Annotated in this window: 51 protein-coding genes (2 of these 51 only partly in view); 20 read left to right on the top strand and 31 right to left on the bottom strand. The window is 54.5% G+C overall.

All coding sequences use genetic code 11. The annotated features are described in order from the left end of the window. Positions 1–1,236, top strand: partial view of a glucose-1-phosphate adenylyltransferase gene (gene glgC / locus HMPREF0576_RS03720; RefSeq protein WP_004010729.1) — the 3' portion only. 3 nt of this gene lie to the left of the window's left edge; only the last 1,236 of its 1,239 coding nucleotides appear in the window; its start codon lies beyond the left edge, outside the window; it ends in the stop codon at positions 1,234–1,236. A 3-nt stretch (positions 1,237–1,239) separates the two neighbouring features. Further along, positions 1,240–2,160, top strand: coding sequence for a phosphoserine phosphatase SerB (serB, locus tag HMPREF0576_RS03725; RefSeq protein ID WP_004010730.1), 921 nt, complete (start codon positions 1,240–1,242; stop codon positions 2,158–2,160). A 52-nt stretch (positions 2,161–2,212) separates the two neighbouring features. Here the strand turns inward: serB and HMPREF0576_RS03730 are convergent, their stop codons facing one another. From HMPREF0576_RS03730 to HMPREF0576_RS03790, 13 genes are all read right to left on the bottom strand, one after another. After that, positions 2,213–3,352, bottom strand: a complete 1,140-nt coding sequence (locus tag HMPREF0576_RS03730; protein ID WP_004010731.1) for a cell division protein FtsQ/DivIB — start codon at positions 3,350–3,352, stop codon at positions 2,213–2,215. Continuing rightward, the gene (murC, locus tag HMPREF0576_RS03735) at positions 3,349–4,848 is read right to left on the bottom strand and encodes a UDP-N-acetylmuramate--L-alanine ligase (protein WP_004010732.1); all 1,500 of its coding nucleotides are present in this window, start codon (positions 4,846–4,848) and stop codon (positions 3,349–3,351) included. Before murC ends, HMPREF0576_RS03730 begins: the two co-directional genes overlap by 4 nt. A 2-nt stretch (positions 4,849–4,850) precedes the next feature. Beyond that, on the bottom strand, positions 4,851–6,023 hold the full coding sequence (locus HMPREF0576_RS03740; RefSeq protein WP_004010733.1) for a UDP-N-acetylglucosamine--N-acetylmuramyl-(pentapeptide) pyrophosphoryl-undecaprenol N-acetylglucosamine transferase: 1,173 nt from the start codon (positions 6,021–6,023) through the stop codon (positions 4,851–4,853). 114 nt (positions 6,024–6,137) lie between these two features. After that, on the bottom strand, positions 6,138–7,490 hold the full coding sequence (locus HMPREF0576_RS03745) for an FtsW/RodA/SpoVE family cell cycle protein (RefSeq protein WP_004010734.1): 1,353 nt from the start codon (positions 7,488–7,490) through the stop codon (positions 6,138–6,140). Beyond that, positions 7,465–8,952 carry a UDP-N-acetylmuramoyl-L-alanine--D-glutamate ligase gene (gene murD / locus HMPREF0576_RS03750; RefSeq protein WP_004010735.1) on the bottom strand — a complete coding sequence of 496 codons (1,488 nt, stop codon included), beginning with the start codon at positions 8,950–8,952 and terminating at the stop codon, positions 7,465–7,467. The genes HMPREF0576_RS03745 and murD overlap by 26 nt, the downstream gene beginning before the upstream one ends. Continuing rightward, a complete protein-coding gene (gene mraY / locus HMPREF0576_RS03755) occupies positions 8,949–10,049 on the bottom strand; it encodes a phospho-N-acetylmuramoyl-pentapeptide-transferase (protein WP_004010736.1) in 1,101 nt (366 codons plus the stop codon). Before mraY ends, murD begins: the two co-directional genes overlap by 4 nt. Further along, positions 10,046–11,497 (bottom strand): UDP-N-acetylmuramoyl-tripeptide--D-alanyl-D-alanine ligase, encoded by a 1,452-nt coding sequence (locus tag HMPREF0576_RS03760; RefSeq protein ID WP_004010737.1) that lies wholly within the window; start codon positions 11,495–11,497, stop codon positions 10,046–10,048. The genes mraY and HMPREF0576_RS03760 overlap by 4 nt, the downstream gene beginning before the upstream one ends. A 73-nt stretch (positions 11,498–11,570) precedes the next feature. Beyond that, complete coding sequence (locus HMPREF0576_RS03765; RefSeq protein WP_004010738.1) at positions 11,571–13,121, bottom strand: Mur ligase family protein; 1,551 nt, start codon at positions 13,119–13,121, stop codon at positions 11,571–11,573. Between the two features lie 6 nt (positions 13,122–13,127). Beyond that, positions 13,128–14,936, bottom strand: a complete 1,809-nt coding sequence (locus HMPREF0576_RS03770) for a peptidoglycan D,D-transpeptidase FtsI family protein (RefSeq protein WP_004010739.1) — start codon at positions 14,934–14,936, stop codon at positions 13,128–13,130. A gap of 89 nt (positions 14,937–15,025) precedes the next feature. Further along, positions 15,026–15,442 carry a cell division protein FtsL gene (gene ftsL / locus HMPREF0576_RS03775; protein ID WP_036324220.1) on the bottom strand — a complete coding sequence of 139 codons (417 nt, stop codon included), beginning with the start codon at positions 15,440–15,442 and terminating at the stop codon, positions 15,026–15,028. After that, positions 15,439–16,575: a 16S rRNA (cytosine(1402)-N(4))-methyltransferase RsmH gene (gene rsmH / locus HMPREF0576_RS03780; protein WP_004010741.1), complete on the bottom strand. Its 1,137-nt coding sequence runs from the start codon at positions 16,573–16,575 to the stop codon at positions 15,439–15,441. Before rsmH ends, ftsL begins: the two co-directional genes overlap by 4 nt. Before the next feature lie 150 nt (positions 16,576–16,725). Beyond that, positions 16,726–17,157: a division/cell wall cluster transcriptional repressor MraZ gene (gene mraZ, locus HMPREF0576_RS03785; RefSeq protein WP_036324503.1), complete on the bottom strand. Its 432-nt coding sequence runs from the start codon at positions 17,155–17,157 to the stop codon at positions 16,726–16,728. 298 nt (positions 17,158–17,455) lie between these two features. Further along, complete coding sequence (locus tag HMPREF0576_RS03790) at positions 17,456–17,875, bottom strand: DUF3040 domain-containing protein (protein ID WP_236585870.1); 420 nt, start codon at positions 17,873–17,875, stop codon at positions 17,456–17,458. 163 nt (positions 17,876–18,038) lie between these two features. Between HMPREF0576_RS03790 and HMPREF0576_RS03795 the strand changes: the two genes are divergently transcribed. Continuing rightward, positions 18,039–19,349 (top strand): hypothetical protein, encoded by a 1,311-nt coding sequence (locus HMPREF0576_RS03795; protein ID WP_004010742.1) that lies wholly within the window; start codon positions 18,039–18,041, stop codon positions 19,347–19,349. 30 nt (positions 19,350–19,379) lie between these two features. On the opposite strand, the gene HMPREF0576_RS03800 is transcribed toward HMPREF0576_RS03795, so the two are convergent. Next, positions 19,380–20,429: a PAC2 family protein gene (locus HMPREF0576_RS03800; protein WP_004010743.1), complete on the bottom strand. Its 1,050-nt coding sequence runs from the start codon at positions 20,427–20,429 to the stop codon at positions 19,380–19,382. 115 nt (positions 20,430–20,544) lie between these two features. On the opposite strand from HMPREF0576_RS03800, the gene HMPREF0576_RS03805 reads away from it, so the two are divergent. The 3 genes from HMPREF0576_RS03805 (at position 20,545) to HMPREF0576_RS03815 (ending at position 26,158) form a co-directional block, all read left to right on the top strand. Beyond that, positions 20,545–22,932, top strand: coding sequence for a HelD family protein (locus HMPREF0576_RS03805; protein WP_245527325.1), 2,388 nt, complete (start codon positions 20,545–20,547; stop codon positions 22,930–22,932). Positions 22,933–23,000: 68 nt separating this feature from the next. Next, entirely contained in the window at positions 23,001–24,242 is a 1,242-nt protein-coding gene (serA, locus tag HMPREF0576_RS03810) for a phosphoglycerate dehydrogenase (RefSeq protein WP_036324505.1), read from the top strand. A gap of 122 nt (positions 24,243–24,364) precedes the next feature. Next, positions 24,365–26,158, top strand: a complete 1,794-nt coding sequence (locus HMPREF0576_RS03815) for an AMP-binding protein (protein ID WP_004010746.1) — start codon at positions 24,365–24,367, stop codon at positions 26,156–26,158. A gap of 62 nt (positions 26,159–26,220) precedes the next feature. Here HMPREF0576_RS03815 and nrdR read toward each other — a convergent pair whose 3' ends face one another. Together nrdR and HMPREF0576_RS09525 are read right to left on the bottom strand one after the other, a co-directional pair. Continuing rightward, positions 26,221–26,673, bottom strand: a complete 453-nt coding sequence (gene nrdR / locus HMPREF0576_RS03820; RefSeq protein ID WP_036324506.1) for a transcriptional regulator NrdR — start codon at positions 26,671–26,673, stop codon at positions 26,221–26,223. A 94-nt stretch (positions 26,674–26,767) separates the two neighbouring features. Continuing rightward, complete coding sequence (locus HMPREF0576_RS09525; protein ID WP_236585868.1) at positions 26,768–27,214, bottom strand: LysM peptidoglycan-binding domain-containing protein; 447 nt, start codon at positions 27,212–27,214, stop codon at positions 26,768–26,770. A gap of 237 nt (positions 27,215–27,451) precedes the next feature. Between HMPREF0576_RS09525 and lexA the strand changes: the two genes are divergently transcribed. Beyond that, complete coding sequence (lexA, locus tag HMPREF0576_RS03830) at positions 27,452–28,135, top strand: transcriptional repressor LexA (protein ID WP_004010747.1); 684 nt, start codon at positions 27,452–27,454, stop codon at positions 28,133–28,135. Between the two features lie 20 nt (positions 28,136–28,155). On the opposite strand, the gene HMPREF0576_RS03835 is transcribed toward lexA, so the two are convergent. Together HMPREF0576_RS03835 and hflX are read right to left on the bottom strand one after the other, a co-directional pair. Then, a complete protein-coding gene (locus tag HMPREF0576_RS03835; protein ID WP_004010748.1) occupies positions 28,156–30,291 on the bottom strand; it encodes an ATP-dependent DNA helicase in 2,136 nt (711 codons plus the stop codon). Next, a complete protein-coding gene (gene hflX / locus HMPREF0576_RS03840; RefSeq protein WP_004010749.1) occupies positions 30,242–31,816 on the bottom strand; it encodes a GTPase HflX in 1,575 nt (524 codons plus the stop codon). Before hflX ends, HMPREF0576_RS03835 begins: the two co-directional genes overlap by 50 nt. A 15-nt stretch (positions 31,817–31,831) precedes the next feature. Between hflX and HMPREF0576_RS03845 the strand changes: the two genes are divergently transcribed. The 3 genes from HMPREF0576_RS03845 (at position 31,832) to HMPREF0576_RS03855 (ending at position 34,572) form a co-directional block, all read left to right on the top strand. After that, positions 31,832–32,803 carry a hypothetical protein gene (locus tag HMPREF0576_RS03845; RefSeq protein WP_004010750.1) on the top strand — a complete coding sequence of 324 codons (972 nt, stop codon included), beginning with the start codon at positions 31,832–31,834 and terminating at the stop codon, positions 32,801–32,803. Between the two features lie 18 nt (positions 32,804–32,821). Then, on the top strand, positions 32,822–33,463 hold the full coding sequence (locus HMPREF0576_RS03850) for a class I SAM-dependent methyltransferase (protein ID WP_004010751.1): 642 nt from the start codon (positions 32,822–32,824) through the stop codon (positions 33,461–33,463). 179 nt (positions 33,464–33,642) lie between these two features. Then, a complete protein-coding gene (locus tag HMPREF0576_RS03855; RefSeq protein WP_245527326.1) occupies positions 33,643–34,572 on the top strand; it encodes a type III secretion system chaperone family protein in 930 nt (309 codons plus the stop codon). On the opposite strand, the gene miaA is transcribed toward HMPREF0576_RS03855, so the two are convergent. The 5 genes from miaA to recA all read right to left on the bottom strand — a co-directional run bounded on the left by miaA (position 34,513) and on the right by recA (position 39,231). After that, complete coding sequence (miaA, locus tag HMPREF0576_RS03860) at positions 34,513–35,472, bottom strand: tRNA (adenosine(37)-N6)-dimethylallyltransferase MiaA (protein WP_004010753.1); 960 nt, start codon at positions 35,470–35,472, stop codon at positions 34,513–34,515. The genes HMPREF0576_RS03855 and miaA overlap by 60 nt on opposite strands. Positions 35,473–35,482: 10 nt before the next feature. Beyond that, positions 35,483–36,979 carry a tRNA (N6-isopentenyl adenosine(37)-C2)-methylthiotransferase MiaB gene (miaB, locus tag HMPREF0576_RS03865; protein WP_004010754.1) on the bottom strand — a complete coding sequence of 499 codons (1,497 nt, stop codon included), beginning with the start codon at positions 36,977–36,979 and terminating at the stop codon, positions 35,483–35,485. 97 nt (positions 36,980–37,076) lie between these two features. Continuing rightward, the gene (locus HMPREF0576_RS03870) at positions 37,077–37,562 is read right to left on the bottom strand and encodes a CinA family protein (RefSeq protein WP_004010757.1); all 486 of its coding nucleotides are present in this window, start codon (positions 37,560–37,562) and stop codon (positions 37,077–37,079) included. A gap of 29 nt (positions 37,563–37,591) precedes the next feature. After that, on the bottom strand, positions 37,592–38,122 hold the full coding sequence (locus tag HMPREF0576_RS03875; RefSeq protein ID WP_004010758.1) for a regulatory protein RecX: 531 nt from the start codon (positions 38,120–38,122) through the stop codon (positions 37,592–37,594). Next, positions 38,119–39,231, bottom strand: coding sequence for a recombinase RecA (gene recA / locus HMPREF0576_RS03880; protein ID WP_004006944.1), 1,113 nt, complete (start codon positions 39,229–39,231; stop codon positions 38,119–38,121). The genes HMPREF0576_RS03875 and recA overlap by 4 nt, the downstream gene beginning before the upstream one ends. 83 nt (positions 39,232–39,314) lie before the next feature. On the opposite strand from recA, the gene HMPREF0576_RS03885 reads away from it, so the two are divergent. Both HMPREF0576_RS03885 and HMPREF0576_RS03890 read left to right on the top strand, forming a co-directional pair. Continuing rightward, positions 39,315–39,599: a hypothetical protein gene (locus HMPREF0576_RS03885; protein ID WP_245527327.1), complete on the top strand. Its 285-nt coding sequence runs from the start codon at positions 39,315–39,317 to the stop codon at positions 39,597–39,599. A gap of 7 nt (positions 39,600–39,606) precedes the next feature. Further along, entirely contained in the window at positions 39,607–40,512 is a 906-nt protein-coding gene (locus tag HMPREF0576_RS03890; RefSeq protein WP_236585866.1) for an exopolyphosphatase, read from the top strand. A gap of 85 nt (positions 40,513–40,597) precedes the next feature. On the opposite strand, the gene HMPREF0576_RS03895 is transcribed toward HMPREF0576_RS03890, so the two are convergent. From HMPREF0576_RS03895 to HMPREF0576_RS03905, 3 genes are all read right to left on the bottom strand, one after another. Beyond that, entirely contained in the window at positions 40,598–41,458 is an 861-nt protein-coding gene (locus tag HMPREF0576_RS03895) for a metal ABC transporter permease (protein ID WP_004010759.1), read from the bottom strand. Further along, the gene (locus tag HMPREF0576_RS03900) at positions 41,458–42,306 is read right to left on the bottom strand and encodes a metal ABC transporter ATP-binding protein (protein ID WP_004006948.1); all 849 of its coding nucleotides are present in this window, start codon (positions 42,304–42,306) and stop codon (positions 41,458–41,460) included. The genes HMPREF0576_RS03895 and HMPREF0576_RS03900 overlap by 1 nt, the downstream gene beginning before the upstream one ends. A 125-nt stretch (positions 42,307–42,431) precedes the next feature. Further along, complete coding sequence (locus HMPREF0576_RS03905) at positions 42,432–43,559, bottom strand: metal ABC transporter solute-binding protein, Zn/Mn family (RefSeq protein ID WP_004010760.1); 1,128 nt, start codon at positions 43,557–43,559, stop codon at positions 42,432–42,434. A 113-nt stretch (positions 43,560–43,672) separates the two neighbouring features. Between HMPREF0576_RS03905 and HMPREF0576_RS03910 the strand changes: the two genes are divergently transcribed. After that, positions 43,673–44,116, top strand: a complete 444-nt coding sequence (locus HMPREF0576_RS03910; RefSeq protein WP_231294148.1) for a Fur family transcriptional regulator — start codon at positions 43,673–43,675, stop codon at positions 44,114–44,116. 22 nt (positions 44,117–44,138) lie between these two features. Here HMPREF0576_RS03910 and HMPREF0576_RS03915 read toward each other — a convergent pair whose 3' ends face one another. After that, the gene (locus tag HMPREF0576_RS03915; protein ID WP_245527328.1) at positions 44,139–45,404 is read right to left on the bottom strand and encodes an alpha/beta fold hydrolase; all 1,266 of its coding nucleotides are present in this window, start codon (positions 45,402–45,404) and stop codon (positions 44,139–44,141) included. A 121-nt stretch (positions 45,405–45,525) separates the two neighbouring features. Here HMPREF0576_RS03915 and rlmC point away from each other — a divergent pair, with 121 nt between their 5' ends. The 7 genes from rlmC to HMPREF0576_RS03945 all read left to right on the top strand — a co-directional run bounded on the left by rlmC (position 45,526) and on the right by HMPREF0576_RS03945 (position 52,068). Beyond that, positions 45,526–46,725: a 23S rRNA (uracil(747)-C(5))-methyltransferase RlmC gene (gene rlmC / locus HMPREF0576_RS03920; protein WP_245527329.1), complete on the top strand. Its 1,200-nt coding sequence runs from the start codon at positions 45,526–45,528 to the stop codon at positions 46,723–46,725. A gap of 5 nt (positions 46,726–46,730) precedes the next feature. Beyond that, positions 46,731–47,327, top strand: a complete 597-nt coding sequence (locus HMPREF0576_RS03925) for a DUF7010 family protein (RefSeq protein WP_004010764.1) — start codon at positions 46,731–46,733, stop codon at positions 47,325–47,327. A gap of 180 nt (positions 47,328–47,507) precedes the next feature. Next, on the top strand, positions 47,508–47,771 hold the full coding sequence (locus HMPREF0576_RS09120) for a hypothetical protein (RefSeq protein WP_004010766.1): 264 nt from the start codon (positions 47,508–47,510) through the stop codon (positions 47,769–47,771). 375 nt (positions 47,772–48,146) lie between these two features. Continuing rightward, positions 48,147–48,749, top strand: coding sequence for a DUF4097 family beta strand repeat-containing protein (locus HMPREF0576_RS03930; protein ID WP_004010767.1), 603 nt, complete (start codon positions 48,147–48,149; stop codon positions 48,747–48,749). 297 nt (positions 48,750–49,046) lie between these two features. After that, positions 49,047–49,526 carry a hypothetical protein gene (locus HMPREF0576_RS03935; protein ID WP_036324510.1) on the top strand — a complete coding sequence of 160 codons (480 nt, stop codon included), beginning with the start codon at positions 49,047–49,049 and terminating at the stop codon, positions 49,524–49,526. A 314-nt stretch (positions 49,527–49,840) separates the two neighbouring features. Beyond that, the gene (locus HMPREF0576_RS03940) at positions 49,841–51,121 is read left to right on the top strand and encodes an MFS transporter (RefSeq protein WP_004010769.1); all 1,281 of its coding nucleotides are present in this window, start codon (positions 49,841–49,843) and stop codon (positions 51,119–51,121) included. 50 nt (positions 51,122–51,171) lie between these two features. Beyond that, the gene (locus HMPREF0576_RS03945; RefSeq protein ID WP_004010770.1) at positions 51,172–52,068 is read left to right on the top strand and encodes an aldo/keto reductase; all 897 of its coding nucleotides are present in this window, start codon (positions 51,172–51,174) and stop codon (positions 52,066–52,068) included. A gap of 47 nt (positions 52,069–52,115) precedes the next feature. Here the strand turns inward: HMPREF0576_RS03945 and HMPREF0576_RS03950 are convergent, their stop codons facing one another. The 4 genes from HMPREF0576_RS03950 to HMPREF0576_RS03965 form a co-directional block, all read right to left on the bottom strand. Then, complete coding sequence (locus HMPREF0576_RS03950; RefSeq protein WP_004010771.1) at positions 52,116–53,366, bottom strand: AAA family ATPase; 1,251 nt, start codon at positions 53,364–53,366, stop codon at positions 52,116–52,118. Positions 53,367–53,733: 367 nt separating this feature from the next. Then, positions 53,734–57,021 (bottom strand): isoleucine--tRNA ligase, encoded by a 3,288-nt coding sequence (ileS, locus tag HMPREF0576_RS03955; protein ID WP_036324225.1) that lies wholly within the window; start codon positions 57,019–57,021, stop codon positions 53,734–53,736. 352 nt (positions 57,022–57,373) lie between these two features. After that, a complete protein-coding gene (locus HMPREF0576_RS03960) occupies positions 57,374–57,592 on the bottom strand; it encodes a helix-turn-helix domain-containing protein (RefSeq protein WP_004010773.1) in 219 nt (72 codons plus the stop codon). Beyond that, positions 57,593–57,671, bottom strand: the 3' portion of a protein-coding gene (locus HMPREF0576_RS03965) for a DUF2975 domain-containing protein (RefSeq protein ID WP_004010774.1). Its footprint extends 404 nt past the window's final position; the window shows 79 of its 483 coding nt (coding positions 405–483); its start codon lies beyond the right edge, outside the window; the stop codon is at positions 57,593–57,595. It abuts the gene before it with no gap.

Raw genomic sequence — 57,671 nt, forward strand, 5'->3', positions numbered from 1 at the left:
GCACAACCGAAAGTTTTGACAATTATTCTCGCTGGCGGCGAGGGCAAACGCCTGATGCCTCTCACTGAAGACCGCGCCAAGCCCGCGGTGCCTTTCGGCGGTCACTACCGACTGATTGACTTCGCGTTGTCAAACGTGGTGAACTCCGGCTATCACCGGGTTATCGTCCTGACCCAATACAAGTCACATTCCTTAGACCGACACATCGCTACGGCCTGGCATATGTCGAACATTCTGGGCAACTATGTGGCACCTGTACCAGCTCAGCAACGGACCGGGAAACACTGGTACATGGGGTCAGCAGACGCAATTTTTCAATCTGAAAACATCATCAGTGACGAACGCCCTGACTACGTGCTGATTATCGGGGCTGACAACATCTACCGGATGGACTTCTCACAGATGGTGGAGGAACACATCGAGTCTGGACTGCCCGCCACGGTGGCAGGCATTCGGCAGCCTCTGCAAATGGCATCTTCCTTTGGAGTCATTGAAGCCGACGAAGCCGGAAAAATCACTGCTTTCCGGGAAAAGCCCCACGATGCGGTCGGGCTGCCCGATGCACCCAATCAAGTCCTCGCCTCCATGGGTAACTACGTATTCAACACTGATGCCCTGCTCGAGGCACTGCAGCGAGACTCTCAAAATGACGACTCAAATCACGATATGGGTGGGGACATAGTGCCATATTTTGTCTCTCGCGGGGAAGCCCACTGCTACGACTTTATCCGCAACGATATCCCCGGTTCGACCGAACGGGACCGGGACTATTGGCGTGACGTCGGTACTATTGACGCCTATTACGAAGCGTCAATGGACCTCATTGCGGTCCACCCCATTTTTAACCTGTATAACCCGAAGTGGCCGATTATGACGACGGTGGACGGCGAACTGCCCCCCGCCAAATTCGTCTACGGGGATGATTCTCGTATGGGACATGCCATTGACTCTTTTGTCTCCAGCGGCACGATTATTTCTGGGGCTCTGTGTGTCCACTCAATCATTTCCCCCGGAGTTCGTATGAATTCCTGGTCCGAAGTGACTGACTCGGTCTTGATGAACGGCGTGGTACTGGCGCGGCATGCAAAAGTCGACCGTGCTATCTTGGACAAGAACGTTTACGTTGGTGAGGGCGTCACTATTGGCGTTGACCTCGAACAAGACCGGGCGCGCGGCTTCCTGGTGACTGATTCCGGGATTACGGTCGTCCCCAAAGGCACTCGGGTCGAGCAGTAGCCCATGGCTGAACTCTCGCTGCCCCTGCGTTTTACCTGCGTGTGGGAAAAAGACACTGCGGATATAGCCCCGGAGGCGTTTCTGTCCGCGGTGCTACACGCTACCGGACTGAACCCCGCCGCGCCACCAGTCCGTTCCTCGTCAGAGGAACTTAATCGAGTATCTCTGGAAGTTCCCGCCGCACCATCTACCTCTCGGGAACAGAGAGCGGCGTGGACCCGCGCTATTGAAATTGAACTGGATTCACCGCAACTCGCTGTAGCGATAACGTCTGGAGAAATGGCGTTACGAGGTCCTGCCCTGGTAGTTTTGGACGGGGATTCTACGTTGTTTACCGGGGAAGGCATCGACCTAGTGGCTGCCCACGCCGGGACACAAGCAGAAGTCGCTTCCATCACTGCTGCCGCAATGCGCGGAGAACTCGACTTTGCCCAGTCCCTGCGGCGTCGCATGGGAACATTACGGGGTCTATCGGTCAGTGTCTTGGATCAAGTGCGCCAGGATTATCATTTTTCACCGGGAGCGACACAGATGGTGTCGGCTTTTCATCACCACGGCGTAAAAGTCGGGGTGGTGTCCGGCGGGTTCATGGAACTGGTGGAACCACCCGCAACGCAAATCGGGCTGGACTTCGTTAAGGCCAACCGGTTCGAGGTGGCAAACGGTCAGCTCACCGGTGCCCCTGAGGGAGACATTGTGACCGCCGAAACTAAGGAAACTTGTCTGCGTTCGTGGGCAGCCGAGCTAGGTATAGGTCTCAATCGCTGCGTAGCGATGGGAGACGGCGCCAATGACCTGAAAATGGTTTGCGCCGCTGGATTGGGGGTCGCCTACCAAGCCAAGCCTGCCCTGCAAGCCGCTGCTGATGTGCGTCTCTCGTGGTCTAACCTCGCGGTACTAGCGGCGCTCACTCTCCCGAGCTGACTCAATCCGGTTCTCGCGAAAGTTGTTTGTCTGAGCAGCTCCACGTTCGCATTCAGCGGGTTGAAGGGCGCTCCGGGTTGGAAACGTCGACCACTTTCACGTCCTGCACCGTGAACAAAAGCTTAGCTACCTGGGCTTTTTCCACCGAGTCACGCGAATTACCCCAAATTAAACTGCGCCCGTCACGCAACTTAAACTGCAGCTGAGCCGGATCGTCGGAAGTCACCGCGGCAATCATAGATCGCAGTTCCTGGGGCATATCCCCAAAGGCAATTAAAGCTGCATCTACCAGCTTGCGAGTTTGCCCGCCGAGCTTCTCCATATCGACATCCAGCTGCGGCAGTCCCGCCACATCGCCAGGGGCAATCTCCAACACCACTCCGGATCGATCAACACCCACGACCTTGCCATTTTGCCGCACGGTAGCCACCGGAACGCGCTCCACAACGTGAATGTTCAAACCGTGCAGCCAAGCCGGTGAGACTTTCGCATCCTTCAGGGCACTAACTTCCTGCAGCACCGTTTTTGCCACACCTGCCGTCGCCAGACTGGTGATAGAGCGTCCCTCGAAACGTTGAGTAGCTTGGCAAATCTGGCCAATGTCTACATTGCGAGTGCCCGTGACATGGCATTTGGAGAGCTGGTAGGCGAATAGTGGCGAAAAAAACAGCACATACAAAACAATCAGGATTCCCAGCAGCACCCCTATCAGTCCGGAAACCCGCAGTCGTAGCCGGTGACGGCGAATAAATTCTTGTTCCTCTAACCGGTCCAACAGCGTGTTATCTACGCTTGCCACCCGCAGCGAATCCCAGGGGGAACTTGCCTCAAAACGAGCCCCCTCAGCGGAGGTTGCCTTTGGATTGCGTTTATGCTGAGAAACTTTTTGGGCAGCTTTCACCGCCTCTCGGTTTGCCTTCGCAGCCCGCTTTTGCGCTTTCTTAGTAGCTTTTTTTTCGTCGCGTTCCTGTTTGTTGAGTTGCGCCGGAGTCGGCTTTTTTGATTTTGCTTCGGAAGCAGAAGTTCCGGGGTTCGCCGTATCGGTCGCGGTGGCGCGCTCACGAGGGCGGGACGGAGCGTCCTTGCCGAGGTCAACGCTTTTGGGGTCAACTACGGGTCGCCGGGATCGCCCCCGACGAGAGCCACGACCCTCTGCGGGCTTCCCCAGGGTGGGACGAGAAGGTGGTTTCACGCCTGGCTCGCTTTCGCCTGAGTCGCTTGTTCCACCGATGCATAGTCATGTCCTGCGGCGATAGCGTGACCGACGTGAGTGATGGAGCCAGCCCCCAAGAACAACAGAAAATCGCCGGGACGAGCAGCCCGGAACGCGTGCAGTCCCGCCGCGTACATATCCGCTACGTAGGTTCCCTTCCCGAGATGCTCGGTGATGATATTGCCATTCACACCGGGAATCGGCGCTTCGCGAGCAGCATAGACCGAGCATACGGTCAAGTCATCCACCGTAGCAAAAACGCGGGCGAAAGCATCGACGTTATGGTAGGTCCGAGAATACAGATGCGGCTGGAAGCACACCAGCAGTCTGCCCTTACCTGCCAGGTCACGAGCCGCCTGCAAGGTAGCAGCAATCTCGGTGGGATGGTGTCCATAATCGTCATAGATACGTACCCCATCGCGTTCTCCAACCGGCTGCATCCGGCGGTCAGCTCCCGAAAAAGTCCTTAACGCCGCGATGAACTGGGGCAAGTCAACCCCCAGGACATAGGCAGCCCCCAGGGCCCCACCCGCATTCAACAGCATGTGTTGACCGCCGATACGCAAGTTCAACTGCCCATGAAACACCTGCTGTCCAGCATCGGTGATAGTAACTTGGCATTGACCTCGACCCGGTCCCAGTTCCGGTTCGTGCAACTGCACTACGACATCTCCAGCCAGGGGGACCCCGAAACCATAGGAAATAACCCGTGGACCGTCAGCGCCGCCTCGCTCTGAAACCTGCTCAGCGAGCCTTTTGACCCCGGCATCATCGGCACACAGCACCAACGTCCCACCCTTGCGCAGTCGACCGGTAAAGTTCACGAACGCCTGCTCAAACGCTGCCGAGCTGCCCCAGTGATCGAGGTGGTCCGGCTCAATGTTGGTGATGACTTCCACCGCGGGTGAATAATTCAGGAAAGATCCATCGGATTCATCAGCCTCGATGACAAAGGCGGAACCTGATCCCAAACGTGCTCCCGTCCCCAAATCGGCGATAATTCCCCCGATAGCAAAGGACGGATCCGCGCCAATGTCCAGCAGGGCGTGAGCCATCATGGATGAAGTGCTGGTCTTGCCATGCGCCCCAGCCACCGCCACCAGCTCGTGAGAACGAGTACAAAAGTCCAGGGCTTGAGAACGATGCCAGATTTCTAAGCCCAGAGCCTTGGCGCGGGCAGCTTCGGGGTTATCCTCATGTATCGCCGAAGTCACCACCACGATGGCATTAGCGGGAACCTGTTCCTCCCGGTGTCCCACGTAAACATTGATACCCGCCTCGCGCAGTTGTCCCAAGGTATCAGCTGGCACCTGGTCGGAACCGGACACCTGATACCCCAGGTCATGCAGCAATAGCGCGAGGACACTCATGCCCGCCCCGCCGATACCAATCAGATAAAATTCCTGGTCAGAAGGGACCTCGTGGGCAGCAGTGACGTTGGACAGATTCGTGGAACTGTCTTTAAATTCGGGCATGTTTAGACCTCCTCGGATTTTCCGGATGTTTCACGCCAGACTGTCAGGATGAGATCGCAGAGATTTTCTGCCCCGCGCGTGGTACCGACCTGGGCTGCCGCCGCGCGCATGGTGGCGTTTTGCTCGGGGTCTAGCAGACGTAGCAGCAGTTCGGCAGCGGTAGACTCGGTCAGTTTCTTTTGATCGAGCAAGAACGCTCCCTCGGCTTCCACTACCCCGCGCGCGTTCAGAGCCTGTTCCCCATTGCCAATGGGTAGAGGCACGTAAAGAGTAGGAATCGCCAGGGCGGTATTTTCCGCGACAGTTGCCGCCCCCGCACGGCACACTACACAGTCAGCTAGCGCCAGACCATAGTGCATCTCGGTGAGATAGTCTCGCACCTGGTAACGCTGCTCCAGATGATGTTTCGTAACGAAATCCTGGACCGGACCGTCCTTACCTTTCCCGGTGAGGTGAATGACCTGGGCGGAAGGATTTTCCTGGAACACTCGCAAAAGCGCGTCTGGCAAGACTTCGTTGAGACGTTGCGCTCCCAGAGAGCCTCCGGTTATCAACACCGTGGGGTGCGAAGGCGGCAAACCAAAGAATTCGGCAGCTTCAGCACGGGCTGCGTCCCTGGTCAGGGGCATTTCCAACTGATGAGCCAGTGCGAGGATGCTGGGTCGCAAGGGCAGACCGACCACGCGGGTCTCACCGTGTTTCGATTTCAACCCGGTGCCCTCAAAAGTCAGACCAACCCCAGCGGCGTAGCGTGATCCCACCCGATTGGCAAGCCCCGGCCTGGCATTTTGTTCATGAATGACGATGGGAATGCCCAGGCGTTTCGCGGCGAAATACACCGGAGTGGAAACGTAGCCACCAAAGCCCACCACCAGGCGTACCCCCCGTTTTTGGAAAGTATCGCGCAGCAACGCCACCACGCGACGCATCTTGACGGGCAAACGGACCAAATCCGAACTTGGACGACGCGGCATGGGCAAGCGGGGAATGGTCAACAGTTCGTAGCCGGCGGCAGGAACTAACTCACTTTCCAACCCTTCGGAAGTGCCCACGACCAGAGGATCGAAGTCGAATGTAGTGGACTTTAGTGCGGCAATAGTCGCCAGCAAAGGATTCACGTGTCCCGCGGTACCGCCGCCTGCGAAAACAATGACCGGTCTCGAGATGTCACTCACACCCTCAACTTTAGCGTGTTTTATCCAGAAACTTTTTCAGGGCACGGTTGAAGGTGCGGTTGTCGGGAAGTATGCGACCGTTTTTCCCCACTTCGCCGATGTCAAGAGAAACGTTCAACGGTGCACCCGTCCGGGCAGCAACACCGCTGCCCCGCGTCGCAGGGGACGCATCCGAGCTTTCAGGGCTGCGTCAGCCCCTGGTTCGGCACGCGCGAAACACATCATCATTCCCATCGCTGCCATGATGGAGAGCAGGGAGGAGCCACCTGAAGAAAGCAGCGGTAGGGGCACCCCAATAATCGGGAGCAGACCAATCACGGCACCGATATTGATGATAGTTTGGGAAAAAATCCAGCCTGTCAGACCAGCTACGGTGTAGCACACGAACGGATTGGTTTCGGGAGTCATCATCCGCATCATTGTCAGGCACAGCACCACAAACAAACCCAGAACCAGGAAAGTCCCCAGAATTCCAAATTCCTCACCCAAGATGGCAAAAATATAATCCGTATCCGCTTCCGGCAGGTAGGACCATTTTTCTCGGCTGGCTCCCGGACCGACCCCGGTCAATCCCCCGGTAGCCAAAGACCACAAGCCGTGCTGTCGCTGGTAGCCGATACCGGTGGGGTCAGTGGTGGAGGCATCCATGAATCCAAAGACGCGGCGGCGACGGTTGGCGGAACTCATCACTGCCAGGGTGACCCCAAAAATTCCTAACAGGATGGTCCCCGCAAAGTATCGCCAGGGAATCCCTGCCACGAATACCGCCGACAAAATGAGCGCTGCCATCACCATCGCGGTGCCCAAATCTCGCCCAATCATGACCAAGCCCAGCGACCCTACCGCGGGCAGCCCGGCATTGAGCAGCCAGCGTTTCTGATCTCTAGCCTCCCGTAGTTCCGGATCCGCCAAGACCCGCCCCAACGCAACTACCAGAGCCAGCTTCATAAACTCGGAAGGCTGGATGGTAAAGACACCACCGAGGTTAATCCAGTTCGTGTTACCGCCCGCAGAGGCACCGTGCATACCCGGCACGAACACCATAATCTGCAGCAACCATGACGCTCCCAGGAACCACCAGGTCCACTTTTGATAAAAAGCCAACGGAATTCTAGAAGTAATCAGCAAAATCAGCAGTGCCGCGACATAAATCAGCGAACGTTTCCCAAAGGACAGAAACGGGTTTGCCCCACTTTCCAGGGCGGTGATGGTCGAGGCAGAAAACACCAGTATAAAGCCAATGATGAACAGCAGCAGGGTGGTGACCAAAATCAGGTAATAACTCAGGACCGGCTGGTTCTTCCACCCCCCAATCAAGGTAGGGAGCGCGGGCTTTTCCCGGGATGACGCGGCGGCTCGGGCTGAGACGGAGTTGACGTCAACCAAGACGGGGGCTGACTTTCGCGAGGAAACCTTCGGTAGTTTCGCGTCTCGAGGTGTCTTAGGAGCCTTGTTCCTCCCCGCCATCTTGGTTCTCCCCCAGTCTCCGCGCCACTTGAGCAAATTGGTCGCCACGCTCGTGATAGTTGTTGAACTGATCCCATGAGGCACAAGCCGGAGCCAACAGCACGGTGTCCCCCGAAACGGCTAAAGCTCGCGCCTCGTTGAGTGTTCTTTCCATAAGATTGTCCCCCGGAGCGACCCGTTTCACTGGGATTCCCGCGCCGTTTTCAGCAAATGCACTCTCGAAAGGCTCCGGATCCAGACCAATCAGCACGGCAGCTTTCACCTTCGGAGCCACCGCTTGCACCAGAGAATGAAAATCTTGACCTTTCGCGTCGCCCCCGACTATCCACACGGCACGCTTATCGGCAATATCACGCAGTGACGCGGCTGCCGCGTGTGTATTTGTCGCTTTGGAATCATCAATATAGGTCACGCCCTCGAACGTGCCGACTACAGCACGGCGATGATTTGCCAGCTCAAACTCGCGAATTCCGCGGCGCACCCAAACAGGCTGCAAACCGTAGGAGCGCGCCAGTCCGGCTGCTGCCAGAGTATCTGCCAGCAGGGCTGAGGTCGGCGTTTTTGCTCCGCTCAAGTGTTCCAGGTCCGCAAAAGTTGCCAGTTCCAGCGCCTGGGTTTCGTTATTTTCCCCAAAAGCGCGGTCCACAATGACATCCTCAATCACACCCAAAAAGCCCGGGGTGGGAATACCCGGTGTTAAACCGATGCACTTTTCCACAGGAAAGCCCTGTTCCTGGACGAAACGTTTGCTTAGCACCTTGGTCGGCAGTTCCTCAGTAGCAGGATAAAGAGCGGCACGCTGCACCCCGCAATAGACTTTCGATTTGTCCCAAGCATACTCGTCGGCGCTGCCGTGCCAGTCGATATGATCAGGCGCGAAGTTTAGCCACACGGATGCCCAAGGTTTCAAGCTGTAAGTGGAATGTAGCTGTGCCGAGGACAATTCCACCGCTAGTGCATCCACGGCTCCTTCGGCAGCCACTTGGACGATGGGCGTGCCATAGTTACCCACTGCGGTTGCTACGACGCCACCAGTAATGAGCATCTGTGCCAGCATTCCGGTCGTGGTGGTCTTTCCATTCGTGCCGGTAATGCACAACCACTTGCAGTTACGGTTACCGATGGCTTCCTGAATCTGCCACGCCAGTTCGACTTCTGACCACATGGGCACGCTAGCCTCGGGGAGGCGATAGAGAGGATTATGCGGAGCAATTCCTGGAGAGACTATGAAAAGTTTGTGCCCTTTCGCGGCGGCTGCCTCGCCCTGGAGCTGTTCGCCCGTGGCGGCGCAATAGTCCACCCGGTCACCAAGTTCCTCACGTGCCTGTTGCAAGGCGTCCGGGTTCGCGTCGTAGCAGGTCACATGGGCTCCGAGAGCGGTCAGCACGTCGGCTGCGGCACGCCCGGACTTCCCCAGCCCCAATACGCCAATGGAAGCACCGGAAAATTGTGTATCTTTCACAGTTTCATCACCCAATCGAAATAAAACAGTCCCACTCCAACGGCCGTCATCAACCCAGCAATAATCCAAAAGCGCACGACCACGGTAATTTCTTTCCAACCCAACAATTCAAAGTGATGATGAATCGGAGCCATCTTAAACACGCGCTTGTGAGTGGCTTTAAAGAACCCGACCTGAATAATGTCACTGATGACTTCCATCACGAACAGACCACCGATAATGATTGCCAGGAACTCGGTGTGGGTGAAAATCGAAACTCCCGCCAGAATACCTCCCAGTGCAAGTGAGCCGGTATCGCCCATAAAAATACGCGCCGGTGAGGCATTCCACCACAAAAATCCAATCAGCGCCCCGACCACTGCCGCACAGAAAATCGCAATGTCCAGCGGGTCGCGGATTTCAGCGTAACACGCGGGAGCTTTCGTGCCCTCGATACCGCAGCGCTGCGAGAACTGCCAGAAAGACATCATGGTGTACCCGCCGAAGACGAAAATCGAAGCGCCGGTCGCTAACCCATCCAGACCATCCGTCAGGTTCACCGCGTTAGACCAGGCTGCCACCAGGAAGTTTGCCCAAATCAGGAACAGCACCACGCCCAGCCCAATACCGGCGAAAGCCAAATCCAGGTTCGTGTCCCGGATGATAGAAATTTTCGTGGAAGCGGGGCTCAGCCCATGTGAGTTCTCAAATCCTAGTGCCAGTCCAGAAAATATGGATCCGACTGCCAGCTGACCAAGTATCTTTCCGGTTGGATTTAGCCCTAAAGAACGGTGTTTGGAAATCTTAATCCAATCGTCTAACCAGCCGATAAATCCCAGCCCGACCAGCAAAAAAATGAGGATCAGGGACGAAACGGTAGGTCCCTTGCCACTGGTGACTACCTGGTGAACGTGTCCCGCTCCCCACCCGATAATGATGGCAAGAATGATGATGACCCCGCCCATGGTGGGCGTACCGCGTTTCGTATAGTGCGCGGTGGGACCATCCTGGCGTATAAACTGACCATACTGCCTGTTGACCAGCCACTTCGCATAGAACGGGGTGACCAGCAGGGCAAAAAAAAGGGCGATAAAACCGGCAGTCAATACCGCAGTCATCGGACGCGGCCCCTTTCTTCAATTTCTTGCGCCAATTTCCACAAACCCGAACCGTGCGAACCTTTAACCAAAATCAAATCACCGGGACGCACAATCTCTTGCAGTAGCCGACCGGCAGCGGTGGCATCCATCACCTGATGACTTTCCCCGTCTCGCTTCAGTGCAGAGTAGGCGCTTTCAATGTGCTTCGCCATCGGTCCGACGGTCAGCAGCACCGAAATTCCGAGGTTCGCGGCGTAACGCCCGATTTCTCCATGCAGTTGCGGAGACGTCTCACCCAGTTCCAGCATATCCCCCAGCACAATCACCACTCGCCGAGTGGCTCCCGATTTCGCAATCACGTCCAGGGCAGCTCGCACCGAATCCGGGTTCGCGTTATACGCATCGTCAATGAGGTCGACTCCGTCTGCCAAATGCACCAGGTTCATGCGATGTTCACTGACCGGAGTAGCATTTGAGAGCACAGTTGCAATCTCGGCAGGAGTCATCCCGGCGACATGCGCAATCGCCGCGGCCGCCAACGCATTGGTGACATGATGCGCACCGAGGAGCTGCAGCTGTACTGGAGCGCTACCCTCCGGGGTGTGCAGCAGGAAACTGCCCCGTGCGGCCTCGTCCAGTCGCAAGTCGGTGATGCGCACCGGGGTGTTCTTTTTCGTTGAAAAGTACATGAGGCGTCCCGAAGTCCGTCCGCTCATGGCTTCCACCCGCGGGTCGTCCGCATTCAAAATGGCCATCCCTGAAGGTCCCAGGTTTTCCAGGATGGTCGCTTTCTCGGCTGCTAAGGCCTCAACCGATGAATACGACTCCAGGTGTGCTACTCCCACCATCAGGACCAGAGCCACATCCAGTGGCGCAATGTCGGTCAGATAGGCGATGTCACCGGGCTGCGAAGCGCCCATTTCCAAAACCAGGTACTCGGTAGACACGTCCGCTTCCAAGACTGTCAGCGGCAGTCCGACCTCATTATTGAATGATGCCACGGGGGCAACAGTGGCACCTTTGGTGGATAAAAGCTGCTTCGTCAGGTCTTTGGTGGTGGTCTTCCCGGCGGACCCCGTAATGCCAATGACGAGTTTTAGTTTGCCGGTTCCTCCGCGGGCTTGGGCACGCAGTTGTCGCAAGTGCGCCCGAGCCAGCCGCCCCAAGGCATATTGCGGGTCGGAGACCTGCAGCACGGTCAACTGGTCCAACTCTTCGGCGGTCGCCCACCCTTGATTGAGAATCTCGGCGCGGTCGTGGCTGACGATGGCAACCTTTCCCCCACGGCGAGCCACGGAACCCAAGAAGTGATGCCCGTCAGTGTTTTCTCCAGGCAACGCCACAAAGACATCTCCGGTGCTGACCAAACGCGAATCGGTGTGCGCACTGCCTTGAATCCGAGTCGAGTTTTCCCCAGGTTCCAAACCAATCGCCTCACGTAGGGCGTCAAGGGTCATATCTATCAAAGGTGGACTCCTTCAAAAGGCAAACAAATCAGCTTTAATCTTATCCCACGCCATCCCCGGTCAGAAAAGGGGGTCAGTTCCGCTTGGACAGAGCCTCGCGGGCGACCACCCGATCGTCGAGGTCATATTGACCTTCCGGCGTGAACATGATGGACTCGTGTCCCCGCCCCGTAATCACGACCGTATCTTCGGGACGCGCGTCTAAAATGGCTCGCTCTATTGCCACCTCCCGCGGGGCGACCTCCACAAATTTTTCCTCGTAACCCTTCATTCCAGCCATCACGTCTCGGCGAATCCCGCTGGGTTCTTCCTCGTGAATATCCCCGTCGGTAACGTAGGTGAAATCTGCCAGCTCGGCAGCAATCTGACCCAAAATCGGACGTTTCCCCGGATCACGCTGTCCGTCAGCGCCCATCACCAACAGCAACCGACCTTTGGTCGAAATCCGCATGGTGTCTAGCAAAACCTTGGTGGAATCCGGGTTGTGTGCAAAGTCCACAATCACCCGTGGCTCTTCACACAGCAGTTCCATCCGTCCCGGCACGTCCAGTCGGATGGGATTCACGGTAAGGTGGCGCAAAATGTCGCCGTCTAACTGACGCGGGCTGGGAGACAATCCTGTCACCACCATGACGATGGCAAGGGCGGCATTGATTGCGTTAAACGTGCCGGGCATCCGTACCTGCACGGAGGCTTCTTTGCCATCGAAAGCCCGCAGTCGCAGTTCGGTAAAGCCACCGTCCAGCTCGATAATTTTCCCTTGCCAATCAGCCGGTCGACCCGTCAGAGACAGGGTCACGAAATCATGTTGCCCGCTACGTTCCAGCTGCTCTGCCAGGCGCTGACCCCACACGCCGTCAACGATGATGACTTGGCGATCACTGCGCTGCTGGGAGAACAGCGAAGCCTTGGTCTGGAAGTATTGTTCCATCGTGCCGTGGTAATCCAAGTGATCCTGGGACAGGTTCGTAAATCCGACGCAAGCAAAATGCAGCGGATCCACCCGCCCCATCGCCAAAGCGTGCGAAGAGACTTCCACCACCATGTGATGCACATTTTCCTGCACCGTCGTAGCCGCGAAAGCTTGCAGCTGCGGGGCTTGCGGTGTCGTGATGAAAGCGGGAGCGGTTTTCTTACCCACCGCGGCTTCTACCGTGCCCACCAGCGAGGACAGGTGCCCCACTCGGTGCAGCAGGTGACGCAAAAGGTAGGTGGTGGTGGTTTTTCCGTTTGTACCCGTCACGCCCCACGCGCTCAATTGCTGACAGGGACGATTGAAGGCAATAGCTGCGGCTTGACCGGCCACGGAAGCCACATCGGGCACGATAATAGCGGGGATGTCCAGGTCCGTGAGGAACGCCATCCCTGCCGGATCGCTCAACACTGCCCCGGCTCCACGCGAAGCTGCGTCGGCGGCAAACTTGGCGCCATGCACGTGGAACCCAGGCATCGCCACAAATAGTTCACCGCCGCGCACCGCTCGATTATCAATCACCGCACCGCGCACACGCCCGCCGTCACCGTGAACCGTGCCGCCCACGGCTTGTGCCAAATCCGTAACTTCGACCCAGGGCAAGCGATGCAAATCCGGCGCGTAGGGGTCAAAAGCAACTTCCAGAGTCATATTTCTCTAATCTCCAATCGGATACAGCTGTGGCTTCGTGTCGGTGGGTGGGATTCCCAGTTCTCTAATCGTAGCCCCCGCAATCTCTTTAAAGGCAGGTACCGCCACCACTGCACCATATATTGAGGCAGAAGGGCGGTGTACCACCACGGTGATAACCACGCGGGGATTATCTGCGGGAAACACCCCGGTAAAGGACCCGACGGTCCCGGTTTGCCTGCCATTGGCTTCAATAATCTGGGTGGTACCGGTCTTTCCTGCCACCGGGTAGCCCTCAATTTGGGCATCGGGAGCGCCACCCTTTGCAGAGACAACACCTTCCATCATGGTCAGCAATTCCCGAGATGTGTCCTTGGTATAGACCCTGGTCCCCGCATCCACAGATCTCTTTTCCATGCTGCCGTCAGGTTTCTTCCACGATTCGATGAGATGGGGTTGCACTTCCACGCCCCCGTTCGCCACCGTGGCGATACCGTTGGTGACCTGGAGGATGGTTGCGGCGATACCTTGACCAAACATGATGGTGTAACGTTGGCGTCCGTCCCATTTTTCGGGCGCTACCAGTAGACCTGCACTTTCGCCGGGCAGTTCAACACCGGTGAGCTTGCCAAAACCGAGTTGTTTCAGTTTTTGATACCGATCGGTGTCCGTCACCAGGTCACCAACCTGGACGATTCCCACGTTCGATGATTTCGCAATAATCCCCGCCGCGGTGAGTGCGTAGGTACCGTGCGGAGTCGAGTCCCGGAAACTTTGCCCGTTAGACATGGTGATTGCAGCCGGCACGGTAAATGTACTGGTAGGAGTAACTTTACCGGCATCAATAACCGCTCCCATGGTGTGAACTTTCAAGGTCGACCCCGGCTCATAAACCGTAGAGACGGCTTTGGATCCGCGATTTTTATCACTGGTTTTGGTGGGATCTGAGGGGTTGACAGTATCCGTCTCGCACAGGGCGAGGATTTTTCCAGTACCGACCTCTTGGACTTCTGCCATGACGGATTGCGCCCCGAACTGAGAGCGAGATTTTTCGACTACCTGCTGACAGGTATTCTGCAAATCCAGCAGGATAGTCGTCTTAATGGTTTGCCCGGCAATGGCTTCCTTACGATAGTTGTCTTGAACCGGGATGGTTTGTCCCTTCCGACCGATTTCCGTGAAGTCTTTGCCATCCACCCCGGCGAGCTTGCTATTTTGGCTCAATTCCAGCCCTGCTAAGCCCACTCCGTCGATATTGGTAAAACCGATGATGTTTCCTGCCACGTTGCCGTTGGGATAGATCCGTTTCGTGATTTCTTCGGGCTCGATGCCTGGGATTCCCAGTTTCGCGACTTTGCGCCAGACTTCGGGGGTCACTTCTTTGGCAATGTACACGAACGTTGAAGGCTTTTTACCGGGTTGCGCGGTCAGTTTTCCGCCCAGCTCGGCGGGTTCAGCTTTCAAAATCGGAGCCAGTTTCTTTGCTGCCGCTGCCGGTCCGTAAGCCGCAACCTCGGGTCGGTCGAATTGGTCATAGATAACCTTCGGGTTACCCTGGGCATCTTTACCCGCGGTCTTCGGCTGAAAATAGGTATTGATTTTAACCTGATTAACCCCGATATTGTAACGTTTCACGGAGGTTGCCATCTGCCTGCCCGACGAGTCCAGAATGTCCCCACGCTGAGCCTTAATGACGTGAATGCGACTGCGCTGATCCTGAGCTGCCGCGGCGAGTTCCGGTCCCTGTACCAACTGCACCACCACCAAACGAACTGCAAAAATGCACAGCACCGCGATGATGGCCCCCACCAACAGGTTTTTTCGGACTCTACTCACCAGACCAGTTTCGCCCCGAGCTGCCCTGTTTTCACGTTCCCACGCCGTGAACGGGAGGGGTTTCGCCAGGCGAGACGCCCTCGCAACCCCTAGTGCGCAGCTTTCCCGGGAATGATTTCGCCAGTCGACAATGTCACATAGCCCTGTTCCCCGGCGGGAACCAATCCGATTTCGCGGGCTTTTTCTGCCAGATATTGCGGCGATTGGGCTTCACGAGCCTGGGTCACCAAGTCAGCTTGCTGGTCGAGCAACAAATTCAACTCGTTTTGCATGGCATACATGTCGTAGGAAGTCATCGCCAACTGAGTATTGATGACGACGGGTACGACCAGAGCAACGACGAGCATCGCTGCCACCGTCAGCCACATAGGCCACGTGATACGACGCTTCTGAAAATTCGGAACCAGTTGCAGCTGCGGTCGGGAGGCACTCCGAGCCGGGAGCGGCGTCCCAGCAACACTGCCGGGTTTGCGCAAAGCCAGGTTGGAAGTGGCTACGTTAGTCACGAGGGGTCTCCTTCATCTAGGGGGCGGACAGGGTTTTGAGCACGTAATTTCATCAGGGTGGGAAACCGTTTTTCTGCCGGTTTTGGTTTGGTTCTCACAAGGTTCCCCGCGCGAGTTTCCGGGTGGGGTTCCCGCGTCTTTTCCACGGCGCGCAATCGCAACGAGGCGGCGCGTGGATTCTGAGCGACCTCAGACTCATCAGCTAGACGAGAGCCATGTGTGAGGTCGCGCAGCCAAGGCTGCGCCTGTTCAGGCAGCACGGGTAACCCCTTGGGCGCCGCGGGGTGAATCCCTGCCGCGAAAGCCCTCTTGACCAGGCGGTCCTCCAGGGACTGATAGCTTTCAACCACGATGCGTCCACCGACTCGCACGCTTGCCAGCGCCTTTGTCAGGAAACGTTCCAAATCGCCGAGTTCGTCGTTAACCGCCACCCGCAGGGCTTGGAACGTGCGTTTGGCAGGGTTCCCTCCGGTACGCCGCGCCGGGGCGGGAATCGTGTCGCGGATGATTTGTACCAGTTGTCCGGAAACTTGCAAAGGCTGATTCTGTCGGGCTTTCACGATAGCTTTCGCGAGGGGCCAAGAAAATTTTTCTTCACCGTAGGTGTGCAGCACCGCGGCAATTTCTTCTACCTCTGCCAAGTTCAAGAAATCGGCGGCGGTGAAACCGGAGCTCTGATTCATTCGCATGTCCAGAGGAGCTTCCGGATGCGCATAGGCAAAACCGCGTTCCGCCTCGTCCAGCTGCAGTGACGAAACTCCTAGGTCAGCTAAAATCCCGTCGACTTGGCTCAGACCGTGTTGCGCCAACACGTCGTCCAGTTCCCCGTATGTCGTACCGACGATGCTGAGGCGATTGGCGAAATCACTGAGTCGAGTTGCCGCCAAATCCCGAGCCTGCGGGTCACGGTCGATACCGATGATTCGCAACTGCGGATGGCTCTCCAATAGGTATGCGCTGTGTCCCCCCATACCGAGAGTGGCATCGACCAAGACAGGACCTTGAACATTGTGAAAGTCGGCGGTGGAGGAAAGTGGGGTGACAGCTTCTGAGGTGGGGGTCAAAGCGGGTGCCAGTAAATCAGCGCACACCGCAGCCAGCACCGGCTGGTGGATTTCGGCAACTGATTTCACGTTTCTTCTTTCTCCTCAGGGTATACCCCCGTGTTTCTAGCGTCTCCCGCGTTAGCCAGGTTTCCCACCGTGTCTGCCTGCGGGGAAGAGCATTCAGAATCGGTAGGACACCAAACCCACGCGGGTTTATGCAGTTATGCGCGAGTTTTCTCACAGCAGCCCCGGAAGGATTTCTTCCGAAACTTCTGAAAAGTCCTCCTCGGCGGCAGCCAAGAATTCGTTCCAGGTCTTGAGGTCCCAAATCTCGACCCGGGAACCCGCTCCGAAAACCGCCAGGTCACGGTCTAATCCGGCGTATTCACGCAGTGCGGGCGGAATGTTAATCCGTCCTTGCTTGTCCGGGATTTGATCGCTCGCCCCAGATAGCAGCACGCGGGAAAAGTTGCGCGCCTGCTTGTGGGTGAGGGGAGCCTGGCGGAGTTCCGCGTACAGGGCTTGGAACTCGCCAGTCTCAAACGCATAAACGCAGTGGTCTTGACCCTTGGTCAAAACGACTCCGCCTGCGAGTTGCTCCCGAAAGCGGGCAGGCAGTATCAGGCGACCCTTGTCATCGAGCTTTGGCTCGTAGGTCCCTAAGAACACGACCTTCCCTTTCACCCTCAGCGTGACGCTGAATTTTGACCCGATACCTATAAGGTTTTCGTTATACCCCACTTTACTCCACTTTCATCCACGAATATGCAAAAACGCGATAAATTTCGCATTTTTAACAAAAGAATCGTTGAAAATTCAGAGAATTATTGAGTGGAGGAAATATTTGCAATTATCCCCTCAAGGACGGATTAAAAGGGACGTTGAGAAACAAAAAAACCGGCTACCGAAACTCGGTAACCGGATAAAACCCTCGAGTCAGCGACTCGACACAAGGTGAGGTAACAGACTATTCACCCTGTTGGCGACGCTCCCAGCGCTCATTTTGGCGATCCATAAAGGAACCGCGCGAAGCTGGCGCGCCGGCGGGCTGGCTGCGAGGGGCAGGCTTCGAAGCGGAAGACTTTGACCCGACCCCAAAAATTTTCAAAAACCCCAGGACGATAACCACGAACCCCAGCACTCCCACGAGAGTACCTAAGAAATCCAGACCATTCAGATAGGGCGTGGCAATGAGCCCTCCAATCAGGACCGTCGCCCCAATCAGCACCAAAACGACCCCGAAAGCAACCCGCCGCGGGCGACTCACCGCAGGCTCGCCGACCTTCGTGGAAGTCTGACGCATCCTGTCAGCCATTCTGGGATCCTCATTGTGGAGCTGAGCCTCCATCTGCGCCAGGACTTGCTTTTCATAGTCCGACAATGCCATGACCATGCCCTTTCAATGCGCGGTCGAGGAAAACATCCCAAAACCAAAACCAACATGTTACTACAAACCAGTTTACCTGTTTTTATCCTAATCGCGCCACATGACCTGGAAACGAATCGACCGAAACTCGATAAACAGCCCTTTTTACTGGTTTAATTGTGTTATGCAAGCGTTAATTATTGGTCTGTGGTGGGTTGTGGCACTAATCTTAGCGGCAATCCTCATCTATCGAGCACGTCCTCAGAGCAGCGTAGAACGCTACCGTATCCAGGCGTATATCAAAGAAGTCGAGCCCCTCACCGAGGACGACACCATGCGTTCCCTGCCTTACGAGGTCACGGTCCTTTTGCCATTTCAAGACCCCGGTGAAGCTAACTCATACTATTACGTAACTTTAAACCCCGAAGACCTCCATGTCGGTCGAGCTCGGACCTGCGCTCGCTATCACCTTCCGCTGCCCGCATGGGTCTCGGTTGTCGATCCACGCGACATCCGTTTTGAAAACTCTCACTCCTGGAACACGGAAACCATCATCAACGCGGTACTGCTGCTGATTGCACAGTTCATCATGACTGGCATCTGCCTGTTCAACATGGAACTCATCACGAACTCAGACCCCTATTTCGTGCTCCTGTTCCCGTCCACGATACTGTTCTTTGCATTCGCCACTCTCTATGGTCTCCTGCGCTTTGGACAAGCTGTCGCGGTGTGGGTTCGCGTGACGTCCAGCCCCGCCACCGTGCCGGCTTCGATCAGCGGCATTCGACGCCTCAACGGTCGCGCCGGGCGCCCCGGCGGCTTTGAAGTGTCCCTGCTGTGGGCACCGCTAGGAATGCCGGCACAATACGGCAAAGTGCGAATTCCCGGTTTCCAGCGACGCACCAGCCTTTTGCTGCAAAAACTGGTGCGAACCCAGTTAAAGGAAGAAGCGGAAGGAGTGTGGCGGGTCAACCCGGCAATTCCCCCGGAACATTCCCAACCCCATACGGCGGTTTCTGAACTGCACACTCCCGACGGACCTACCATGGTGAAAATCACCGCCTTACCGGAAAATGATCCGCGATTTGACCCGCGTCCTCCAAAAGCTCGCGCCGCCGCAGAAAAAGCCCGACTAAAGCGAGAGGCGGAACTGTTGGCGCAACGCGAAGCCTTTGAACGCGCCACCGCACGAGCCCGCATTGAGGAAGCTAATCGGGCGGAACTCGGCGACGAAACAAACAGTCTCGATGAAGTCGCCGCCCAGGGACCTCAGGCTTGGTATTACCCGATGAACCCCTCGCAGGTAAACCTGGTGGGAGTGGGCACAGATCCGGGAAATCGCGCAAATCTGATTGGACCCGGCATCGGCTGGCTCGGCATAGCTATATTGACCGGGCTGACTGTAGCATGGCTCGGTTTTATCAATCCCGACATTATGTTCCCGGTCTACAATGCCCCCTCCGGGGATCAGCCACTGGGTGGTTGGACTCGCTAACCATCCGGTATTTCAGGAGACCGGTCTGGGTTAATCCTCCGGGGTATCGCGACGGTGACGCCCCCGGCGAGGACGGAGCCGTTCAATGTTGCGTTTCTCATAAGGCGTGTCGCGCAGGGAAGAAATCCCAGAAGCATCGGCGACCGGGAGGGACTCTTCATTAAGGTTTGAGAGTTTCGCCCCGCGATTCAACCGATCGGTGCGTTTCAAAAATTCTTCAAGACGAGCCCCAAGTTCTTCAGCGGTAGGCAGCGGTTCCTCTGGAGTTTCAATAATCGCCATCGGTTCGGCTTCGTCAAAATGCTGTTCTAGAATCTCGACGATGTGTCCAGCTTCCTCGGACTGTTCAACCATCTGGTTGATTTGTCCCAAGGTGAGGGCAGAAGCCGCTTCGATGTCTCCTACGGGCAGTGCCAATCCGGTCTTTGCTGCCACCGCGGACATCAGCGCCGCAGCCGCCGGCGGGTAGTCCCCTTCTGCCAAATAATACGGTACCGCCGCAATGATTCCGACCGCATCCAGACCGGTTTGTCCCAAGGTGAACTCGATGAGTTGGTCCATCCCTGCCGGCAAAATCATCTCACCGACCATTTTGGGCTGCTTGGGCAGGCTCTCGGAACGAGCCCCGTGCAGGTGCACCGGAGTGGGGCGAGTATGGGGTACTCCCGCGGGCATTCCCGTCACGCCGACGGTCTGACGCACGCCTAGACGCCGCACAATCTCTTGGATAGTCTCCAAAAACAGATTCCATTGGGCATCCGGCTCGGGACCGTGGAGCACCAAGAAATTTCGATCATTGTCATCGCTGAGTAAATCGAGACGAATTTCGGGCATTTCCACTTCGGTAAACTTCCAGTCCGAAAAGCTCAACCAGGGACGATGGGAACGAAAATCTACCAATTTATCGGAATTGAAGGTCGCAATAGTCTGATGCGGCAGGGCTTCCACCAAGTGTTCCAACATACCCCGCCCAGAATGTCCGGCATCCATCGCCCCGTTGAGGTGATGCAGCATGACATCGGCATGACCACTGAAGTCCGCGCCGGGCGCTAATAAAGAATCAAATTTGTTTGCGTCCATTTTTCCCTCGAAAAGTTCAACCCCTAAATGTTATCAAGACTTGCCCCCAATTCGCTCCCCGTAAGCCTTTTAGGGCATAATTGAGTACCCTTTTGATGCCTTGAGGAGAGAAAAATTGGCTGACGCAACGGTGCCGTCGTCCCAGCAATCCGAGATTGCCAAGGAACAGACTTTCGTTGACCGCGCCTATAAAACTCTCGATGAAATGCGGGTCTATTACCGGCGGCGACAAGACGAGGTCGCCGCAGAGATGAGTTCTAATCCCTCTGCCAGGGCTGACCGCGATGCTTTAGCAGCCCATTATGGTGATGCCGCTACACGCCTGGAAAGTGTGGAAAATCGCCTGGTCTTTGGAGGTTTAAACCTAAACGACGGGACCAGTTTCCACATTGGTCGGATTGGTTTACGCGACTTTGACCCCACCGACGCTGAGTCCGCTACCCCGGAGCTTTCCCCGACTGAGAACTCTCCCGCGGACCTAGCGCCGACATCACCAGAAAAACTTGCCGATATGCCTGGCGAAGGCATGTCTCGTCAACTGCTGGTGGATTGGCGAGCGAAAGTCGCCCAGCCTTTCTATCAAGCTACGGCAGTAGCCCCGATGGGAGTGTGGAAGCGGCGACACGTCGCCACCAGTTTGCGTCAAGTGGTGGGCGTGGAGGACGAACTGTTGACTTCCTCCCCTGACACTGATGCTGTGCAAACGGCAACGCTGCAGGGTGAAGGTGCTTTGATGGCAGCGCTCTCACGTGCCCGTAGTGGTCAGATGTCGGACATTGTCTCAACGATCCAAGCGGAACAAGACCGGGTGATTCGTTCTGACCTGAATGCTTTTTTAGTGGTGCAGGGCGGACCGGGAACCGGCAAGACCGCGGTGGCACTGCATCGGGCGGCTTACCTACTCTATGCCCACCGCGATCAGCTGGATTCACAAGGGGTGTTGGTCGTTGGTCCCAATCACACGTTTTTGCGCTACATCGAGCGAGTACTTCCTGCCCTGGGCGAGACCGGAGTGGTTAGCCTGACTATTGGAGAATGTTTCCCCGGTGTACACACCGTGGCAGAGCGTCCGGAGTTGCGCGCTCTGAAAGGCGACACCCGCTGGATTAAAGTCGCCGCCGCGGCCGTGGCAGATTTGAAACGTCCGCCCCGCGAAGATCAAATGCTGCAACTGGATCACGTCCAACTAAATCTGAGCGCCGCTTTGGTTCGTGACGCGATGGAAGCCGGATCACACGGTGGCTCCACCCACAATCAGCACTGGGCGGCATATGCCAAATTCCTGGTTCGCGAGTTGACCAAGCTCTATGCCGGTCAGACCCCCACCAAAGAAGACATGGAGTGGATGACCGAGGAAATCCGAGCTTCTGCGGAAGTTCGCCGGGCAGTCAACCGCTGCTATCTCCCCGCGTCTGCCCCTGACCTGTTGGCGCGTCTCTATGCTTACCCGGATTATTTGCAGCGTATCGCTTCGGGAATTTTCACCGCGGAGGAAATCGCCGCCTTGCAACGTCCCAAGACCAGTCCCTTTACCGATGCTGATGTGCCCATTTTGGATGAGCTGGCAGAGTTGCTGGGACCCCTACCCGGAATGACAGATTCGGCGACGCAGCGCCGCAATCGCGAACAGCGCGAAATTGAACGCGCGGCAGAGGCCATCGAGGCAATGGATCTGGGCGGAGGACTCATCAACGCACGGATGTTGGCGCGTTCATCCCGCGGTGAAGTCAGTCTCTCTCCCCTGGCTCAACGCGCCCGCGCGGACCGCTCCTGGGCTTACGGTCACGTGGTTGTGGACGAGGCACAGGAGCTTTCCCCGATGGACTGGCACCTGTTGCTGCGCCGGTGCCCCTCCCGGTCGTTCACCGTGGTTGGTGACGTGAACCAAACGTCGCAGCGCTCATCGAGTCCGCTGTCTTGGGAAACTCTGCTGGGACCTGCCCGGCGCGCTGCGCCGGTGATGGAACAGCTCACCATCAACTACCGTACCCCTCGTGCCGTGATGGATTTGGCGCAAAAGGCGCTGGCGACCACCGAGCACACGGTAGTGCCGTTGCAATCAGCGCGGGACGTAGCGGACTCCCTGGTGTTTACACGTCTCCAGGGTGAGCCACATGCGAATCTGCACGAACCAGTCTCTGGACCGGGGAACCTGGTGCCTACGCTCCGCGAAACCCTTCAGGATGAAACAGCACGTTTAGAGGCAGCAGTCGGTTCGGGTGCCGGTAAGCTGGCGATTATTGTCCCCACTGCGGCGCATTCGTACCTGGCTGCGACTTTGGGCTTGGAAACCGCGGATGTGGTAGCTGACCAGGTGTGTTGCCTGGATCCGCGAGCGGCAAAAGGTCTGGAGTTTGACACCGTCATCCTGGTGGAACCAGCCGTTATCGCTGACCAGTCCGCCGGGGATTTGTATGTGGCGATGACGCGCTGCACGAAACGGATGCATGTTTTAGCCAGCGTTTTACCCGCCGGAATGGAACTTTGCCCCACCGCGCCGTAAAGCCACCCCTTGAGATGAGCCCTGACGTGGGATTTCAGCACTGCGCTCTTTTGGTCTACAGTGGTGATATGACGAAGATACTGCTGCTTGAAAACCCCCACGAAGTCGCGAACAAAGTATTTAGCGACGCAAATGTCCAAGTCGACCGGATAGATGGTTCTCTGGATGAAAACGACCTGATTAAGGCTCTCCAGGGCTATCAGATGGTTGGGATTCGCTCCAAGACGAACCTGAGCAAACGAGTTTTTGATGAATGCCCGGACTTGGTCTGCGCTGGGACTTTCACGATTGGTACCAACCAAATCGACTTGAAAGAAGCAGCGAAACACGGGGTGGCAGTGTTCAACGCCCCTTATTCCAACACGCGTTCCGTAGCGGAGCTAGCCATCGCTGAGATTATTGCGCTGGCACGTCAACTGCCAGTACGCAACGCTCACCTGCAAAATGCTGATTGGCAAAAGACCGCCAAGGGCTCTCATGAGGTGCGTGGCAAGACCTTGGGGATTATCGGCTATTCTTCGACCGGTACCCAGCTGTCCATCTTGGCAGAAGCTATGGGGATGAAAGTCCAGTTCTATGACTTGGCAAAGAAGCTGCCCATCGGCAACGCGAAACAGTGCAACTCCCTCGAGGAAGCCCTGCAAGGTGCTGACTTTGTATCCTTGCATGTGGACGGGCGTGCTTCTAATAAAAATATGTTTACCAAAGTACAGATGAACCAGATGAAACCAGGGGCGAAGCTGTTGAATCTGTCCCGTGGTTTCGTCGTCAATCTCGATGATTTGGCAGAGGCTCTGGATTCCGGTCAAATTGGGGGCTGCGCCATCGACGTGTTCCCTGATGAACCGCGCAAAAATGGTGAGGAGTTCCACTCCCCGATTATGGGTAAGGAAAACACCATCCTTACTCCGCACATTGGCGGGTCCACCTTGGAAGCTCAAGAGGACATTGGCTGGTTTGTGGCTGGCAAGATTTGCACTTACCTGCAGTCCGGTGAAACCGTGATGAGTGTAAACATGCCGAATTTGAGCCTTGAGCCGACGGATAACACCAAGTACCGCATCACTTTGATTCACAAGAACGTCCCTGGCGTAATGGCGAAAATCAACCAGTTGTTCTCTGATGCCGGAGTGAACATCGAAGGTCAGGTCTTGGGCACTAACGGCGAAGTCGGCTACGTTATCGGTGATATTTCCTCCGAAATGCCCAAGGCAGCGCTCGATGAGATTGCCAAGTTTGATTCCACGCTCTCCGTGCGCTGCATTCCGATGGCGCACTTCGTTCGAGACGAAGAGACCGCGATTAACTAACTCCTCTACGGGGCTCAAAAGGTCGGGTCGACGGCTTGGCATGTCCCGTAGACTGATTAGTGTTTCCGTGCAAATTCCGGGTGAAAGGGATTTGACCGGCATGTTTGCGTTAGGGTGGAAGTATGACTGAAACAGTGGATTTGTTGGAACTGGCTCCCGCCGCGGGTATTCACCTACCTAGGTACGTGCATACTCCGCCCGAGGATGATTCTGAGCTGACCAAACGGATGCGTCTGCTCTACAATCCGGACGTTCCAGCGCAAATCCCCGTCACTGATCAGTTGATGATCGACGTCTTGCGCACTCAGTCCAATAAATATCCCCGCCGTGTCGCTTTGGATTTTTTCGGCGCCACCACGACTTATCGGGAACTGGGCGAAAATGTGCAGCGCACTTCGGCGCTGCTACTTCAGCACGGGGTCAAGCGCGGGGATCGAGTTTCGGTTGTGGCTCCGAATTGTCCCCAGTTCGTCTATCTGCTCTATTCCTGCCTGCAGCTGGGAGTGGTGTGTGTGTTGCACAACCCGTTGGCTGCCCCAATGGAGTTGAAGTGGCAAATCGAAAATGCCGAATCGAAACTGGTTTTTGTATGGCAAAAGACTGCTTTAAGCGTCGCCGAAATGGTACGTGGCATGGACACCGAAATTATTTCTATCGATGTCTCTGCCGCCCTGCCGCGCCGGTTGCGTGTTGCCCTGCACCTGCCGATTAAGAAGGCCAAGGAGTTTCATAATCAGCTTTGCGACCCGCAAGCCAAGGATTTACCCGATTACGATACCCTGCTGGAAAAGCAAAAACCGCATAACCGCATCGTGCGAGTCGATCCTGACGTTCCCGCCGTGATGCTGCACACGGGCGGAACCACCGGCAAACCGAAAGCGGTTATTTTGACCAACCGCAACTTGGTGTCGAACTTATTTGCCAATACAACTTGGGTGACCAAGCTGCGTCCCGGCAAGGAAACCTGGTTCTGTGTTCTGCCGTTTTTCCACGCTTTCGGTCTGACCCTGTCTCTGAACGGTGCGATTGGTTTGGGAGCCACCGCGGTGATTTTCCCGAAATTCAGCACCAGAGCAGCCCTAGCCGCTCAACGCCGACGTCCGGGCACATTCATTGTGGGAGTGCCTCCGATTTTTGACCGGCTCGCGAAAGCAGCCGAGAACAACCCGAAGATTGACCTTTCAACTTTCCGATACGCCATTTCCGGAGCCATGCCACTGACCCAGGAGGTTGCAAAACGCTGGGAAAAAGCTACTTCCGGCTACATCATCGAGGGCTACGGGATGACGGAAACTTCTCCGACGGTATTGGGTTCCCCGATGAGCCCCGAACGCAAGCTCGGTTATATGGGTATCGTGTTTCCTTCCATTCAAGTGCGAGTCGTCGATCCCGACACCCTCGTTGATGTTGAACCTGGCGAAGTCGGGGAACTTATCGTCAAAGGACCGGGGTGCTCTCCCGGTTATTGGCGTGACCAAGTGGAAACCGATTTACTGTTCACCCCGGATCGTTGGTTGCGCACCGGCGACTTGGTTGAAGAACACGAGGGATTCTTACGGATGAGTGACCGTCGCAAAGAGCTCATCATCATTTCTGGTTTCAATGTCTACCCCTCGGTCGTGGAGGCAGCAATTGCTTCAATGCCCCAGGTCGCAGAGGTCGCCGTGGTCGGCATTCCCGATCAAGCTGACCCTGCCCGAGGTGAACAGGTCCATGCGGCAGTGGTGCTCAATCCCGGAGCGACCCTGACTTTAGACAAGATTCGAGATTGGGTTGCCGATTCACTCCCCCGTTACGCAATTCCGCGTTCAGTTTCCTTCCCCGAGCAGTTGGCACATAACCAACTGGGCAAGATTCAGCGTCGCAAAGTGCGTCAGACCGTTATGGAACGCCTCTCTGAAGGCTTCCGCATGTAGGGGTTATATCCGCGGAGGAAAGTGGCGTGACGGCTTCCTGAGGAATCCGGATCAGCTCCCGTCTAGCTGTGCGAATGATTCTTTAACGAAGCAATGGCGTCCTCAAAATCCTCCAGGGAATTGAATTCAGAATAAACCGAGGCGAAACGCAGATAGGCCACTTCATCCAGTTCCTTAAGCGGTTCCAAGATAGCTTTGCCGACTTCTTCGGAATTGATAATGGCCTTTCCGGAGGCACGCAGGGTTTCCTCCACGCCTTGCGCCATGAGAGCAAGCTGATCCTCGCTAACTGGACGACCTTGGGTAGCTTTAGCTAGACCGGCAATGACTTTACTGCGCCGGAACGGTTCCGTCGCTCCGGAGCGTTTTTTAATCAGCAACATTGTGGTTTCCAAAGTGGTGAAACGCCGACCGCAACTGGGACATTCGCGACGCCGCCGAATGGAGGCACCATCATCGGCAGTACGAGAATCAATCACTCGGGAATCCTCGTGATGACAAAACGGACAGTGCACGTCGCCCTCCTTAACCGCTGCAAGACTATAGGTTTCACCGTAAGTGCAAACCGAAGTTTTCGCAAGCTGGAGAATAGGGCTGGACACATCCATTTCAGTAAACCGGAACCAGCAGCGTTTGCCCGGCGTTCAACACAGAACTCGCATCCAAGGCATTTGCGTCCATCATATCCGCCAAGACCTCGTCAGCGGGGACACCGGTAGCGTTAGCAGCGGCAATGTCCCACATCGTGTCTCCCGGCACCACCGTGTGTAGCGTGAAATCCGTGGGGACGAAATCCGGGCTGAGCCCTAGCCCCAGCACCATCCCCAGGAACACCATCACGAGAGCAGCCAAGATAAACAGTGCCACGCGTAAAGCCGCGGCATCCCACGACAAAACCGACTGTGCAGATGCAACAGAGGACTCCCGCGCTTTTGAAACCAGATGTAAGTAAGCCGGACGAGATTGCCGCCCTCTCGAAGCACGCACCGCCGGATGATTTGGAGCTAGCTCACAAAGCTCAAAATCCGAGAAACTCGGCGCTAAAACCGCTGTCATGGTAGTCCCTCCATTCATTCGAACATTTGTTCGTTCGAACATCTGTACGTATAATATAAACCATCGCCGGCGCGTTGTCGAGTCAAAATCGAACATTTGTGCGACTATTGATTTTGAACGCAAAACCAGCCGGACGATTGCCAGTCTGACATAGACCCCAGAGACGAAAATCTGCGAGTTACGTCAGATGCCTTTTGCAGCTATTGCGCGCAAATTATCCAGATAAAAGGAGCAGCCGTGAGCGACCTGACCAAACGACAGCAGGAAGTATTAACCACCTTGTACCGGCTCAGTCAAAAGCTCGCCTATCCCCCTTCGGTGCGAGAACTCGCCGAGGCCATGGGTCTGTCCTCCCCATCCTCCGTCAAGCACCATCTGGATGTGCTGACCCAAAAGGGCTACCTGCGCCGCGCTCCCAACACCCCACGCGCTTTGGAATTTGTGAAACTTCCCGAGGGCTTCGAGACACCCTCACCAGACCCGGTATCCGGGGCATCCCAATCTGCCACCATTACCACCATTCCGGTGGGTATCGCGGACACTGCCGTGGCAACCCCGGTTCCCCTGGTAGGACAAATTGCAGCAGGTGCCCCCATCACAGCAGAGGAAATGGTTGAAGATACTTTTGCCCTGCCCCGACGCTTCACCGGTTCGGGCGAATTGTTCATGCTCACGGTAAAGGGCGATTCCATGCAAGAGGGCGGAATTTTAGACGGCGATTGGGTCGTGGTGCGCCACCAGAACGAAGCTCGCAATGGTGAAATCGTAGCAGCGATGCTTGACGGCGAGGCTACCGTAAAAGAATTTTCCCGCGCCGACGGTCACGTTTGGCTGCTGCCCCACAATGAAAACTATGCGCCCATCCCCGGCGACACAGCCACCATTTTAGGCAAGGTCGTCACCGTAATCCGTTCCCTGTGACGTTTGGGTCACAGCCCGCTCTAGGGAACTTGCTTTTGCAGTCGTCGCAAAGCGTCCAACACTACCTGAGAGTCTTCCGTAGGCCACAAGGGTGGCAAGGAGGCTCGCAAAAATCCTCCGTACCGCGCAGTCGCCAGACGTGAATCCAACACCGCGACTACCCCGCGATCCGTGGCTGAACGCAGCAGCCGCCCGGTTCCCTGTGCCAGCAACAGGGCGGCATGTGTCAGGGAGACTTCCATGAAGTCGCTGCCCCCAGCACGTTTAACCGCGTCACAGCGCGCCTCGATTACCGGGTCGCTGGGCACCGGGAAAGGGATGCGGTCAATCAACACTAAACGGCACGTATTGCCGGGTAAATCCACGCCCTGCCACAGGGAGAGAGTGCCCATTAAACAGGCGGAGGCGTCTTCGCGCATATCCTTGACCAGGGCTGCCATAGAATCCTCACCTTGGACCATGATGGGCAAATCGGTACGTTCTCTGAGCACTTCCCCAGCGCGCTCTGCCATCTTGCGTGAGGAAAACAGTCCCAATGCCCCACCCCCCGAGGCTTCCACCAAGTCGACCAGTCGATTCCAGAACACGTCGGGGTGCTCCCCCCGTGTGGGAGCCGGTAAGTCCCGTGCCAGGTACAAAATTCCTTGACGATCGTGACGGAATGGAGAACCGACGTCTAACGTCTCCGGCTTCGGAGTGTCGAGCTGCAAACCCATCTTGTGCACGAGCGGCGCAAAGGTACCCCCTAACTTGAGCGTGGCAGAGGTCGCGATGATGGCGTGTTCATTCCACAATCGATTCGCGAGCTTTCCCGCCACATCCAAGGGAGCGGTGTACAGCCGGGGTTCTTGGTCGCCATCACGTCCCCGAGTCAGCCACAGAATCGTTTCCCCGTTCGCAACAGATTCTGGGGTCATCGTCTCAAGCGTATCTAACAGGCTGGTCAGCGCGGCTTTCGCGACAGCAATCTTGGCTGCATCCGCGCGTTGCCCTCCGGTGGATTCTGTGTCAGCTCCGGCTTTCGCGCTTAATTCTGTCAGGGCAGTTTTCAAGGGTGACAGGGCCAGCATCCGGCATTCCGCTACCGCCGCGGGCATTTCCGTGAAACGGCTATCTTCCAAATTCTGCAGTGCCACGCCTAGCATGATGGCTTGCTGCGCGAGTTCCTCGCTACCGGAAACCCCCAAACTGGCTGCTGCTTTGGCACAGCTGGCCAACATATTGGCACTGAACTCAGTGGATGCCTGGGAACGTACCCTCTCGGATAGCTCATGAGCCTCGTCAATGATGATGGCCTCACACGGGGGTAAGGGATTCTGTTTTCCGGCAGCCTCCAGACCAATCATGGCGTGGTTAGTTACAACAATCTGCGCCTGCGCTGCCTTATCGCGAGCTGAAACTTGAAAGCATTCGGAACGAAACGGGCATTTTTCGCCGACACATTCCAAGCTGGACAGGGAAACCTGCCGCCAGGCTCGGGCGGTGATACCGCGCGGAGCTTCATCTCGATCCCCGGTCGTCGTTTCCCGAGCCCACTCGTAGAGTCTTTTCGTTTCAGCAGCAAATCCCTGCATTTGGCGTGTGGTTCTCGCCCCCGGTCCCGCCGTGGTCTCGCCACTTCCGGCAATCCCAGAAAACGGGGAATCTTCCATGGTGGAGAACAAATCGTCCTCGCTCCCTTCATATCCACCGTTCAATTTGTGCAGGCAGACATAGTTTTGCCAGCCTTTGAGGACCTCCACACGCAGGGCAGAACCGGTAACATTTTGCACCGCTTCCACCGCCAGGGGGGCATCTTTAGTAATAATTTGGCTTTGCAGAGCCAAAGTTGCAGTAGAAATCACCACGCGTGCGTCCTCGTGCAGGCAGTACAACAACGCCGGCAGTAAATATCCCAGAGATTTTCCGGTCCCAGTCCCAGCCTGAACTGCTAATTTTCCGCCTGATTGCAGTGTTCGTTCCACCGCAGCTGCCATCGCAGCCTGTCCTGGTCGTTCACTTCCTCCCAATAGAGACACCGCCGCAGTAAGTGCCTTTTGCAGCTCTGAACTGGGAATATAACCAGCAAAAGAATCCCCCGAAGCAGTCGGGTCGACCGCCGTCTCGTCATCTCTCGTTGGCGCCACTGTCGTCTCCCTCGCTGGTACCGCAATCATCTTCCATTGCTTGATTTAACAGTTTTGCCCCCAAAGCCGGAGGCACCCAAGCGTCTATGAAAGTGCCGTCTGCACGGTTCTGACGAGTCAAAAGTTTGCCGTCACGATATATTCGTTCTAATAGACCCGTGTTTTCCCACTTCACCACCACCCGGACTCGTTGCCCCGGCCACGGTAAACGGTCAGCGATGGATTGCTGCAGAGCTTCGATGCCTTTCCCAGTCCGGGCGGAAACATAGTATGCCTCTGGTAAGGAATGACGCAGCAACGCGAGGGCGGGAGCCGAAGCCTGATCGATTTTGTTTACCACCATCATCACGGGAATCTCCTCGATACCCTCCACAAGTTCCAGAGTGGCATCCACCGCCGCGACCTGCGCCATAGGGTCAGGGTTAGAACCATCCACAACATGCAAAATCAAATCAGCCATGGCGGTTTCTTCCAAAGTGGAACGAAACGCCTCAACCAGCTCGGTGGGCAGACGTCTCACGAACCCAACCGTATCTGCCAGAGTATATTCCCGACCCTCGGGAGTATGAGCCCGACGCACACTGGGATCAAGCGTGGCGAACAGGGCATCATGCACCAGCAGATTAGCCCCTGCCAAACGATTCAGCAACGAGGACTTACCAGCATTGGTGTACCCCACAATCGCGACCGCGGGTATTCCTCCCGCTTTACGACTGGCTCGTTTGGCCTCCCGGGTCGGAGCCAAAGCCTTCAGGTTGCGCCGTAGTCTTGCCATCCGGGACCGAATTCGACGCCTGTCGAGCTCAATTTTGGTTTCGCCCGGACCACGAGCGCCGATACCATCTCCCGCGGCAGCGCGTCCCCCGGCTTGCCGGCTCATAGATTCACCCCAACCGCGCAGCCGCGGCAGCAAGTATTCCAGCTGGGCCAGCTCCACCTGGGCTTTACCTTCCCGTGAGGTAGCGTGCTGGGCAAAAATATCCAAAATGAGGGCAGTGCGGTCGATGACCTTAACTTTCACCACGTCCTCCAGGGCGCGACGTTGACTGGGGGCTAACTCATCATCAACGATGACCGTGTCTGCCCCCAGAGTAGCAACCTGAGTTTGCAGCTCGTGGGCTTTTCCCCGTCCCAAGAAAGTTGCCACGTCAGGCTTATCACGCCGCTGCAACAACCCGGCAAGCACGACGGCTCCCGCCGTTTTCGCCAAGGCAGCAAGCTCTTGCAGAGACAGCTCAGCCTCGTCTCGGTCGGCGGCAAAAATCCCCACCACGATGACTTTTTCTAGGCGAACCTCACGGTACTCGACCTCACTAATGTCCTGCAGCTCGGAGCCAATAGATTCTACCCGCCCCAAGGCATAGCGATCAGCCCACCGCTGGGCTTGCTCAGCGCTGTCGAGCTGAGACCAGGATGCCATGTCGGACTCGGGCTCCCCTCCCGCCGGCGGCACAGCAGCGGGCGAAAGGAAATCCAAGTTCGGGTAATCCTCCGTGTTTTCCTGCAAGTTATAGTCCTTCCGCCTAGAATTTAGGGTATCTCCTAGCCCATGCAAGTAAAGGTTTGAGCTTTGGCTTTAAAGGATACAACGGACCCCGGAGACGAAAATTTCGATGCTCCGTCGGTTCGGCGTGTCTCCCCATTTGGTCAGTCGCTTCCACGCACGGCTCCCGTCCCCAGCCCCACCGACGATCGCCTCAAGAAGCGCCACAAATCCTTGTTCAATGTGCCTGACTGGCGCCCCGAGGAAGAAATTATCCTCGAAGCTGCTGAGCTCGATTCCACCATTATGGTTCCCGAAAGACTGCGCCGAACTAAGCCGAAGGTCATTGACTCCACCCCCGATAGAACCCCCACGGATTCCGCGCATCCTGCCGAAACAGATTCTTCGACACGCCCTGCTGCAGAAAACTCCGCTACATCACCAGCTGCGGGAACGACCGCAGATCAGACTGTCTATCCCGAACCTGGCACCCCCGCTTCATCTCCCCCAATAAAACCCGATAAGCCTGCGGACAAGCCCGGCACCGCTGGTGCGTCCAATCCTTCAAGAGCAGCGCAAAAACCCATTATTGCAGGCACTTCACGTCTAGTTTCGCAACACCCGGAACGCCCTCACGCGGCTTCGGGTCGGTCTGTCGAATCAGCAAACTTACGCTCGCCGGTGGAAATCGCCAATATCGGGGCACAATTGCTGGGAAATTTGCTGGTGTTAATGATTCCCACTCTGTGCGTGCTGTTACTCTCCGGGTGGGGTCCGCAAGAAATCGCGATTATTTTTGAAGATTTTTGGTCCTTTCTCGGTCTGGCAATCCTGGTCACCATAGTTCTAGTCGTTTTGGACGAAGCGGCACAAGTCGTGGCAGCACGTCTGAGTATTCCGCAACTGTTGGAGTGGATGATTGAGTTCGTGCTTTCCGCCTTGGGCGCGGGCGCTTGCCTATTTTTCTTTACGCACAGCATTTTGGGGGCGTTCTTGCTGGGGCTGATTGTTAGTGTACTCACTTCGTTAATTAGCCACGTGGTCGCTAAACTTTTCTGAGACAAGTTAGGAGGTCCCTTGAGTTCGCAGCCTGCCGGCGAGCACTATTTCGCATCCACCCCCCATTCCGAGGGTTCCGTTCGGGAACTAACGGTTTCTCTAGCCGGTCGTGATTTTCGCGTCACGACTGCGCATGGAGTTTTTTCCGGACAAGGTTTGGACAAGGGCACCGCGGTATTGTTGCGCAAGGTTCCCCCTCTGCCTTCCTCACAAGAGCTGGGTGGTTCCGGAGTTTTGGTCGACGTGGGCTGCGGATGGGGACCGTTAGCATTGACTTTAGCCGCCGAGCGTCCCTCCGCTCAGGTTTACGCCGTGGATGTAAACGCCCGCGCCCTGGAACTGACCAGAGCAAATGCGACCGCAAACGGACTGCACAATATCCAAGTGCTGAGTGAAGCTGACGCTTTTGCCGCATTGGGACCAAACTCTGTAGATGTGATTTGGTCGAACCCGCCGGTGCGCGTGGGCAAAATGGCACTACACGCCATGTGGGAGGCTTGGCGAACTCGCCTGAAGCCCGAGGGGGTTGCTTACCTGGTGATGGGACGCAACCTGGGATCCGATCCGTTCCTGGCATATCTCAATGAGCACGGCTGGATCGGGGAAAAAATCGCGTCATCGAAAGGATTCCGGGTACTGCAGCTGCGTCGCAGTGCCTGACATCGCCCCAAAGATTCCTGGAAAATGCGTCCTCCCTGCAGACTTAGGTAATTACATTCCCGCTCCGGTATTCCCGCGAAATGCCCACTTTCCTAGAAAATTATGACTTTACGCGGCGCGAAATTAATCGCGTCCCCGTTTTTACCCCAAAGCAAGAGCGTGCCCCGTAACATTTATGTATGCCGCAGCTGACCGCTCAACGTCCGCGGGTGGTGACACTAGACCGTATCTGCGAAGCTCTAGACGGCGTTTCTCGCAGTTATGTTGTGGACGTTTACGACTCTAGGCGCACAGTGATGATACCTGGCGCGACCGCCACCAGTTATATTGACTTGGTGTCGGGAATTTTGCGCGTGCGCTCGGTTTGGCGAGCCAGAGTTTCTATCCACGAACGTTCCCGGCTGCTGCCTTACGTCCTGCACCACAATCGCGAGGCGGTCGGTCCTCGAGTAGTGACTTTTTTGCACGATAATCACTATCACCTCTGCGCCCAAACGAGTGTCCAAGTCGCAGTCGGTATGGGCGACCAGCAGTTAGAAGCCCATCTGCTGCTGGCTTTGATTATGGCTGAACGTTTCTTTTCTGGCGTGGAAGCGGATTTTCCGTGCAACCAGAATGCGGAAAAGGACTTTTCCCATCATCTTCTGCTCCCGAAGCAAAACGTTATTCAGATTGTTCCGGGGTTTTCGGATAATTCTCTCACTGCACCGGTCAGCGTGGACTCAGTAGCTCAGGCAGCAGCCCGACTTGACCTGCGAGTGTACCGTGACGGCACGGTACTGCGCCTGCGTGATTCAGACGACTTGATAGTTTTGCGGATATTTGGGGAGGATACCTGGCTGTCCACATCTCTGCTGGTTGAGTTGGAGCAACCGTTTCTTGCCGAAAACTTGTTTACTGCCATCAATGAGTTAAATACCTGCAACGCCTTGGGCATAACTTCGGTTCTGGGGATGCGAACCCAGCCCTATCTGCGTTTTGATTATTTGGTTTCCGTAGGTGAAGGTTTGAGCGACCGCCAGTTAGACACAGAAATTGTGGCAGGAATGTCAGCGACCCAGAATCTGGCTGCGAACCTGCGCAAAAAAGCTCCGGCTCTGTTCCTCTAAGCCAGTTTGATTCCAGGTCATTTCCACCGTCCGCTTGTCGCGGCGGAACCACTTGATTTGTCGCCGCGACAGCTGCCGAGTCGCTAGCGCAGTGGCAGCGATACCGTCCTCCACCGTCATCTCCCCGCGCAGCACCGCCAGAGCCTGGCTGTACCCGGTGGCCTTTTGCGCGGTGATGCCCCAGGGGTGAACCCGGTCGGCAGCGAGTCGTGCCGTTTCCTCAAGCAGTCCTTGGCTAAACATTTCACGCGAACGCGCGTTGATACGTTCGTCCAGTTCATCAAGTTTTCGCGTCAGGTAAAACACGTGGGTGTCAGGCTGCCAGTATTCCCCGCGCGGCAAAGTCGCGGAAAATGGACGCCCGGTAATTTCCATGACTTCCAAGGCCCTGACCAGGCGACGCGCATTGAGCGGCTCAATGGTTTCGGCTGCTTTCGGGTCCTGGCGCTGCAAGATTCCATGAAGTTGTCTCGCTCCGAGCTGTTCCGCTTGCGCCTCCCATCTAGCGCGAACCGCGGGGTCGGTGGGAGGAAACTCCAGCACATCCAGCAATGCTCGCACGTACAGTCCGCTACCACCCACTACCAGAGGCAAAGCTCCGCGAGATTGAATCTCTGCCACGTCGGCGCGAGCATATTTCTGGTAAGCCGCCACCGAGGCTTCCGCATCGGGCCAGAGCACGTCTATCTGATGATGTGGAATTCCCTGACGTTCAGATTCCGGAGTTTTGGCAGTGCCTATGTCCATGCCTCGATACAGCTGAAAAGCATCCGCACTAATAATCTCTGCCCCGCCCGGAAATCTGGCGTTTAACTCCGGGTCATGGGACATTCGCTGCGCGAAATCCAACCCCAGGTTACTTTTTCCCGTAGCAGTCGGACCCACAATCGCCACAATCACGGTTAAGTTCCTATTTTGCCAATCCCGACTTAATACCGGGGATTCCCAAGAGGGTGCCACGAGGTTTTTCGAGATGCGCCACTTCCCACAAATCTCCGGCGTGAGTAGGACGTACGGTGAATTCGCCATCCGGAATGAGGGCAGAATCTGCCACGAGGTGATGCGGCGCGCCGTGGGTCACACGAACCGTCACGAAGTCTCCAGGACGAACTTTGATACCTTGCGGAACTGCAAAGTGAACCAGACGATTGTCCTGGGCGCGTCCGCTCATTCGAGCAGTGGCTTCGTCTTTGCGACCGCCCGCAGTGACCAGGACTTCCACGATCCGACCCTCTTGTTTTTCGTTTTCCTCCAAGGTGATTTTTTCTTGCAGTTCCAAAAGTCGTTGGTAGCGTTGCGCTACGACTTCCGGATCCACCTGGTCGTCTCGGTCGGCGGCAGGAGTGCCGGGTCGGCGTGAATAAATGAATGTAAACGCGGCTTGGAACCGCGCCTCACTGAGAACGTCAAGCGTGTCTTGGAAGTCAGCTTCGGTTTCTCCAGGAAAACCGACGATAACATCTGTGGTGATAGCAGCTTCCGGTATCGCTGACCTGACTTCTCGCAGAATCCTTAAAAATCGTTCCGACCGGTAGGAACGCCGCATCTGCCGCAAGATTCGGTCCGAACCAGATTGCAGTGGGAAGTGCAACGATGGCATTACTGTTGGAGTTTCCGCCATTGCCGCGATAACTTCCTCGGTAAAGGCAGCGGGATGGGGAGAAGTAAACCGGAGACGCTCCAATCCCGGCGTTTTTCCGACTTCTCGCAATAAATCTGCAAATGCGCCGCGTCTTCCGAAGCTCATTCCGTAACTGTTTACGTTTTGTCCCAAAAGGGTAACTTCCAAGGCACCTGCGTCTACTACCGCTTTGACCTCCGCCACGATGTCGGCGGGATTACGATCCCGTTCCCGCCCTCGCAGGGAGGGCACGATGCAAAAAGTACAGGTGTTGTTGCAACCTACCGAGATGGATACCCAAGCCGAAGCCGGAGACTGCCGATGCACAGGCAGGACGGAGGGGAATACTTTCAGGCTCTCCTCGATTTCCACCGCGGCCTCTTGGTTATGTTCAGCCCGTTTCAGCAGTACCGGAAGGGCATCGATATTATGCGTCCCAAAGACTGCATCCACCCACGGCGCCCGATCAATGATTTTCGAGCCTTCCTGCTGTGCGAAGCATCCGCCCACTGCAATCATCATTCCGGGGCGGTTACGTTTCACATCTGCCAGCTGTCCCAAATGACCATAGAGTTTCGTACCAGCAGCCTCACGTACCGAACAGGTATTTAAAACGACCAAGTCAGCCCCGCCGTCTCCGGCATTGGTGGCTCGTGCAGCTTTCTGCGGAACCTCAGCAACCGGCACCCAGCCGGCAGCATCAAGCAGACCTGCCATGCGTTCCGAGTCGTGTTCGTTCATCTGGCAGCCCAGCGTTTTCACCAGGTATGTTCGCGGAGTATCCATCACCGGCTCATTTTATGTCATGCCGCTTGCGCCCGTCACTTTCGCTATCTAACGCAACCTTCGACGTCTGCCGCGACCGGCGCCAGGTCTGGAATCCTCAGCCGAGATAAGACACCAGTAACTCCAAGGCTGCCCGTACAAAAGCCACGCGGATTTCGGCACGAGTGCCAGGCTGGTCTATCGCTTGCACTTCCGTCCCCTGTGGCGTGGTCAGACTGACAAACCCTTTCCCCGGTGCCACGCCTTCATCCGGACCAGGACCTGCAACTCCGGTGGTAGACAACGCAAAATCAGAGTGAAACATCTCTCGTACCGCAGTGCTCATCTGCTGTGCAACCTGGGGGTCATACGCGGTGTTAGTTCGCAGCAGCTCAGAGCTCACACTCAGTACCGCGGTTTTCATCTCATTGGTATAGGTCACCACTCCGCCGCGAAATGTTTGGGAAGCTCCGGGAATCCTGACAAAGGCATCTGCCAGCAGACCCCCGGTCAGTGATTCCGCACAAGAAATCGACATCCCTCTCTCAGTGAGTTTCCCCAACGCCTTGGTAGCTAAATCATCAACCGGTACTGCCTCACTCATCGTTTCGTCCCTCCAGGTTCCGCCCCTCGTCAACTCAGACCGTCCGCTTTCAAATCGTCCAGCACAGCATTAACTACTGTGGTGGCAAGCGCTGTGGAAAATCCACGTGTCGCCAAATAGCGCCACAGCTTAGCTTTCAGCTTCCGGAAATCCTCAAAATTGCTCAAATCTAAGCCCCGCCGCGCTGCCGCAAGTTTGCTCTCTAGCAGGGTCCGGGCGTTTTCTGTTTGCCATTCTGGATCCTCAGCGTCCAAAGCCGCTATGCCCGCGGTGATTGATTGCGTATCTAACCCACGCTTTTCCAAATCCGCGACCAACTTCGCTCGTGACATTCCTGGACGCCGGCAACGTTGGCGTAAGAATTCCACGGTGTAGTCGCGGTCATTGAGCCACCCACGGGCAGCGAAAGCTGCCACTACGTCATCAATAGCCGTCTCGCCGAATCCTTTGGCAGCGAGATAGTCGCGCATCTGTGACTCAGTGACTGCCCTGCGATCCAGCAGGGACAAACCAGCTTCCGCGGCGGCATCCGCCGCCGCGTCCACTACCCGTAAACTCATGAGGCTTTTTGAACTTTCTTGGCGGATGCACCTTTATCTGCAGCTTCATCGTCCATCACGACAGCGAGTTTCTGGCTCGCGGCAGACTCCGGTTGCGATTCTGCATTCGGGTCCTCACGCACACCTAAAGCAATGAGAATCTTGTCTTCAATTTCGGCACTAAGCTCGGGGTTATCCACCAAGAACTTTCGCACGTTCTCTTTTCCTTGACCCAACTGCATTTCGCCGTAGGTAAACCAAGAACCCGATTTCGTCACAATGCCTGAGTCCACCCCCAGGTCAATCAGACCACCCTCACGGGAAATGCCCTGACCATACATGATGTCGAATTCCGCTTGGCGGAAAGGCGGCGCCATCTTATTCTTCACAATCTTGGCACGAGTTCGGTTGCCGACGGCGTCCCCATTTTCTTTCAGCGTCTCAATCCGGCGCACGTCGATACGTACCGATGCATAGAACTTCAACGCTTTCCCGCCGGTCGTGGTTTCGGGAGAGCCAAAGAACACACCAATCTTTTCGCGCAACTGGTTAATAAAAATTGCGGTAGTACCCGTAGCCGACAGCGCTCCGGTAATCTTTCGCAGCGCTTGGCTCATCAAACGAGCCTGTAAGCCCACGTGGGAATCCCCCATATCCCCTTCGATTTCAGCCTTCGGCACCAGAGCCGCGACCGAGTCAATGACGATGATGTCCAGACCACCACTGCGAATCAACATATCCGCAATTTCTAGCGCTTGCTCTCCGGTGTCGGGTTGGCTGACCAGCAGATTGTCAATGTCAACACCGAGCTTTTGCGCATAAACCGGATCCAAAGCATGTTCCGCATCAATGAAAGCTGCGTTTCCGCCCTGCTTCTGAGCATTCGCCACCGCGTGTAAAGCCACAGTGGTCTTACCGGATGATTCTGGACCATAAATCTCAATAATGCGACCCCGCGGAAGCCCCCCAATCCCCAAAGCCACGTCCAGGGCTACTGAACCCGTAGGAATGACCGAAACATTTGTGTTCACAGCCGAGTCGCCCAGCCGCATCACGGAACCTTTGCCAAACTGCTTATCAATCTGACCTAGCGCAGTTTGCAACGCTTTTGCGCGTTCGTCTTTTGCCATTGCGTATTCCTTTCATCTACGCGGCTCTCCGCCGCCCCAATAGTTCGGGTGTGATCGTTGAGCTCCTCTCCGAAGCTCTCAAGATGAACTTACGCCCCACCCCGGAAGCGAAAAATCGAAAGTTTTTTCACCTGTGGAAAAGTCCCTTTCAACTCATCTGTGGAAAACATTATATCGAACATGCGTTCGAATCATCCGACACGCCGACCGACCGCAAGAATTCCACACTACCCGCCCTTTTGCATCCATCCATTCCCACCCCGCTAAAGCAAGTCGACCTGGTCCCGCCCGAAGCTACTGCAACTTTTGACGATTCTTTTACTAAAGAAACCTGCGCGAGAAGCCACTCGAAACGCGTGATTGCCTAAAATTCTGGTGCATTTTGCCGATGTAGAGACTGTCGCTAGGAAAGTGACCGGAGTCTATTTAGCCACGGAGGGCGAGATGGCCACAATGTTTGCCATGCGTGATTTCGGGATACGGAATCTTTACGTTCCCGGAATGGCTCAGCGTGCCGAAATTCGCTCTTTTGCCCAAAAGAATGGCACACTCACCGATGAGCACAAAAAGGCTCTGGATGCCCTCGATAAGTTTGAAATGGAACAAGCCCGCGCCCGCGCTTTGGCAAAGCAAAAACAAACAAAATCACGAAATTTCGGCGCCTCCGCGGGGACTAGCATCTCGATTGGTTTTGCCGCTGATTCCGCGCAGGCCAAGAGTTTGGCACGCAGCTATGAGGCCGATGCGATGACATATTCAATGCAGGCTCGCGTCGCCGCGGACATGGGCAATGATGCCGCCGCTCGCTGCTTTGAGGCCAAAGCTCGCCAGGCAGTGAGCGACGCTAACAAAATGTATGCCAAGGCCGCTGAGCTGGGTCGACAGGAAGCTGAGAGGCGCAAGGAAAAAATCGAACGCGAAGGCAAAGAGCGAATTGAACGGCGCAAGGCGATGGAAAAAGCCCGCGAAGCTGCTGCCGAAGCGAAACGCAAGCGTCTGGAAATCGCGCAAAAGAAAGTTTCAGAGGGCTGGACACACCTGCGCGAAGCCGAAAAGGCAACTCAAAAACGCAAGAAGGCGGAAGCTGAGATGTGGGCTAAGCGCATCGAAGAAAGCCAGTTCTGGATTCATCAGATGCACCTGGTTCAGATGGGTCAACACCCTGACCAAGCCATCGCTCAGGCTCAGATTCAAGCCTTTCACGATGCAGCTACCTCAGTCGCCGTAGTCGCTCCGGACTTTACTCCCGCAAAAGCTCCTGCGGAGCAAGTAATCGTTTAGGATTCCGCTTCATTTTCCGTCACTGCACAAGGGCGGTGAATGGATCTTTCGGTCCTGGTATTGTTTTGGGGCTCGTCCCGTGATTTCAGGAGGACAACCCCTGTTTTCGCCGTGACCAGGTGGTTTGATTGCGCAGCGTTCCAACAGCCCAGCAAATCAGGAATATCAGGAAAGAAATCGTGGTGATATAGGGCGAAATTGGCAATCCCGGTCCGAGAGAGAGCAGGATTCCTCCCTCCGCGGCAATCAGGGCAAACAGCACTGACCAAGCGTGCTGGCGCAGTGGATTCGCTGAGATGCGCGCAGCCGCTGCCCCCGGCGTAATCAGCAGTGACAAAACCAACAACGCTCCCACCATCTGTACCGCTAGCGCCACGACCAAACCGAGAATAAGCATGAAACACAAATTCATCACGCGAGGGGAAACCCCTTTGGATAAAGCGACTACCGGATCTACCGCTGCATAATACAGGCGGCGCCCAAAACAAGCTATAGTGACCAAAACCAAGATTCCAACAACGGCAAATACCGTCAGCTGGTTTTCATCCACGGACACAATCTGACCCGTCAGGAGCCCAAATTTGTTGGCAGAACGCCCTTTGTAAAGCGCTAGGAACAGCACCCCAATACCCAATCCAAACGGTAGCAGCACTCCGATAAGGGCATTTGTGCCCCAGCGCCGGGTGTAGGTTGCGGACATTAATAGTGCCGCCACGATAGAGCCTGCGATAGCTCCCCCGGTGACACTGGCTCCGAGGAACAGCGCCACGGATGCTCCGGCAAAAGATAGTTCAGACGTTCCATGAACTGCAAAAGCCGCATCTCGCAGCTGCACCAACGGACTGAGAATCCCGGAAACAACAGCCAAAATTGCCGCTGCAACCAGCGATTCCCGAACCAGCGGTACCAGTTGCCAGAAGTCATGAAAATTGATGATTGCCTCCATTAGTGACCCGCTTCCTTCGGATTGTGCGGCGACTCGGCTGATTCAAAATGGCTGGCATGATGGTGTCCATGCAGAGCTTCCTCTACAAAGCCGGAATCGGTCCCGTTCTGGGCACCCACCACGAAATAGGTCCCTCCCAAGTTAACGACGCGAACTTCTTCACCGTATAAAGCCGACAAAGTTTCACTGGACATGACTTCTGGCACCGAGCCGACCGCAGCTCGTCCGAGGGCGATATAGACTACTGTATCCAGCAGTTTCTCCACCGGGTTCAGCTCGTGTGTGACCAACAGAATTGCAGTGCCCTGCGATGACAGGTTGTCAAAAATCTTCACAATGTCAGCTTGGTGTTTGAGGTCAAGGGAGGCCAAGGGTTCATCGACCAGCAGCAAATCGGGACGTTCCACGATGGCGGCTGCGATACGCAAACGCTGCAGCTCACCCCCGGAAAGTCCACTAATCGGTACGTCTGCGTAGCTCTGTGCCCCGACCAGGGCTAAAGCCCGCTCGACTTTATCCCGCGCGCCGGCGGAACTCCAGAATCCCAGTTTGGCTCCGTCAAGCCCTAAGTACACCACGTCCCGTCCGCGAATCTGCACAGATTTCGGGAAACGCCCATGCTGTGGAAGATACGAAATTTTTGCGGTGTCTTGGCGGAAAATAATGCCGTTGGCAGGCTTCACATCACCGAGCACCGACTTTAGCAGAGTCGTTTTGCCAGCCCCATTTTGTCCCAAGATTCCGACTACCTGCCCCGGTTGAACCCTGAGATTCAAACCGGAAAACACCTGCCGTGTCCCGTATCGCAGTGTCACGTCTCGCATTTCTAGGAGCGGTTCTTCCCCCATCTGAACTTTTCCTTCCCCGTCCCCCGGTTTATTTCCTGGCTCCGTCTACCTTAACGTATTTTGTCCGGGCTCCAGGAGCTGCGCTCTGATCTGAAGCCCGGACAGTTTTATACCCTACTCATGTATTACTTTAAAGCATTGTCAATCTGATCTAGGGCTGCACCAATCCAGCTGACATAGTCGCTAGCTCCTGCCAAGGTCTCGGTTAATGTCACCACCGGGATACCTTTCGCTTTCGCAGCGTCCTGCAAGTCCTGAGACACCGGGTCTTCCGTCTGGGAGTTAAGCAGCAGCATATCCACTTTCCCATCCGTAATCAGAGCCTTGGTATCAGCTTGCGTCTTCACGCTGGGACCAGATTCAGTTTCGGATTGTTCCACGTATTCCTCGGGAGTCAAGTCATGAATGCCGGCATCTTCCAACAGATAGTTCGCCAATGGTTCAGTGGCGAGAGAATGCTTTTCGCCCCGTGCCTTAATCTGTTCCGCCTGCGATTCCAATTCATCCAGCTTGCCTTGGAATGTTTTTGCTGCATCTTGGTAAGCCGCAGCATTATCGCTGTCTGCCTTGCTCATCGTGCTAGCCACAGCTTTCGCAACTTCGCTTACCGCGTGCAAGTCATAAAAAACGTGTTCGTTTACCGCGCAATGGTGGTGGTGATGGTGATGGTGGTGCCCTTCGTGCTCATGACCTTCTTCATGAGCTTCTTCATGCTCGTGCTCGTGAGCTTCCTCATGCTCGTGAGCTTCCTCATGCTCGTGAGCTTCCTCATGCTCGTGAGCTTCCTCATGCTCATGGCCTTCTTCGTGCTCGTGCGCATCTTCATGCTCGTGTCCGGCCTCATGATCATGCCCCTCAGCGTCACCACAATCTATGCCTGCCAATTCCACAGCATTGAGCACAGTTGGTTTTTTGCCTGCTGACTTAGCCAACTGCAGCGCCCAATCGTCATAGCCGCCTCCGTTCACGATTACCACAGAAGCTTGGTTCACAAGTTTCTTGTCCTTGACACTCGCTTCGTAGGAATGCGGATCCAGGTTTGGCTGGTCAATCGACGTAATCACATCGGCTTTATCCCCCACCACAGCTTTAGCCACTGATGCCCACACATCAGTAGACGCGTACACCGTAGGTTTCGCCGCAGCGTCCCCTGCCGCGTCTTTGGTTTGCGTATCGTTTGTGGTCGAACAGGCGGACATACTCACGGCTAATGCAGCGGCGCCGAACAAGGCGCCAACAGTTTGCAACTTCATGTTTTCCTTTCCCTTACGGGTTTAGTTTTATTCTTATTGCGAATCGTTCTCATTATCACTCAACTGGAAAACGCTGTCAAAACGAGACACAATGTTAGGCAAGAAGCGCAAAAATGAGAGGGAAACTATCAATGGGCAACGATAAACCGACACCCCCAAGCCCCGCCCGTCAGCGCAAAACGCGGCAGCTAGAAGCCGTTCTCTCCGCCGTCAGAGGAGTGACCGATTTTCAATCTGCCGCCGATGTCTTTACAAAACTCCAACTCAAAGACAATCCTGTGGGGTTGGCGACCGTTTATCGTAATCTCGCAGCACTGGCGGATGAAGGCATCCTGGACACGGTAAGGTCCACCGACGGCACGACGCTGTACCGAGAATGTGAGAGCTCCGAACACCATCACCACCTGGTGTGCCGCAACTGCGGAAAGACCGAAGAATTCCACTTGAAAGGGTTAGAGAAAACGCTCAACGAGATGGGTCAAGAAATGGGTTTTTCCGCATTAAATCACATAGTTGAGCTGACCGGCATCTGCTCGGAATGTGCTGATAAAGAATAATCCGGTTTTATGTATATTGAGTTTATTGCAAGATTTGTCCTTTGAGCAGTCCGATGAGCCTATCTAATACCCGCGGGTCTTGACGCAGACCGTTGTGCTCGTATTCACTGGTGACCCACAGCCGGCAATCCTTCAAGAGCCGGGCAGTCTCGACAGAAAACCGCAACGGCACATAAGCATCTTCGTAATACGCTGCCGCCGCGACTGGTACGTCGGCGCTTGCCAGACGCGTAGCGGAATACAATTGCTCCCATTCCTGATTGGCAATTATCTCAGCAGTTTCACGTAAAGGTCGCAGCTCAGATGACTCCTCAAACAGGTCACGAGGTAGGTGCTCTCCCGCGAAAAATGTCCCATCATCTTTTACTTCTGGTGGCATGGTACGGCTAGCCGCCCAGCGCGTGCTTACTCCGTCCGCATAACAAGACTCATGCAGGATGGCATAAAGCGGATTGCGTCCCCCAAATGGCAGCATATCTGCTAAATCATGACGAAATGCGGGCGAATACGGATCATTTTCCAGCAGTTCATGCAACTTCATACCTCCGCCTTGCGCGCCCAAGACAATTCCGACGGTACGCCACCAATCCGCGCCGACTTTATCACCGTTTGGTGTAACAACCTTCCCTTCCTGCGCCAGGTCATAAATCTGTCGCACCCGGTCGCGATCCTCAGGAAAACGGCGATAGTAGGTTTCGGATTTGTCCATCATTATCCGCCAAGTTTCCGCGTAAATATCCTCGATGGGGCGACCCACCGCTGTCAGACCACCCGTCAGGATAGCTCCAGACAGACCTTCCGGATGAGAGCTGAGATAACGTACGGAAGTAAATCCCCCAAAGGACTGCCCCAACAGTGTCCAGGGCTCCCCTCCCAGGTAAGCACGCAGGGCTTCGGCATCTCGAACAATCTCATCAGCACGCAAGTGCGTCAGATATTCTGCCTGTGCAGATGGGGTCAGCCCCGCCAGGGGACCAAAATCCAAATCTGCCGAAACCGGGGTAGAGCGCCCCGTACCGCGCTGATCAAGCATGACGACTTGATAGTCCTCGAGAGCGCGCGGCAACCAAGATGGCTGTGGCGAAGGGTACAGTGAAGGTCGGGCTGCCTCGTGTCCGGGACCACCTTGCAGGAACAGCAGGTAAGGGCGCTTTTCCCCCTCCTGACCGGTGACGACTCGCGCAAAGATGTCAATCATCCCTGCAGCGGGGTTGCGGTGATCCAGCGGTACTTGCAAAGTAATTTCACGGAGTTTCAGTCCCGGCAACAATTTCACTTCTTCACTCATGTGTTTCAGCATAATGCCAGCCACCAGACTTAGCCGTAGACTTGGAGGTATGTTTTGCGAATACTTTGAGGCGCGAGTCTGCCGTTCGTGTCCCCTCATAAGAGAGCCTTACGACCTGCAAGTGCGAAACAAGGAACGGTCCATCCGCCGGGTTCTGGCGTCTCTCAATCGCCCCACCTCGCGCCGCACTCCCGCGCATCCCCCCGCAATAAAGTCGCGTTTCGAGTGGCTACCAACCTACCGCAGTCCGGAGACAGGTTTCCGTAATAAAGCAAAAATGGTGGTGTCGGGGTCTAAAAAGTCGATTGTCCTGGGACTGGCTCCCAACGAGAAACATCCCACCGGTATAGATTTGCAGTCTTGTCCACTGTATGCCCCGGCAATTCACGCCGCTTTCACGCCCATCAGAGCTTGGCTGCAGCGACTCGGAGCTCGTCCCTACAATATCCCCACTGCGAAGGGCGAGGTGAAATATGTGCTGGTCAGTGCTAATCCTGCGGGCGACTTGATGGTGCGCCTGGTGCTGCGTTCCAAAGCTGCCTTGCATCGAGTTGAACACACTTGGTCCGAACTACAAGCGGAGCTGCCTAATCTGCGCGTGTTTTCGGTAAACATTCAGCCGGAACATACCACGGTTATTGAAGGTCGTGAGGAAATCATCCTCTCTTCTGAGAGGTATATACCCATGCCCGGTATTGGCACAGATTTATGGCTAGCACCAGGAGCGTTCTTTCAAACAAATACCGCAGCTTCTCAAGCCCTGTATGCACAAGCTGCCACTTGGGCGCGGGAACTCCAACCGGAAACCGCTTGGGATTTGTATTGCGGAGTGGGCGGATTTGCCTTTGCCCTGAGTTCCGCCGGGGTTGCGCAGGTGACGGGCGTGGAAGTCGTGGGACCCGCTATTGACGGCGCGAAACATGCCGTTACCGAACTAGCGAGTGCGACGGCAACTGTTCCGGTAGAACCAAGCAATAAAAATGACGGCACTCCCAATACCCCCAGCGCAGCTCCCCGTCCACATTTCATCACTGCCGATGCAACTAAGTGGGCAGTTAACCAAACACTGATGCCACCAGATTTGGTAGTGGTGAACCCGCCACGGCGAGGTCTGGGACCTGATTTATCGTCCTGGCTGGAACGCTCCGGCATCCCGCACCTCATCTATTCCTCCTGTTTCCCCGAGACGCTGGTGGAGGACCTGCGGCGGATGCGTTCCTACCAAATTAGGGCAGCCAAGCTGGTAGACATGTTCCCACACACTTCACATGTTGAGTGTGTAGTATTGATGTCAAAGATTTTTAGTAGAGCGACAAATTAGAATTTATGGAGGAGAAAATGGTGGATGAATTAAGAAAAGAAATTGCAATTCAGCAGAAAAAAGGATTAGCATTTATCATGGCATCGGTGATTATATGGCTTCTGATAGTACTTGTGTCAAGTTTAGATATCAATATGGATATGAAAAATTTATTGGTATTTTGCTGTTCATGCCCATTATTACCGCTGGCTTGGCTCATTGGTAAACTTATAAAGGTGGATATCTTTTCAAAACAAAATCCACTTGGACAATTAGGCTTCATTTTCACCTTAAATCAAATGATTTATTTATTAATCGTTATGTGGGTGTTTAGTGCGGTTCCAGAAAAGATGATTATGGTATACGCTATGGTGTTTGGAGCACATTTATTTCCCTATTCATGGTTGTATCAATCAAAGGGATATACAATTGCTGCAATTTCCATTCCGATGATTTCCTTGATTTTAGGATGTGCATTAAACGGCACAACGGTTGCTGTTGCGGCATGTATTATTGAGATAGTATTTGCTTGTGTATTACATATGGAATTAAAGAAAATGGGAGATAACTACAACAAATCCCAGGTTGTAGAGCTTAGTAAGGATCAAGTTTCTATAAAATAGAAGTCTAAATCTAAATAAGTTATATGTAAATAATTAAGGCGGTAGTAATACCGTCTTTTTTGATGCCTAAAAAGGTTTCAGAGTTCAAAGCTAAGGTTTCAGGATTCCTACAAATAGTTTCAGAGTTCAAAGCAATAGTTTCAGGGTTCACGGCTAAGGTTTCATTGTATCCAACATGTGATGAAACTATATACGCAAACTGCCAACGAGATTGATGAGCTTAAAGTTAAGAAACAGCAGCTTCTTATAGAAAAAGCAGGTCAAGAAGATGCTAAAAGACGAATCAGAGAAATGGAAGATTTTCTGAAAAGTGAGAGTCATGATATTAGTGAGTATGACGAGAAGCTGGTAAGAAAGTACATCAAGAAAATAAAAGTTTACGAGGACAGGTTTAGCATAACTTTTAAATCAGAGATTAGTGTGGATGTTCAAAGGGCATCGTAAAAGCCAAAAGAATGTGATCGTTTGAAATGTTACAAAAGTCAGCCTAGGGGAGAATCCTCTCTAGGCTGTTTTTATGCTCAAAAATTAAGCTATTAAGCCAATCTTAAACCCCTGTAACGATTTCCTTTTCCTATCGTTAAAAAGTGAACCCAATATCCATAGTGCGCACTCAAAAAAGTGTAGCTATACTTGGAGTTCTCTCAATCCATGTAGAGTGTGTCGTTTTGATGTCAAGGGCTGACTAGATGGGTCGGTCCACGCTACCCCTCCGTGAGGTGCACGAATCCGGTTCAGACAAATTTTGGTGGTGACAAATCCGTTATATGCTAGTAAAATTTCTGAAGCTGGAGATTCGCCCACAAAGGAGGCAATAAAATGGCGAATAGCAGGAAGTTCGTAGCAGTGACGAGAGATGTTAGCCTAACTGTGAAGAGAGCTGATTCATTCAATATTAGTTATGTTAACTGCAAAAAAGGCAACTTTAAAATCGAAGAAGATCAAAATGCTATAAGACTTATTCAAATAGAAAAAATATCACCTTTTTACTGGTTACAGTGGCTAACTAAAGGCAGTCCTGAAGTCATCGTTACATTGCCAGAAAATATCGATATCTGCGAGATTGAAGCTGAATCAAATCAAGCCATAATAACAGATATCAAGACTGACAAGATTTATGTAGAGGTACAAAATGGCAAGGTAGAAGCAAGAAATGTTCAGGCTAACGATATCTTTCTAAAATGCCTTAATGGTTCTGCGGTGGCTAAAAATGTAGAAGTAGCCCACGTATGCACGGTTGAGACAATCAATGGCGCGAGCGTTTTAGAAGGATTAATTGCCAAAGACGTCGGTCTGGAAGTAGCCTGCGAGAATGGCATTACTGAAATTTCTGATAAGAATAAAGCCAATCTTGGTTATGAATCAGACGAATGCGCTCACTATGTCGTACATTGCCTTAATGGAAAAGCTGTTGTGAAGTAATACGCATAGGGCGTTTTTATATCTAACACCAACACCAGTTTCAAAAAAAACAGACCATTGATAACTACTGCAAGTTGGATGCTGAGATGACAAGCTAATCCGCGTTCTATGATGCGACTATTTAATCCACAGCACCCTGTTACTCAATAGAATGCAGATGTGCTCGAGGTGCTTGCAATATACGTAAGGCGCCTGGCATTGCTTTCACGAAATGCCACACTTAAATAAGTTTTCTCCTAACAGGTAGACATCCAAACCGTCACAAGGCAAAGTTAGCAATTAATGGAAGTACTACGTATGTTGTTTACAGAAGCAGTCGTATTATGTGCGGTATTTTTTATGCTCTGCTTTTTAGGAACCGGAACTGACGCCAAAAACTTAAAGAATTACAGTTCTTATCCTGATGAGGCACAGATTAGAATTCGCGCTATCCCGGAATACCAAAACCAATTCAAGACAAAGGGTCAAATCGCAACCTTTATAACGAATTTCCTTCTCTTTCTGGTCATACTATTCTTTTTCGGGATATTTATCCGCCAGGGCAGCTTTACACAAAATTTCCTCTCAATGTTGTTCCTCGGACAAACCTTGAACGTTTTCGACCTCATTGTGATTGATCTGCTCTGGTGGCGGCACACCCCTCGAATTCGGCTCTCCAAGGTACCACAACCTGATCTCTATCAAAATCCTCGAAAGCACCTCTACGCTTTCATCAAGGCTTTTATCATGTTCCTTTCCATAGCCCTGATTGACGGATACCTGCTGACGCTGTTTTGACGCCACCTCCTGAACACAAGACCGGTCCGAGGCTTACCACCACGGTTTTCCCGCCCCACGGGACTTGTGCACCGCCCCTCATGTCGGCTTTCGTCGGCAATATCACGGAAACTGTATTCGCGCTCTGACTATCGTTTACATTACCCCACACCTTGCTGTCTCAGGGTTGCACCCACAAAGCTTAAATTCTTTACAAAATTAACCCAAAATTATCCCAATTATTCCTGTTATCTACAGTTTTGCGTTATGTTAAAGGGGTGAATAATCCGGAGCTAACTCCTGCAACGAGAGGACCACGCAGGTGGCCACGTTCTTTGACACCCGGTATCTTTCACGCCAAGACGGAGACAATTGCTCCCCTGGAGTTCCCTGTTACCAAATGGAAATTTGCCCTTCTGCTGACCCAAGTCGGCATTTATGCTTGTTTATTTGCTCCCATTCAGCTTCTCATCGGCATGCAGGCCTCGATGATAACGCGCGATTACAAAGAGATGGTGCTTTCCGTTGTCACCGGTTGCGGCGCATTCATGGCAATGTTCGCGACCCCCATTTTTGGAGCTTTGTCTGACCGGACTTATTCAAAATACGGACGCCGGGCACCTTGGGTCCTAGGCGGAGTATTATTTGGAATTTTCGCGATGATGGGGCTGACTCTGTCTTGGTCTCCTTGGGCTTTGGCTGGATCTTGGGTTTTGGTTCAGGGCGCGTTAAACGCGTCGTTCATCGCAATCAACGCCATTCCGAACGATTCGGTCAGGGTTGAGTACCGTGGCGAAATGGGTGGCTGGTTGGGCGCCGGTCAGAATTTAGGCGCTTTGCTGGGAGTAGGTTTAGCTACCTTATGCACGAGCTTGGTCGATGGCTACCAGGGAATCGTGGTGGCGTACGTCATTCTCGCTTTGTTGCTGACCGTCTGTGTGGCTCCCTACCTGTTGAAATCTAATGACCGTTTCCTCGGCGCCCGTCGAGACCCCATCACCGTCACACAATTTTTCCGGCGCTTCTGGATTCCTCCGCACAAATACCCGGATTTCATCTGGACTTGGCTGTCTCGTCTCTTTATGTTCACCGCTTTCATGACCATAGCGCTTTACCTGCTGTATTACCTTGAAGATGTGCTGCATTACCCGAATCCAGCCACGGGTGTCCTGATTTTGTCCACGATTTACGCGGTGCTGACCATGATTACGTCTTTCATCATTGGTTTCGTTGCGGACTACTTGATGAAATACCGCCGGCTCATCTTCATTTCTTCGGTCATCATGGGCATTGGTAGCCTGATTCTCGCGTTCTTACAAACTTGGACCTGGACAATTTTCGCTGCGGTGTTTATTGGGATTGGTCACGGTATTTTCATTGCGGTGAGCTTTGCAATTACCACCCGAGTCCTGCCGCCTACCGATGATTCCGGTCGTGACCTTGGTGTCTTTAACATGTCCGCGACCTTCCCACAGGTACTGTCCCCCATCTTCGGAGTGCCGGTGATTGTCCTCATCGCCAGCTATTCCATGGGTTACACGGTTTTGTTTGGCGCTATGACCGTGATGTTCCTCATCGGCGGGCTGATGATATATAAAGTGAAATCTGTAGAATAATCGAGATTTCGGAGTAACCTCGGGCGGAATAACTGCCAGAATGGAGGGAAATGATGCCGTCACAAGTTATGGTGGACAGTTTTGGGGTCCCGTTACTTCCTCTCGCTGGAGATGACGAAGGGTCAAGCAAGCCCGTTGCGAGAATTCCTCAACTTGGTTTTGGCACCTATAAAATAGCTCCCGAAAATGCCCAAGAAATCGTAGAAAATGCGCTAGAAGTAGGGTACCGACACATTGATACCGCCCAAATGTATGGCAATGAATCGGAAGTTGGCGCTGCGCTTCAGGCATCGGGAATTCCGCGCAGTCAGGTTTTCTTAACCACTAAATTGAACAATCCCAATCACGAGCCGGATATTGCCCGCCGGGCTTTCACGGAGTCATTGCAGCGTTTACAAACTGATTACGTGGATTTGTTCTTGATTCACTGGCCGATGCCCGAGGCTTACGGTGGGGATTATCCCGGTTTGTGGCGAGTGTTGCAGGAGTTCGTGGCAGAGGGTCGAGCTCGTCATGTGGGGGTGTCCAATTTCGAGGTCTCACATTTGCAGCGATTGCTGAACGAGACAGGGATTTTTCCGCAGGTCAACCAGGTCGAAGCGCATCCGTGGTTTGCCAATAACGCAGTGCGTGATTTCACCAAAGCAAATGGAGGAGTTATTGAGGCTTGGTCTCCCCTGGCACGGGGACGATTCTTTGACACGCCAGCATTGCTCGAAACTGCCAAACGCTTGGGACGGACTCCTGCGCAAGTGGTGCTGCGCTGGGCTATAGAACGTGGGGATGTGGTTATCCCGAAGTCGAATCACGCTGAGAGGATGCGAGAGAACTTCGCGGTGTTAGAGTTTGAACTCGATGCGCCCGCGCGAGCAACCCTCGACAGTTTGAATCGAGGCGAGTCGGGTCGCACCGGTTCCCATCCTGACCGCGTGAACGGTGCGAAATAAACGTTTCTATGACCTCTGGATGATATATCACCAGCACGTTGCGGTAATCAGTCCCGCGGCTCCCGATACTTGTGAATCTGCCCCTCACCAGTGATACCGTCAATGGCGTAAACCGAGAGCCAACCGTCCTTTTCCACGCCAGATTCGAGGTCAATTACCCCTGGGTTTACAAAGTTTTCCCGGCTTTCATTGCGGTGCCCGTGCAGTTGAACGATTTCAGAATCCCCCATTTCGGGGAAATTCTTAAACTCGTAGCGCCGCCGATAGGTATTGGCTCGGGTTCCGACCCCAAAGATAAAGTAATCATCGGGTAAATCGCAGTAGCCCTGACGGCGAATTTCCCGAATAGTTTCGGGATATACCCCACCGTGGGATACAAAGTATTCACGCGCCCCCTGGCGTTTTTCAAATCCGGATTGCGTTCCCGGCTCATCGGATCTGAGTGGTTTAGCGACTGTCCCTCCCACGCGGAAGTCATAGAACGGCACAGTGGAACGATACCAATCTTCGAGTTGCTGATGTGTCGCGCCAGCTGACAGCAACTGTTTCACAGATTCTTCTGTGGCGCTCTTCGTTCCTCGTCCTTTCAGTGCGTTCAAAAGGGATTTCTCGTGGTTTCCGGTAACCACTACGTTGTCTACAGAGCGCAGGATTTTCCACACTTTTCCGGCATCGGGACCGCGATCAAACAGGTCGCCCACGAAAACCCATTTGGTATCTGGGGCACCAAGTTCTGCCACGGCATGTTCCAAGGCCACACCGCAGGACTGCACATCACCGACTACGCGTACCGGTCGATTGCCCAGGTCTACCTGGCAAGTTTTGAAACAATCCAGCATCTGTGCCGGGGTAATGGTCTGCGGTGGCGGAACGGAATCGAAACGATCCAAGAATGACTCAATATCGGGAATCCGGTCTCCCCCGCGTTTGAGATTACGGGATAACAATTCCTCACGGCTGACCTGAGTAAAGTCCACCGCCAAAACGTCGTAACCGTGCGAATCCGCTAGTGCTTCCCATTGGGAACGTGAGCGCGGGGAAGCATTGACTGCATCAATAATGACCGGAGAGCCTAGGAACATCAAATTATCGGCTTGTTCCTGCACGATGCGACGAGTCAAACGCTGCAAATGCTCGCCGGCGATTAATACCTTTTCTCCATCGAGAGCGGGGACATAACGGGAAAACATGCGACGCACTTCATCAGCATTGACGGAAAATTCATCTAACTTATTTTCCTGCACAAACGTAGTCTTACCGGCTCCCTGCGGACCATACAGTATAAAAAGTTTGCGCATTCCTCTGCCACTTTCGCGTGTTTTCGCCTCTTTCTCTCGGGATTTTAGGAAGATTACCAGAATTACTGTGACCTGGTATCCACCTAGATGAGGCTCCTCTTACTTTTCATTCCTATCAGATTATCAGTGCTTTTTACAAACAATTGACTTCAAGACATTTTGGAATACGACCGAAAATAGCCGTGAATCGCTCGCTGTCGGTAGCGCCTGTCCCCGTACCCGTCTCAGTATTATTTCAGTCTTGTTGCCGCGCTACACAAAGTAACCTGAGAGACAAAATGCCACGGGAAAATGCATCGTAAATAAGTTGAAGGGCGATAATCAAGCAGATTACCGCCCTTCGCTATGAAATTTTGCAAAGAAATCCCTAAGCGTGCTTGCTTACGTTGATTTCAAATTCCGCACCCGTGCTGGGTTTGATTTCCACGCTACAAGCGAGAGTCTCGCCAGCGATGAGTGACTCGTGAGTCTTGACCCACGCAACTTTTTCTGCCGGTACTCCCAGTTTCAGGTCAATCCGGTCAGCCACGTCCAGCCCCGCGTTCTTGCGAGCATCCTGCACCGCACGAATCGCGTCGCGCGCATAGCCTTCTGCCTCCAGTTCCTCGGTCACTTCCGTATCCAGCACCACGAACGTACCGCTGTCCAGAACATCGGCAACGGTACCTGGCTCGGCAGCAACCTTCGTCACTAACCCGAACTGTTCACCTGTGAGATGCACCGGCTGCCCGTCGAGTTCCACCTTGTCAAACGCTACCGTGTCACCATCCAAGTGCCACTGACCGGACTTTTGCGCCTGGAACAGCGCAGAAGTCAGTTTGCGTACCTCAGGCGCAAAAGCCTTGGGGTTGAGAGTCAGTTCTTGTGTCGACTGCAATCCGGACTCGGCGACGCTGAGTACCTCCACAGACTTCACATTTACCTCGGAGGCAATGAGCGATGTGTAGTCACGCAGCGTTTCCGGATTTGCGGCGACCACTTGAAGCCGGTTCAGCGGTAAACGTACCCGCAGGTTAGCTCCCTTACGCAGAGCATGAGCAGCGGAAACGACATCACGGACCTCGTTCATGGAGTCTACGAGTGAGGCATCGTGCACAGAGTCATCCCAATTCGGGTAATCGGTCAGATGCACCGAGCGCTCTCCGGTCAACCCTCGCCAGATTTCTTCAGCTATCAAAGGTAACAGCGGAGCCATCGCCCGCATCAGAGCTTCTAACACGGTATAGAGCACGTCAAATGCGGCTGGGTCTTCATCCCAAAAACGCTGGCGAGAAATGCGAATATACCAGTTATTCAATACTTCGGTGAATTGGCGTACGTGTTCGCAGGCCTCTGGGATGTGGAAATTATCCAACTCCGTTCGCAAATCATGGAATAGCTGCCGGGCAGCGGACAGCAGGTAGCGGTCCATCATCGGCAGCGCGTTCACACGCGCCGCATCGAACACGTCCACGAGCTTTGCCTCGTAGCCAGCGCCCTTCTGACAGGTACCGGCATAGAGAGTAAAGAAGTAATAAGCATTCCACACCGGCAAAATCGTTTGCCGCACCGTGTCACGGATGCCCTTATCGGTCACAATCAGGTTGCCTCCGCTGACCACCGGGGAACTCATCAGGAACCAGCGCATCGCATCGGCACCATACTTGTCAAAGACTTCGTTAACATCCGGGTAGTTGCGCAGAGATTTACTCATCTTGCGCCCGTCATCACCCAGGACGATACCGTGGGAGATGCAGTTTAAGAACGCCGGTCGATCAAACAGCGCGGTAGCCAGGACGTGCAAGGTATAGAACCAGCCACGGGTTTGACCGATGTATTCCACAATGAAATCACCGGGGTAATGCGTTTCAAACCAATCCCGATTTTCAAATGGATAGTGAACCTGAGCGTAAGGCATGGAGCCAGATTCAAACCAGCAGTCCAGCACCTCCGGGACGCGGCGCATCATGGATTTTCCGCTAGGGTCATCGGGGTTAGGACGAGTCAGCTCATCAATGAACGGGCGGTGGAGGTTCTCGATTTTGACTCCAAAATCACGTTCCAACTCTTCAAAAGAGCCATAAACGTCAATTCGCGGATAGGCAGGATTATCTGATTTCCATACTGGAATCGGGGACCCCCAGAAACGGTTACGTGAGATTGACCAGTCTCGCGCTCCTGCCAGCCAGTTACCAAAGATACCATTCTTGGTATGTTCCGGTGTCCAAGTGATTTGCTGGTTCAATTCCACCATCCGGTCACGAAACTCCGTAACTCGCACGAACCACGACGATACGGCTTTATAGATTAGTGGTTTGCGGCAGCGCCAGCAGTGCGGATAGGAGTGCTCGTAAGAGGCGGCTTTCACCAGGTAGGGACGCTGCCGCGCGTCACGAGTCGCTACCGGTCCGGTTTGGTCACGTAGATCCGCGATAATGTAGCGGTTTGCCTCAAAAACGTTCTTTCCCGCATAATCTGCGACTTCCGCGGTGAGGACACCATCACCGTCTACCGGCATGACCACCCCGATTTGATTCAAGGCACAAACGTTCATGTCGTCCTCGCCAAAGGCTGGGGCGAGGTGCACCAACCCGGTACCGTCCTCGGTAGACACAAAGTCGGCGCCGATGATGGTCCAGGCATTTGAACCGGGTCCCACGTGTCCCGGCTGGTCTGCGGTGCCATCAGCGATAGCGGCAGCTTTGGCATCTTCAAAGTAGTCAAAAATGGGATAGTACACCTTGCCAATCAATTCGGAGCCTTTAAAAGGCGCGGATACCCGCGGGTTTTCCCCAAGTTCCTTTTCGTAGGCTCCCAAGCGAGCCTGGGCGAGGATTACAGTTTGTCCCTGCAGATCCCCTTGAGTCGGCGTGACCCGCACATAGTCGATGTCCTCCCCGACGGCAACCGCCAAGTTACTGGGCAGCGTCCACGGTGTCGTGGTCCAAATCAGCACCATCTCGTCTGTGTCGCGCAGGCGCAGCCCCACAGTAACGGTCTGGTCGGTGCGGTTTTGATAGATGTCGTCGTCCATCTTAAGTTCGTGGTTCGACAGTGGTGTCCCGTCGTGCCAGCAATAAGGCAGCACTTTAAAGCCTTCATAGATGAGACCCTTGTCGTACAGGGTCTTGAACGCCCAAATGACTGACTCCATAAAGGTGGGGTCGAGGGTCTTGTAGTCGTTTCCAAAGTCGACCCAGCGCGCTTGACGCGTCACGTATTCTTCCCACTCTTTGGTATATTTCAGTACGGAATCGCGACATGCCTGGTTGAAGGCTTCAATGCCCATCCCTCCCGGACCTTCGATTTGTTCCTTGTCCTCGATGCCCAGAATGCGTTCCGCCTCCAGTTCGGCAGGCAGTCCGTGCGTGTCCCATCCGAAGCGACGCTCCACGCGGCGACCCCGCATAGTCTGGTAACGCCCCACGATGTCTTTCACATAGCCGGTCAAGAGGTGTCCGTAGTGTGGCAAGCCATTAGCAAAGGGCGGTCCATCATAAAATACGAACTCGTTACTGCCATCCTGCCCGGCTTCACGGGACTCTACTGAAGCCTGGAACGTATGGTCCTCAGCCCAAAAAGCCAGGGTTTCGGTTTCTTGTATGGGAAAATTCGGGCTGGCGTCTAGGGAAGTATCCCGGTGTTTGGGGTAAAACCCGCGTTTTTTCTCGCTCATCTTCGTCCTTATCGCGAATCGTTCATTCACGAGGACGCCTCCGACACTTTGTCGGTGGACGCGGTACCACCTCGCTTGCGCACGTGGTGCTGTCGTAGTCTGGGCGCCGACCTATCCGGTGCGGTCAAACTATGCAGGCGACCAAGTGAGCCGCTCAAGACAGCTGTGACGGGCCTACCCGTCGGAGTCTAGTGAGTCGCATACTCGGCACGCGACCGTTCTTTCCGAAGCTCCCCGGCGATACCCGAACTCAATGACCCCGGACCGGTTCAACGCGGATTCCACTCTATCCAGTTTTTTCTCTGGACTCAAACAAGGTGACCTTTTGTCTGAGTTTCAGAAAGACCAACGGTTAGGACGGATTCTCTCCCTGTGGGGTGTAGCTCAAAATGTCTCCCGGCTGGCACTCCAAAACTTGGCAGATTTTATCCAAGGTGGAAAAGCGGATTGCCTTGGCGTGACCATTTTTCAATATCGAAATATTCGCCGCGGTAATGTCTACAGCCTGCGCAAAGTCCTGAACCGACATACCCCGCTGGGCCAGCAACACCGACAGATTTACCGTAATCACTTAGATGACCTCCGCTAATTCTGCGGCATCGTCCAGCGCGGCTTGAAAAATACTCCTAGCCAGGCTGACCAGGGAGAAC

The sequence above is a fragment of the Mobiluncus holmesii ATCC 35242 genome, assembly GCF_000185445.1.
GTDB classification, from domain to species: Bacteria; Actinomycetota; Actinomycetes; order Actinomycetales; family Actinomycetaceae; genus Mobiluncus; species Mobiluncus curtisii.

Coding starts and splice junctions, on each gene's coding strand:
- serB (WP_004010730.1), top strand. CDS start 1,240: ATGGCTGAACTCTCGCTGCCCCTGCGTTTTACCTGCGTGTGGGAAAAA.
- murC (WP_004010732.1), bottom strand. CDS start 4,848: ATGCCCGAATTTAAAGACAGTTCCACGAATCTGTCCAACGTCACTGCT.
- HMPREF0576_RS03745 (WP_004010734.1), bottom strand. CDS start 7,490: ATGGCGGGGAGGAACAAGGCTCCTAAGACACCTCGAGACGCGAAACTA.
- mraY (WP_004010736.1), bottom strand. CDS start 10,049: ATGACTGCGGTATTGACTGCCGGTTTTATCGCCCTTTTTTTTGCCCTG.
- HMPREF0576_RS03765 (WP_004010738.1), bottom strand. CDS start 13,121: ATGACTCTGGAAGTTGCTTTTGACCCCTACGCGCCGGATTTGCATCGC.
- HMPREF0576_RS03790 (WP_236585870.1), bottom strand. CDS start 17,875: ATGGCATTGTCGGACTATGAAAAGCAAGTCCTGGCGCAGATGGAGGCT.
- HMPREF0576_RS03795 (WP_004010742.1), top strand. CDS start 18,039: ATGCAAGCGTTAATTATTGGTCTGTGGTGGGTTGTGGCACTAATCTTA.
- HMPREF0576_RS03800 (WP_004010743.1), bottom strand. CDS start 20,429: ATGGACGCAAACAAATTTGATTCTTTATTAGCGCCCGGCGCGGACTTC.
- serA (WP_036324505.1), top strand. CDS start 23,001: ATGACGAAGATACTGCTGCTTGAAAACCCCCACGAAGTCGCGAACAAA.
- HMPREF0576_RS03815 (WP_004010746.1), top strand. CDS start 24,365: ATGACTGAAACAGTGGATTTGTTGGAACTGGCTCCCGCCGCGGGTATT.
- HMPREF0576_RS09525 (WP_236585868.1), bottom strand. CDS start 27,214: ATGACAGCGGTTTTAGCGCCGAGTTTCTCGGATTTTGAGCTTTGTGAG.
- HMPREF0576_RS03835 (WP_004010748.1), bottom strand. CDS start 30,291: ATGATTGCGGTACCAGCGAGGGAGACGACAGTGGCGCCAACGAGAGAT.
- HMPREF0576_RS03855 (WP_245527326.1), top strand. CDS start 33,643: ATGCCGCAGCTGACCGCTCAACGTCCGCGGGTGGTGACACTAGACCGT.
- miaB (WP_004010754.1), bottom strand. CDS start 36,979: ATGGATACTCCGCGAACATACCTGGTGAAAACGCTGGGCTGCCAGATG.
- HMPREF0576_RS03870 (WP_004010757.1), bottom strand. CDS start 37,562: ATGAGTGAGGCAGTACCGGTTGATGATTTAGCTACCAAGGCGTTGGGG.
- HMPREF0576_RS03875 (WP_004010758.1), bottom strand. CDS start 38,122: ATGAGTTTACGGGTAGTGGACGCGGCGGCGGATGCCGCCGCGGAAGCT.
- recA (WP_004006944.1), bottom strand. CDS start 39,231: ATGGCAAAAGACGAACGCGCAAAAGCGTTGCAAACTGCGCTAGGTCAG.
- HMPREF0576_RS03885 (WP_245527327.1), top strand. CDS start 39,315: ATGAACTTACGCCCCACCCCGGAAGCGAAAAATCGAAAGTTTTTTCAC.
- HMPREF0576_RS03895 (WP_004010759.1), bottom strand. CDS start 41,458: ATGGAGGCAATCATCAATTTTCATGACTTCTGGCAACTGGTACCGCTG.
- HMPREF0576_RS03900 (WP_004006948.1), bottom strand. CDS start 42,306: ATGGGGGAAGAACCGCTCCTAGAAATGCGAGACGTGACACTGCGATAC.
- HMPREF0576_RS03905 (WP_004010760.1), bottom strand. CDS start 43,559: ATGAAGTTGCAAACTGTTGGCGCCTTGTTCGGCGCCGCTGCATTAGCC.
- HMPREF0576_RS03910 (WP_231294148.1), top strand. CDS start 43,673: ATGAGAGGGAAACTATCAATGGGCAACGATAAACCGACACCCCCAAGC.
- HMPREF0576_RS03915 (WP_245527328.1), bottom strand. CDS start 45,404: ATGAGTGAAGAAGTGAAATTGTTGCCGGGACTGAAACTCCGTGAAATT.
- HMPREF0576_RS03925 (WP_004010764.1), top strand. CDS start 46,731: ATGGAGGAGAAAATGGTGGATGAATTAAGAAAAGAAATTGCAATTCAG.
- HMPREF0576_RS09120 (WP_004010766.1), top strand. CDS start 47,508: ATGAAACTATATACGCAAACTGCCAACGAGATTGATGAGCTTAAAGTT.
- HMPREF0576_RS03930 (WP_004010767.1), top strand. CDS start 48,147: ATGGCGAATAGCAGGAAGTTCGTAGCAGTGACGAGAGATGTTAGCCTA.
- HMPREF0576_RS03935 (WP_036324510.1), top strand. CDS start 49,047: ATGTTGTTTACAGAAGCAGTCGTATTATGTGCGGTATTTTTTATGCTC.
- HMPREF0576_RS03945 (WP_004010770.1), top strand. CDS start 51,172: ATGATGCCGTCACAAGTTATGGTGGACAGTTTTGGGGTCCCGTTACTT.
- HMPREF0576_RS03950 (WP_004010771.1), bottom strand. CDS start 53,366: ATGCGCAAACTTTTTATACTGTATGGTCCGCAGGGAGCCGGTAAGACT.
- ileS (WP_036324225.1), bottom strand. CDS start 57,021: ATGAGCGAGAAAAAACGCGGGTTTTACCCCAAACACCGGGATACTTCC.